Origin of the sequence: Luteibacter anthropi, assembly GCF_011759365.1 — a bacterium.
GTDB classification, from domain to species: Bacteria; Pseudomonadota; Gammaproteobacteria; order Xanthomonadales; family Rhodanobacteraceae; genus Luteibacter; species Luteibacter anthropi.
Map to the genome: position 1 here is coordinate 57,022 of NZ_JAARLZ010000011.1, position 57,671 is coordinate 114,692.

A 57,671-nucleotide genomic window follows, 5' to 3' on the forward strand; every position below is an offset into this window, starting at 1 on the left:
CCCACCCGCAGGAAATCCTTCGACCGATACCCACCCGGGCCGGCCACCATCATCAACGCCGGGTGCCCGGACGGCAGCAGGAACGTATTCGACGACGATACGGCCACGATCAGTGCATATGCCGACGGATTGCCGCCCGTACTCACCGCGACGCTGATGGCGATGGGCACCATCATCACCGTGGCGCCCACGTTGGACATCACCTGCGAGAACATCAGCGTGAGCACCGCAATGCACAGCTGCAAGGTCCACTGCGGCGCACCGCCGAGGATCGCTAGCACCTGCTGCGCCAGCCACGAAGCCGTGCCCGTGGAATCCATCGACCAGCCCAGCGGAATAAGACACGCCGTGACAAAGATGGTCTTCCAGTTGATGGCCTTGTAGGCCTCATCCATGTTCAGCACGCCCGTGAGCAGCATGCCCACGGCGCCGGTCATCATCGCCACCGACAGATCAAGATGGGTGAACAGCGCCAGGCACTTCGCCAACACGAAGAACCCCACCGCCTGCCAGATCTTGCCGGGGCGCTGTTCTTCCTTGGGGATATCCGTGACCACGACGATGTCGCGGTCTTCCTCGGCCAGCATCAGGTCGCGCCACTTGCTGTGCAGCACCACCGTATCGCCCGCCCGCAGGCTCACGGCGCGCACATCCTCGCGGAACACCTCGTCGCCACGGTTCACCGCCAGCACCGAAATGCCGAAGCGCTTGCGCAGGCGCAGCTCCCCCACCGTCTGCTTGATGAAGCGCGACGTGGGCGGAATCACGGCCTCGGAAATACCCGCCCGCGTGGGATTGAACTGGTCGCCCAGCTGGCGCATGCGCATGGACACACGGCACAGCTGGTTATTGGCAAACGCGTTGATGGCATCGCGCGGCGCCAGCACGCCCAGCACCGTGCCCACCCAGATCATCTGGTCGGACGGCGGCGCCACGCGGCTTTCGTTGCCGTTTTTCAGGGCCAGGATCAGCGGCGCGCCATGCAACTGCTCGACCTCGCCGATGCTCATGCCCACCAGCGGGCTCTCGGCCGTGACGGTCAGTTCGGCCGTTTCGCCGGCGATGCCGTAGGTATCGGCGAAGTAGCTCTCCGTACGGCCCGGGGTGACCTTGAGCCGCTCGTCCTCGCGCTCGGGCAGCAGCTTGCGCGTGAACAGCCAGAAGAAGGCCACGCCCAGCACCGCCAGCACGAGGCCCACCGGAGTCACGCTGAACAGGCCGAATTTGGGGATCGTATGCGCGCCCGGCGGCAGGTTGCTGTTGGCGCTGGCGATGAGGTCGTTCAGCACGATCAGCGGCGAGTTCGCGATGAGCGTGGTGTTGGTGGCCGTGAGGATGCAGAAGGCCATGGGCAGCAGCAGCCGCGACAGCGGCACGCCCGTGCGGGCCGACAGGCGACTGGTGACCGGAATCATCAGCGCCGCCAGCGCCTGGCTGGGAATCACGGCGCTGAACAGGCTGGTGACGCTGTTCACCACCACGCCCAGGCGCGATTCCATGCCGCGCGCCATGCGCATCACGAAGGACGCCGTAAGGTTGAGCACGCCGGCGCGGTCGAGGCCGGCGCCCATGATCATGATCGCGATGATCGCGATGACGGCGTTACCCGCGAAGCCGTTGAACACTTGGTCGCCGGGGATCAGGCCGGTAAGGCCGATCGTGACCACGACGAGCAGGGCGACCATGTCCGCCCGGATCCACTCCAGAACGAGCATGAGCATGGTGAAGCCCACCAGGCCCAGCACGAGGATCATTTCAGGAGTGAGGGTGAGTGCCACTAGCCGGCTGTCCGGACCCGTCGGTTAGAGCGTGCCACGGCATCGGATGCCGGGCTGCGAAGGATGTCGCAGGAGTATACGCAATAGGGGTGGCTCGGGGCTGAAGACGAGGCCGCATTTCCTGTTGCGATGAGTAGGTGAGCTTCGGCTACCCCTCTTCATCCACTCCACGACCCGTCGCTCCTGCGAAAGCAGGAGCCCAGCGCGGTGCGTGTGGGCAGGGCGAAGAGCCGGATCGACGCTCTCGCGACAACCGGTTACCGAGGCGCTGGATTCCTGCGTTCGCAGGAATGACGGGTAGGTGATCCCTCTTCACCACCCCACGACCCGTCGCTCCTGCGAAAGCAGGAGCCCAGCGCGGTGAGTGCGGCCAGGGCGAAGAGCCGGATCGACGCTCTCGCGACAACCGACCACCGAGGCGCTGGATTCCTGCGTTCGCAGGAATGACGGGTAGGTGATCCCTCTTCATCCACCCCACGATCCGTCGCTCCTGCGAAAGCAGGAGCCCAGCGCGGTGAGTGGGGGCAGAGCGAAGAGCCGAATCGACGCTCTCGCGCCAACCGGTTACCGAGGCGCTGGATTCCTGCGTTCGCAGGAATGACGGGGTAGGTGGGTTTCTTAGCGGCTCAGGTTGCTCAGGGCCAGGTCCACGATGGAATCGCCGCGGCCGCTCATTACGGCCTTCAAGGCATACAGGCTGAAGCCCTTCACCTGGCCTGCGGTGATCTTCGGTGGCATCGACAGCTCCATGCGGTTACTCACTACATCGAGTAGTGCAGGCCCCTCATGAGCCAGGATCTCCGCAATGGCCGAAGGCAGCTCGGAAGCCTGGGTCACCCGTCGCCCATGAATCCCCATCGCATTGGCCATGGCCGCGAAATCCGGATTCTTCAACTCGACACCGGTCTCGATCAGCCCCGCCGTCTTCATCTCCATCTCCACGAACCCCAGCGTGCCATTGTTGAGCACGATCACCTTCACCGGCAGCTTCTCCTGCGCCAGCGTGATGAAGTCACCCATCAACATCGTGAAGCCGCCATCGCCCGAGAGCGACACCACCTGCCGCTCCGGAAACGCCGCCTGGGCACCCAGCGCCTGCGGCAAGGCATTGGCCATCGACCCATGCACGAAGGACCCCAGCAAGCGCCGCTTGCCATTCATCGCCAGATAGCGCGCCGCCCACACGGTAGGCGTGCCCACATCGCAGGTGAAGATCGCATCGTCCTCGGCCAGCTCGCTCACCAGCCGCGTCACCTGCTGCGGATGGATCAGCTCATGCCCCGGCTCGATGCGAGCCAGTTCGTCCAGATCTGCACGCGCGCGCTGGTAGTGGGCAAGGCAGCGATCCAGATGACCACTGACCCGCTTGGGCTCGATCCGCGGCAACAACGCTCGCAAGGTCTCGCCCACATCGCCCACCACACCCAGATCCACCCGGCAGCGCCGGCCGATGTTTTCCGGCCGGATATCCACCTGCGCGATGCGCGCATCCTCCGGATAGAACTGCCGATACGGAAAATCCGTGCCCAGCATCAGCAAGGTGTCGCAGTCTTCCATCGCGTAGTAGCCCGAGCTGAAGCCGATCAGCCCCGTCATGCCCACGTCGAACGGGTTGTCGTACTCCACGAATTCCTTGCCGCCCAGCGCATGCACGATGGGCGACTTCAGCGCATCGGCCAGCGCGATCAGGTCCGCATGCGCACCTGCCGTGCCACGACCGCAGAGCAGGGTGACGCGCTTGCCCGCATTGAGCAGGGCCGCCAGGGCATCCAGCTCGCGTTCGGCCGGCACCACCTTGGGCGACGGCGGCAGCAGACCTGCGGCCGGCGTGACGCTCTTCACCGGCGAGCGCCGTGTAGCCACATCGCCCGGAATCACCACCACGGCCACGCCGCGCTGCCCCACCGCCGCGCGAATAGCGGCTTCGAACACCTGTGGCATCTGCGAGGCGTCGGACACCATCTCGCAATACACGCTGCACTCGCGGAACAGCTCCGTGGGATGCGTTTCCTGGAAATAACCGCTGCCGATCTCCGCACTGGGAATATGCGCGGCAATGGCGAGCACGGGCGCGCGCGACCGATGGCAGTCGAACAGGCCGTTGATGAGATGCAGGTTGCCGGGGCCGCAGCTGCCCGCGCACACGGCGAGCTGGCCGGTGAGCTGCGCCTCACCGCCAGCGGCGAAGGCCGCGGCTTCCTCATGGCGTACATGGACCCAGTCGATATGCTGGCGCTGGCGCAGCGACTCGGTGATGGCGTTGAGGCTGTCGCCAACCACGCCGTAGATACGGCGGACGCCGGCCTCTTCGAGGGTTTCGGCGATCAGGTCGGCCAGGGTGGAAATGGACATCGGCGGGGACTCCGTAGGCACGAAGCCCCCTTTATGCCGGTATCGCGGTCAAGGGGCCGTCGTCGCCCCGTGCCATTCGTAGAGAAAATCCCACACGCCATGGCCCAGGCGCATGCCACGGCGCTCGAAGTGCGTCTCGATGCGCCACACCGGCCGCTCGGCCGACTGGCCCGGGCCCACGCGGTTGCGCCAGCCTTCGGCGGCTTCCATCACCTCGCGCATGTGCTCAGCGTAGGGCTCCCAGTCGGTAGCCAGATGCAGCAGGCCACCCGGCGCCATCCGCGAGGCAAGCAGGGCCACGAAGGCCGGCTGCACGAGACGACGCTTGTTGTGACGCTTCTTGTGCCACGGGTCGGGAAACCAGATGCGCGCCTCGGACAGGCTGCCCGGGGCGATCTCGTTCTCCAGCACTTCCACGGCATCGTGCTTGTAGATGCGCACGTTGCTCGCATCACGCTCGGCCAGCCCGTTCATCAGGCGACCGACACCCGGACCGTGCACTTCCACGCCGATGTAATCGCGGTCGAGGTCATGCTCGGAGGCCCAGGCCAGCGCCTCGCCATTACCAAAGCCGATTTCCAGCACGCGCGGCGCCTGACGACCGAAGGTGGCGTCGAGGTCGCGTGCGTTGCCCGTGTAATCGAGCCCGAAACGCGCCCAATGGTCGTCGAACGCGCGCTGCTGCGCGGGCGTCATGCGGCCTTCGCGCAGCACGAAGCTGCGGATGCGGCGCTGGAACGGCTGGTCTTCGTCGTGCGTCATGTTCAACCGACCAGCCCGTCCACGGGGCTCGACGCCGAGGCAAAGCGCTTGCGCGGAATGCGACCGGCGCGGAACGCCGCGCGGCCCGCTTCCACGGCCAGCTTCATCGCATGGGCCATCAGCACGGGATCCTTCGCGCCAGCGATGGCGGTGTTCATCAGCACGCCGTCGCAGCCCAGCTCCATGGCGATGGCCGCATCGGAAGCCGTGCCCACGCCCGCATCGACGATGACCGGCACCTTGGCGTTCTCGACGATCTCAAGCAGGTTGTAGCGGTTCTGGATGCCCAGGCCCGAGCCGATGGGCGCGGCCAGCGGCATGATCGCGGCGCAGCCGATCTCTTCCAGGCGACGAGCCAGGATCGGGTCGTCGGAGGTGTAGACCATGACGTCGAAGCCATCGGCCACCAGCTTCTCGGCGGCGGTGAGGGTTTGCACCACGTCGGGATAGAGCGTGCGCTCGTCGCCCAGCACTTCCAGCTTCACCAGGTTGTGGCCGTCGAGCAGCTCACGGGCGAGGCGGCAGGTGCGCACGGCGTCGTCGGCGGTGTAGCAGCCGGCGGTGTTCGGCAGCAGCGTGAAGTGGCTGGGCGGCAGGGCGTCGAGCAGGTTCGGCTGGCTGGCGTCCTGGCCGACGTTCACGCGGCGAATGGCCAGGGTGACGATCTGCGCGCCAGCGGCATCCGTGGCGCGACGGGTCTCGTCGAAATCCTTGTACTTGCCGGTGCCGGTAAGCAGGCGGGAATGGAAGGTGCGGCCGGCGACCGTCAGCAGGTCGTCACCAGCGGGGGAGAAGTGGTTCATGCGGGGATCTTCCGTCGGGGGAGAGCGGAGGCGTCAGCCGCCGCCGATGGCGTGGACGATTTCCACCTTGTCGCCATCGGCGAGCAGGTGTGTCGCGTGCTCGCTACGGGGCACGATGTCGAGATTCACCTCCACCGCGACCCGCTTGCCGGCATAGCCGGCCGATTCGAGCAGGGACGTCACGGAGGTACCGGGCGCGCACTCGCGCGCTTCGCCGTTAAGGGTGATGTGCATCCGCCGATTGTAGCGGAGCCGCCCGTCAGCCGGGGCCGACCGTCAGTGGCTGTAACCCCGCCAGCCCGCCTGACGCAGGGGGATGCCGGTACCGGGCTGGGGGCCCGTGCCGACGCCGGTGCCCGGCTGGGGACCGCGCTGGTTGGTGACGCCCGTGCCGGGCTGCGGAGGCGGCTGGTTCCAGCCGTTGCCTCCGTCGTTGCCGTTCCAGCGGCCGTGGTGACCTGTGTCGGGCGGCGGCTGCGGCGCCAGTTTCACTCCGGCGCCCGACGCGCCACCGGCACCGCCGCTACTGCCGGCGGCCAGCGAGGTCGAATTGCCACGCGGCGGCGGCCGGTCGTGCCCGTCGCCGGGATAACCGTGATCGTGCCGGTTGCGATCGCCATCGCGACCCCGGCGGTCGCGGTCGTCGTTCCAGCCGTAGCCCGGTGGATAGGCGCCACCGTAGGCATAGCCACCGTCGTTGTAGCCATCGTTGCGCGGGTCGGGAGCGGGCTGGGGCTGCGGGACGGGCGTGCCGGCGTAGAAGTGCGGCACCGCGGGCAGGGTACTCACCGTCTCCCGTCGTTCCGGCACGGCCGAAGGGCCGGAGATATAGCTGACGCCCGGCTTGGGCATGTCGGCCGTGGAGACGGTACGCGACTGGGCGGCGGCCGGGCCACACACGCCCAGCACCAACCCCGCGACGATGGAAAGCGACAGCACCCGATGCATGACCGGACCTCGTAAGGATTCCCTGGGGCGATTATGCGCCGGCGTCGGGCGGGTGGCGTGAGCGGGGGCTCACAGGTTCAGGCGGCTGCCACCTTTCGCTGGTTGGCGGTGTCGTATTAACATCCGGGTTCGATGCGGGTGTAGCTCAATGGTAGAGCTGTAGCTTCCCAAGCTACTGACGAGGGTTCGATTCCCTTCACCCGCTCCAGTTTTCCTCTTCTGTTCTAATTAAGTGGTTAGGGCAAAACGAGGAGCTGGGGCATGAGCGAAGCGCGAGGCTAGCTCAAATTCTGGATCGGACATGGCGCTCCGAAATTGCATTGAGCCACGACTGGTGAAGGGTTGGGGCTTAGGTGACAATGCCGCGATGATCACCGAAAGAGCCAATGCGGCGATACCACACGTTCAATGGCGGGAGATTGCGCAAGCATTCACGCGCCCGACTTTGGCCGAGGTGGCGCAGCGTGGATGCGCTGCAGGGGTTCGCGGTCGCCTTCAGGCTGCGGGACTACCAGTACCCGATGGCCTTTCCCTCGCCCAGGTGTTGGACCAAGCGTTGAACGGGCTTCGCCAGCACTACCGGTGCGAATACGTGTACAAATCGACCATTACTAACCGGATCGTGTTCGGTCGACACAGTCCGCGTACGGCGAGCTTGCACGTAGAGTTGCCGGTGGGCCGATCTATCGTGGATTTAGCGGTTTATAACGGGCACTCCACCGCTTACGAAATCAAGACTGAACTGGACAGCCACCGTCGTCTAGTCAGCCAGACGCCTGATTATCTGCGTGCCTTCGAGCGCGTGATCGTCGTCACCCACCCTCAGTTGATTGAGCGCTATCTCACGGTGCTGGATGAGCGCGTCGGCGTAATGACCCTATCTGCCAGCGGTTCCCTGACCGAGGTACGCGCGCCCTTTGCCGATACGGACCGGTTGGATCCTTCGGTGCTTTTTCGATTGCTGAGAAGTGCGGAGTACCGCGCGGCGTTGGAAGCGCACTTCGGTCCGCAGCCTAAACTGGCCAATGGGCGTCAGTTTCAGCACTTCTTCCACCTATGGCAAACGTTGCCGGTTGCCGAAGCACACCGCATTACTAAGGAAGCGCTCCGCGCTCGGACGACGGACCAGGACACCGTGGCGTGGGTGCGCCAGTTGCCCGCCAGTTGGCGTGTTCTGGGCTACGCGACGCCGTTGTCTGGGGTGCAACGACAGCGGCTCTTGAAGGCGTTGTCTTGAATCGATAGTCTCGGGTAATACGGCGCAGGGGGCGCTAGTCAGGAAGACACCATGTATCTACCGTATTTGTATGGGCGCCAGTATGAACTGCTGGCTGTGCGCATGATGTTGGAAGATGAGCGTGATCGAGGTGGCCTTCTGCCATTGATTGAGCCGCTCATGGCGCGCTCGAGCGATTTGCTTCGATGTATTGCGTTGTGTGCCGATGCGGATCAGTCGCTTGCCGTGGTGGTGAATCCGGATAAGCACCAGTTGAAGACGGAGCAAGCGCAAGCGGAATGGTGGGAGGAAGTCGGGCCCATTATCGATTCGACGCCGTCTATAGTTCCGACCTTGGTTTGCCGATGGGATGACCCTCGCCCATCGATTGCCGCCTTTTTGCAGCAGTTTCCGGGACGCTCGGTGGCCGTAGTCTACCCAGGGCGGCGGCTGACGGGGGTGGATATGCAATGGCTTTCCCGGCAGCAGCAGATTCAGTGGCACGTCGTAGCTGTCGACAAAGTGCCTCAGGCACGATGGCAGCAATTACCACGCGAGAAGGTGGTTGCACTGCACGACTGCTTCGTCAAGCTGGACCGGAATGCTGACTACTCAGGGACGGAGTTTTTCACCGGCCATCACCACGGTGTGCCCGAACAGATCGCTGGGGTCGCCGATTACTTGTGCGTGGGCAGTCAATTCAAAGACGGTGGAGCAACGCCGCATGCAGTGGCGATCCACGCAACCTATGTCGAGCCCGAAGACCGCGACGTGTGGGTCGAGCATTTTGTGTCCACGGATATCACCAAAGACAAGGGCGATGTTGCCAGTAAATTTGTGGACGCGGCGCGCAAATTGAATCGCGCCGTGAGAGCTCGGCCGAATGAATTCGGCGACAACGCTGCTTTGCGTGAGTTCGCGCGCTTGGCGCGTGCATCGGCATTCCCAGGTCTGCCGACAAATAAAAAACTTCAGATGGTTCACCATATGTGCCTCATGATGGACGTACTTGAGGGGCGCATGTAGCGAGGCTGATGAGCGTGCGGTTTGTACTCCTTAGAGTTGGCTGCGACGACGGTCAGTCTGAGAGGGTCTATTATGAGATTGGCGGTTCGTGCGATGAGCGTCGCAGAGAAAGTAAATGAATAAGAAATGTTGATAGTTACGCCGTTGAGCTAGCCTGGATGGCGGGATCAACTACACATAATGTAGCTCGAGTTTCCCTCCGGAGCATGCGGCCAGTCAGCCCTTGATCTTGGGGCGGGGAGATATGGAAAGATTGAAATCACTGAGTCATTGTTCGAATAGAAGCTTGCACGTTTCAACGTACATTGAATGAGGTGCAGTGCACCGCTTGTGTATATAGTGAGATGCTGGACCTGGCTTTCTATCCGTTGTTTCACTTCGACCATTTGCTTAGGCTCACACAGTTCATTCGTCCGCACGATGGAAAGCGTATTCGTCCGGCCAAGGCGCAGTCGCTAGCGATGCGAAGGCGCTTTCTTCGTCGCCATGTGCTGGATGGTTTGTCAGCGGTACTGGGCATAGGGGCTCTTGCGCTTGGTGTTGTCCCGCGTTCTTGAAGGGCAGTTCGACTTGGCTTAAATCGCATCGGGCACGGAATACACCGATAATGGTGGCTACATGCTGGCCTGGTTGGCGTAACTGGTTCCGGCTTATCTACTCAGAGAAGATCCTTGCTGGGTCAGCTGCTGCATGGCGTCATGCTGCATGGACTGTTGCTGGGTTTGTGCTTGTTGCTGGTTCTGAACATTCGCTTGGAGGTGCTCGGCTGCTTCTTGGCTGCTCTGCTGAAGCGGTGTTTGAATAGCCTTCATGACATCGACCTCCGTGTACTGCTTGAACGGGGACGTCAGATCTCCCTGGACCGCCCAGCTTCTACTGGCGTCATCCGATAGGATCACATGATCGATCCGCTTGAATCCCGAGGCTGTGGCTGCCGAGGTCAGGGCGCCAGCGAACATCTGGGTATGGGCTCCTGGGCCTTGTCCTCGCTCAGCATCTATACGAGATACACATTGAAAGGCCTGCTCGTAAATGCCATGGGCAGGATGATGAGTGTCGAGTAACGATGGTGCGCTCGCCTTCGTTTCCGCGGCCAGCGGACTCTGGACTTGGGCTTCCGATTTTGCCTTCGCAATGGAGGCAAGGGTTGCTGGCCCCGCCACTCCATCGACATGGAGTCCGTGAGCGGACTGGAATGCCTCGACTGCTTCCTTGGTCTTCGGACCAAAATGCTGATCCGAACGAATGGAAGACCCATCATGTGCTCGGATATTCAGGGTTGCGAGGTCTTCCTGAAGGCGGCCTACTGCCTCACCTTTATCTCCCTGGCGGTGAACATTGGAGGCTGCACTCGTTTCCTTGCGGACATGGTTGGATGGTAAGGCAGAGGCATGCAGCGCCTCCCTGAGCTGATCGTCGGTAAGCGGGTCGGTATGCTGTGTCGTTCCAGCTTTCCAGTGTTCCGCTCTTGCTATGCCGTCGAGAAGCGCATTCTTTTCATCGATCGTCATATCTCTGACTATCTTGCCGCGGAGATCGAAGCCCTCTGCATCGGCTGTCGCATAGATAGTCGCCACCTGATTCGTGTGATGGGTCTTACCCGAATAGTCTGCCTTGGAATAGCCTTTTACCAGCTCCTCGACGGTATGATCACCATGGCTATCCGTCACCAGCTTCTTCTGCGCCTGCCGGCCAGCTTCATAGGATTCGAAGACCGCATTGCCCCACTGATCGAGGTCTACAACACCTTTGTATCGCCTTTGCGCATCGTCCAGTGCCTCGTCCTTTCCTCGTTTCGACTGGACGCTTTTATCTGCACTACCATGGAACTCGAATTTGAGGTTGCCCGGATTGTTGTTTCGCCACGCGACGGTTCCTTCCCGGGCGGTGGTCCATGTGCCGTCATCCATTTCATAGACTCGCGTCATGCCCTGTGTGGCGACAAGTCGGCTGATCTTCTTATTCGATACAACGTCCATATTCTCTCCAGGTTATTACCTAAGCAATTTCATATGCCCTTGCTGCAATCCGTGCGGACTTCCTTGCACGCATTGCCACCCCCTGACTGGCAAGCGGCTATGGCCCGCGCAGCCGCTCCCTTTTCATCGTCTGTATCGGAAACGGATCCTCCATACGAACGGCCTGCTGCGTCCTTTACCAGCGAGATGCAGCCGTCACCCTGTTGAACGAGGACAGTACAATCGTCCTTCATGCATTCGCCTTTGAGTGACTCCCACACAGCCTGTTCATTGGGGCTGCGGTGGATAAAGGAAAATTTTCCCGTGTTCTTGTTGACGACAATGGTATTGAGGAAGACGGGGATGGACCATCGGGCATCCATGTCCTTCGCCAAGCCAGAGGGCGGGAGGCGGAGGTCCTCTTTGCGCTCGTCTTCGCGTCCGGCAACGACCGTATTTCGTGTCGCACTGGTGACGTGCCATACACCATTCTGACGATTGAGGTCGATGATGGTGGACGACGGCTTCTCGCCACTATCGAACTGGTCAATATGGATATGACCCTGGGTGACCTTCACATGCCTGGGGCGGAAAGGATCGTCATGGAATTGACTGCACAAAGAGCAGGCAATGAGCTTGTCGCTAGTGAAGTCCTGTTGAAAAACGCCATTCTTTTTGCCGAAGGCAATCAGGGTGCGATAGCGACTCCCTGCTTTGTCCGTGTTCCCTTCAAAAATGGCTACTGCATCGGCATCGGGCTGGTCGCCGCTTGATACGAATGCGATAAGGCGGCTGCCTTTAGGCGTCGCAGAGTTAACTTCCGCAGGTGCCGTCGCGTTCGAGGCGGCGAAGGTCAGCATGGGCCAAATCAGGAGCGCGGCAAGAGCCAAGGTGGAGGTCCGTGGCATGGCATCTCATTCCGATGGGAGTGGCTAAAGGATAGCCCAGATGCGGGAGCCTCCGTGGCGCCGTATATCACATGAAAACGAGGGCGCGGCTTCAGCAGTTTTTACTTTTTTGCCGAAATGGTGGCAATTCTTCCGGCGGTGTTGCGAAGCTATACACGCCGTCGTGCATCCGAGAAAAAACACAACGATCAGTTGCAAATCTCTCGCACACCTACAGACATTACAGAATCAATCTGATACGTTTCATCTCGTTGCCTGTGGATCGGATGCGAAGAAGAAGCACAGGCAACCACGCTCACCCTATGGGTGATAAGCGCAGCCGCCCGGGTGCTAGAACACCCGAACGGCCACTTCCTCAACCTTACACAAGAAGGCTGAAGCAATGTCGAAGTCTACGTCATTCCCGTGTCCACCGCTTGGACGCGGCATTCCCCCTGACGACCATCGCCCGGCCCGGAGTCCTTCCGGACGCAGCTGACGCGCCTCGGCGCTCCGGCGATCTCCTGCTTGTGTTTGCCTTGCCGTTGCCATCCGGCGCGTTGCCGTGTGGGCGGATGGGGTCGCCTGATGCCGATTCACTGCGCTGAGCCGGTCGCTTCCCGATAGGGGAGGCACGGGAGCCAGCGCTTGTCACCCGAGCGATGAGGGGTGCGTCGAGAGGCGTACTCCGGGGTGTGGCACGGCTGCAAACGTGCCACACCTCGGGTCCGGGCGCCCCCGGGGAGATATCTCAATGAATATACCGAACGACCTGGGTCGGCTGGGGGAGGGCAGTTATGTCCTCGATCCGCAGGCTGGCCTGGATGCCCTGTTGGACGATTCAGCCGAATGGCTTGCGTATGCGGAAGGCATCAATGAAGTGCTTGCCGAGTGTTTTGTCGATCTGGATGTGCCGAATCGCCGGCATCTGATTCGGTTGCTGGGTGCGAGTACATTGTTGACGCGTATGAGCGAGCAATGTGTGGCGCAGGCGAAGGTGAGGCTTATATGGGATGCGCAGGTTGCATTGGGGGCGCAGTGATGCAGGTCATTGTGGTTGTGGTGTTTGGAGGTGCTTTTTTGCCTGCCATGAACGACATCGTCCCCTTGTAGGAGCGCGCCTTGCGCGCGACCGGTTCAGCGCGAAAACCGGTCGCGCGCAGGCGCGCTCCTACAGGGCTTTCGAATACCGGGTATGTCGCGACTATTGCGTCGGGCTGTGGCGCGCGTAGTGTATGGGGCTGTTTACGCCTTTTCCCGCGACTATGACCACGGAACACACCATGCACTGGGACCGAAAGGCCGCCCGCAAGGGCGACCTCGATGGCCAATTCCTCATGGGTTCGCTTTCGGCGGGCACATACAATCTGCCATCCTGCACCGTGCCCATGCGTCGCAAGGATGATCTGGTGACCTTCGCCTCGGAGGCGCAGGCCAAGGCTGCCGGCCTCAAGGCCTGCAAGGTGTGCAAGCCGGATCGCTACTACGCGACGCACGGCAACGGGCTCGGCGAATACCACCAACTCGCCGCACTTCTGGCGCGGAGGCCGGCATCTGTCGTGAATGGCGCGGCCCTGGCCGAAGTGATCGGAGCCACGCCTGAGCGACTGGAAGTGCTGGTGGGCGATCATGCGCATCTGACCGCCGCCGAATGGCTGGATCGCGAACGCTCGCGGTTCGCGGCACGAGCGCTCATTGGCGCAGGTACTTCCGTGTCGGCAGCAGGCACCGCCGCGGGCTTCGCTGATGAAGCGGTTTACAAAAGTGTGTTCAGCGCACACATGGCCATGTCTCCGCAGGACTACCGCAAGCTTGGGAGCAAGCAGGGATTCACAATCCAGTTGCCGGCGGACTACCAGACCGCCTATGTATTGGCCTACCAGGGACGTGACCCGGAAGGGATCGCCGAGCGCAGCGACGACAGCCGGGTGTGGAAAGCGCTGTCGACTCCCGATGGCCCGGTGGTGATGGAAATTCATCTACAGCGCGGCGCGGCCAGAATCACGGTAGAAGGCAAGCGGCCGGTAGGGCCGGAAAGCATGGCCAAGCTGCACCGTGATGCACTCAAGATCCTCGGCCTGGGCACGGACATCAGCCGGTTCGAGGCCGCCCATCCCGAGTTGGTGGGCATGCGCCGCGGCCTGCGTGTCACCCTCATACCCAGTGCGTTCGATGCGCTGGCGTGGGCCATCATGGGTCAGCAGATCAACGTGAGTTTCGCGGGTAGCCTGCGACGCGATCTCATCTTGCTGGCAGGGGAAAAAGTCGGCGACATGTATGTCCATCCCACGCCGGAACGCGTGGCCGGGCTGGATGCGTCCGACCTGACGAGCCGCCGATTTTCCCGCTCCAAGACAAAGTATCTACTGGACGTCGCCCAATCCATTGCAGCCGGCGAGCTGGACATCGAAGGTCTCGTCGATGGATCGGCGGTGTATGCGGAAGCCGCACTCACGGCCCAGCACGGCGTCGGCGTCTGGACCGCGCGGTATGTCTTGATGCGTACGGGATTCGGCGATGCGGCACCGGTAGGGGATAGCGGTCTGGCAACGGCCCTGCATCGGCTGCATCAGATGCCAGAACGCCCGGATGCCACCGGCACCGCCCGCTTGATGGCCCGGTATTCGCCGTGGCGAAGCCTGGCGAGCATGCACTTGTGGGCATCCCTGAGCGCGTAGTTCGGCCAGCGGGTAGGCCGTGCCCATGGTTCACCCCGGACAACATCGCCGTGATGCGAAGAGACTTCGACAATCCGGGCATGTCCCGGGCACGGCCGAACCGATCGACGACGGCGGTCAGCGGCGCAATCAGCCGCCCGGCCGTGGGGACAAGTCGTTGGTGGGCCGCCGCTGGGCTTCTTAGGCGTTCCGGTTTTTCGACGTATTTTAGCGTTTTTTCATGAATATTCGATTTTTTTAGCGTTTTAGGGTGATGGTTAACGTTTTGAAGAGATTCGGTGCTCGATAACGTTTTGGTATACGATTGCCTGAAAATTAGCATTTTTGAGATCTGGTTAAAGGATTTCCACCATGCAGGTCGGCTTCAAGGCGCTCGCCGTGCAGTACGGCATTTCACCGGTACAACCCCTCCGCGTCGACTCCACGATCGGCGCAAGCCGCATGAGCCGCGACATCGGGGGGCAGGTCGAGAATCGCTATCCCGCGGCGTACCGCCCAAGCGATGATTTTGCCGGTCATTTCGAGTTCGGCCTCAAGTACGAAGATGTCCATCTGGAATTCTTTGCACGCTTGTTCGCCGTGGTTGGCCCTCAGCCGATCGAGGCCTGGTGCAGGAAGGAGCCTTTCGGTCAGTACGCCCGCCGCACGGGTTTCTTCTACGAGTGGCTGACCGGTCATGCACTGGATGTCCCGGACGTAACGAACGGCGGCTACGTCGACGCCCTGCCAGCAGATCAGTATCTGGTTCGCACAGAGTCTGTGCGCGCGCGCCGCTGGCGCATCAACAACAACCTGCCCGGAACAAGGGAATTCTGTGCCGTGGTTCGCCGCACACCGGTTGTCCAGGAGGCACTGCAATTCGATCTCGGCGCCGAGTTGAATGAGTTGGACCGTACCTATGGCGCCGATGTTCTCCTGCGCGCTGCCAGTTGGTTGACCTTCAAGGAATCACGCGCGAGCTTTCTGATTGAGAAAGAAGCTGATCAGGCAGATCGCATCCAGCGATTTGCGCACGTCATCGCCCAGCATTGCGGCCATATCAAAGATCCACTGAGCAACGAAAGCCTGCATACGTTGCAAGCAGGGATCCTGGGTCATGAAGCATTCGGGCTCGGCTTGCGGCGCTCCCCCGTCTTCGTAGGCCAGGCCACGATGCGGGAAAATATCGTGCACTACATAGCACCGCATTTCGACGACGTTGCATCGATGCTTGAGGGCCTGGCTGTGTTCGAGCAGGTAACGAAAGGAGCCGAATCACTGGCGCGCGCCGCTGTGCTCGCGTTCGGATTTGTGTACATTCACCCGATGCGGGATGGCAACGGGCGGCTCCATCGGTTCCTGATCAACGACACACTGGTTCGCGACAAGGCGTTGCCAGATGGAGTGATTCTACCGGTGTCCGCCACCATCACCAGCTCTGCCGCGTTCCGCTCAGGCTACGATAGCGCACTGGAAGTATTCTCCCGTCCGTTCATGCGGCGGTATGGGACGTCCTATCGTTTTGGTGAGCTAGTTACCTATGAAGACGGCACGCCGAGTAATTTCATCTTCGATGACTATGGCGATGCGCGATCTGCATGGCGATATCCTGACCTGACCGAGCATGTGCAATATACCGCTCGCCTCGTTGCACACACGGTTCGGTCAGAGATGGCCGAGGAAGCCAGGGTGTTGATGGTTTTTCAGCGAGCAATGGAGAACCTCAAGGAGGTTGCTGAGATGCCCGATCAAGATGCTCATCGCATCATCCGTTCGGTGAAGGAGAATGGATGGATGATCTCAGGGAAGCTAAGAAAGCAGTATCCAAAGCTCGGAGACGAACGTCGAGCTGCCCGGATACTGGAAGCCATCCGATCTGCATTTGAAGCTGACGGGATCGACGAGCTGGGCGAGTAGCGGCCTGCTTCCCCGCGAATGACGATCGTGCGACCTTCCCTGGCCGAAGAAGCAGATGTCTTAAAAAATCGATGGCCACTGGGATGCTGCTCAACGTACCCATTTCTACGAAAATAGGCGGGGCTCAGGCTTCAGGTGCGGCCGTAAGCAGCTTCACCAGTTCGCCGAAACTCGCACCCTCGGCACCCTTCGCAAGGTCACCGGCCTTCAGCTGTTCCATCGCCCGGCGCAGGTCGCCAAGCATGCGCATGTAGAGCGATGCGCCCATGCTCACGCGCTTTACGCCTGCGGCCTGTAGCTCGGCCAGTGGAACCGTGCCTGCCATCGTGCCTACCACAAGGTTGACCGGCTTGGGTGCCACGGCCTTCACGATAGCCACCACATGACTCATGTCCGACGGATACGGGGCGTAAAGGACATCGGCGCCGACGTCGGCAAAAGCGGTGAGGCGGCGGATCGTGTCGTCGAGGTCGGGACGACCATGGAGATAATTGTCCGTGCGACCCGTAAGTACGATCTTCCCTTTGGCTACCTTGGCTGCGGCAGCGACGCGGGCCACGGCCTCATCGAAATCGCGGATGGGTTTGCCGGGATTCCCCGAGGTGTCTTCGATGCCAATGCCAGCAAGGCCGGCATCGATCGCCGCCTTCACGGTGGCGGCCACGTCATCGGGTGTGTCGCCGTAGCCGTCCTCGAAATCACCATTGACGGGCAGTCCTGTGATCCGGGTCAGTAGCTGCGCGTGGGCCAGGTGTTCTTCACGGCTGACGGTGTGGCGGCCGTCGACACGTCCCAGGGATGCAGCAAGCGCCGCAGAGGACGTGCCGAGCGATTCAAAGCCGGCCTCCTTCATGAACAGCGCGGAGCCACCGTCCCATGCATTGGGCATGACAAAGGCATTCGGCCGCTGGTGCAGGGCCAGGAAGCGTTCGTAAAGATCGTGCTGGGACATGGCGTCATCCTTCGGGGGCCGGGTGAAGCTAAGGCTACCCGAGATTGCCCACGACCAATGGATTTACCCGGCTCTTGTAGGAGCGCGCCTTGCGCGCGACCTGTTCAGCGCGAAAAGCGGTCGCGCGCAGGCGCGCTCCTACAGGGAGTGGTCGTCCGGGAGGTATTGTCTCGCTACGGGCGGGGGGGTAAGAGCGCATCCAGTATCACGGCATCCGCCATGGCACGATTACCCTCGTCACCCGGGTGCAAATGGTCGCCCGAGTCATAAGACACCGCCAGACGTTTCGGGTGCCCCGGGTCGCGTAGCACCGCATCGAAATCCACCACGGCATCGAACGTGCCACTCTCACGAATCCACGCATTGACCTGCTGGCGCAATGCGTCCTTGTCCGCCTGGTAATAATCGCTCAGTGGCGTATCCGGCAACGCCCCTTCGAACGGTGTCAGGGTGGCTCCCATCACGCGCAGGCCCCGGGCATGGGCCTGCTCCACCAGCTGCCTGTATGTGCTGGTCAACGTGGTTAGCGTGGGGCGCCGGTCGGTGCGGGCGAATGCCGTCCCCGGCCACGCGATATCGTTGATGCCGATCAGGACGATGATGCTCTTGATCCCGGGTTGCGCCAGTACGTCGCGGTCGAGTCTCGCCAGCACATTCACGCCCATGCCGTCGGATAGCAGGCGGCCACCGGAAATCCCTGCATTGATGACGGCCACACCATGCGGTGCCAGCCGGGCGGCCAGATAGTCCGGCCAGCGGTGATCGGTATCGAGGCTGGCCGTTGCACCATCGGTGATCGAGTCGCCGATGATGGCGATCGTCGATGCAGTGGCAGTGCCATCGACCTGGATGCCGCTCAGCAGTAGCCGTGCGGTCGTCGTGATGGCGTGAGGTGTGGTCTTGTCGAAGGCTCTGGCTTTTGTCTGGTCGCCCGCGACGATCCAGCTCGTCTGCCGGCCATCCCAGTGGAAAGTTCGTACGGGAGTGGATGCGGGGAGATACGTATTGACGACAATACGGGCAAGCGACGGAACGCGCATGTTCACCGCATCGCTGATAAGCGACGCGCCCGGCGGAATGCTGGCGGTGATGTTTCCGCCGAAGGTTACCGGCTGCGGAGCTGCCGGAGCGTCACCTTGCGGTTCCCGTGCGACGGTAACAGGCCCGAGTATGAGCGGCTCGGTGCCGTAGGCATTGGAGAACACCAGCCGCATCCGTTCGCCGCCCAGGCTTATTCGCGCCGTCTGGTGCACGGTCTGGTCGTGCAGGATGGCGGGAACATTAGTGGGAAACAGGAAATCGGCGGCCCACACGGGCTGTGGACTGGCCTGCCACGTGGCCACCCAGGCGTGAGGCGATGTCGGCAGGCTGTCTGCCGCCGAAGCGGTGGCCGTCACGAGGGTCGAGGTAGCGAGAAACACCCGTTGCAGCGAAGAGCCTGGGTGGGACATGGAAGGGGTCTCAATCAAAAGATGACCCATGGTGCAGCGCAGGTTGGCTCTGGAATAGACTGGCCGCCGGAATAGCATTTGTGAAATGAATTCATCGGGGGCGTCATGGCAGGCACGGATATCAACCGCATCCGGGAGCTGGAAGTGTTCGTGCGCGTCGTGGAGCTGGGAGGCTTCTCGGCGGCTGCCCGGGTGTCCGGCATGACCCCGTCGGCGGTGAGCAAGCTGGTCACGCGGCTGGAGCAGCGCCTGGGCTCACGCCTGTTGAACCGGTCGACGCGACAGGTGCTGCTCACGTCCGAGGGCTGCGCGTTCTACGAGCGTGGCGTTCGTGTGCTGGCCGATCTCGACGAGGCGGAACGTTGCGCGGGGGCACAGCAGGTGCCACGCGGTCGCCTGCGGGTGAATGCCAATGTGCCCTTCGGTCATCACTTCCTGCTGCCGCTCATCCCTGATTTCCTGGCGCGTTATCCGGACATTGCCCTGGACATCGTGCTGACCGATGAGGTCGTCGATATTCTTGAGCAGCGCACCGATGTGGCCGTACGTGCCGGGCCGCTCAAAAGCTCCAATCTCATCGCAAGGCGACTGGGCGTCACCCGGATGGTGGTGGTTGGCTCACCAGATTATCTGGCGCAACACGGCAGGCCCACGACGCTGGATGAGCTGCATGACCATAACCGCTTGTCCGCGACGTATGCGCGCGTGCAATCCGGGTGGCCGTTCCGGGAGATGGGTACGGATATCGTCATTCCGCCCACGGGTAACGTGCAGGCGAGTGACGGGGAAGCACTGCGTCGGTTGGCGGTGGCAGGGGTTGGTCTTGCCCGAATGGCGGCGTTTCAGGTCCGCGACGACATGGCAGCCGGGCGGCTTGAAGCGGTGCTTGAAGATCACAATCCCGGAGACCTGGAAGAAATACACGCGGTGTATGTGGGGCAGGGTGGACATCTTCCCCTGCGAGTGCGCGCGTTTCTGGATTTCCTGGCGGAGCAGGTGAATATCGAAAACGCTCCCCCGCTCGTGTAGGAGCGCGCCTTGCGCGCGACCAGTCGGAGCGATGAGAGCGGATCTCATCCGCGATGGATGCTCGCAAAAGCGCCTATCGCTCCGTTGTGCTGAGCCGGACAAGTTGGTCGATATGATCCATTTTCTTGCGCTTGAATCGAATGATATTTCGATACTCAAGGGGCGCTTATGATGTGCTGCCATAACGGCAGTAAATTTCGAATTTGTCAGTGAAGGCTTACACAAAGCTCAGCTGACACCTACGCGGTATGTCTCTTAATCTCATCACGCCGCATGCCGTGTCGAATGTGATGCCGAGATCGGCATCCATGAAGCACGGCATCGCAGGCGAGGTATGCAATCGGGGGGAGTGGGGCCGTATTGCACGACGAAACCAGAGAGGGCGGCAGCTGTCCGTCCTTCGTTCTGCTGGGAAGGGGCTGTGATCAATCACGTTTCGCTGACGCGGCCCTGCAGGGCCGTTACCGAGTACTCCACAAGCACCTGTCATTTAGTCGATCAAAAGGCCACTTATAATGAACGTCGTTATCAGCGGAGGTTTTCTTCCTGATCTTCCTCGGATCGTTGGTGTCATTGGCGTATCTGTGACAGATTTTGACTGGCATATCGCCAATGTCGAAGCAGCGCCCTGGGACGCCGGATCAGGGCAGGGATGGTTCAGTGGCGACGAATTGGCGAGCCGATTCGCTAACGATCCAGTCGACATCTACTGGGGAGTTTTCGACGCATTTCCAGCTGGTATGCGACCGAATATCGAAGTACAACCCTGGGCAGACGGAGATGCATCTGTCTGGGATGCCGATGCCAGACCTCAGATTGCCGGAGCAAAGTTTGAGATCGTTTACTGGGATAGCGGTGACGTTATCCTAATTGGGTTGACCGAAGGTCAGGCCGCTTCGGTGACGAAGCGTATTCTCCGACGCACGCATAGGCTGATGGTTTCTGAACTGCATTCACGTCGTGGCTCACGGCACGAGCTGTGCGGATATGTTTAAGTTGATAATTTTTCACGAATTAATGGCCATGCTCTGGGCTGCATGCATGACGATGATTGTCGTACTCATCTACCCGGGTTACGGGGCCATCTGGAAGGTGTTTCTTTTCTGGGGCGCGTTGGCCCAGGTGCTGGTGGCGCTTCGGGTGGCCATGGATAGAAGGAAGCGAAGGGCGAATCACTGAAAATTGGTTGCATTTGTCCCCTGCATGCAGGTGAGCGAGAGAGGCATGCAACCATGTCCATCCTGCCGGAGGATATGGGGTTCAAACGGGTATCACCAAAGTGATCATTGCATGAGTTCGACGAATATCGACCCCGAAAATCCTTCACAACTCGTCGCTCGTATCGACGAGGTGCTGGATAGCCTTGACGTATCGAATGACTTCCATACCGTGCCGACGATGGCCATCGCTTTTTGTGATGTGATACATGAATCGCTTACGACATCTCAGAAATGTGCGTTGGCGGCGGCCCGTCGATACCTTTCGGCAGGAGATGGCGACGAAGCCGATAAATGGATTCTGGATCTCGCAAAACGAGTAGGAAAGCGTTATCCGGCGGGAACCGACCCCGTGGATATCGAGATGGAGCGCCTGGTATGGGGGGCGTTGAATCGAAACACCGTGTTGAGCGGAGTAGCGATTGAATTTCTTCTCCTCACGGGGCAGGGCGCGGGCTTGTCATTCGAGCAGATGCGTCATGTCATGACGAATGCCCTGAGTAGCGTGGTTCCGATTTGAAAACGTTGGTCGCCAATGTGGCGATGCCGGTTTGATGTCGGCAAGACGATCAGGGGGCATGATGGATGATCCGTCTTTCCGGGTCATCATTGCGCCATCGTCCTGTTGATCCAGTCCGCATAGAACGCCACTCGTGTGCTGGCAGACGTCTGGCCACAGACGCCGAGGCGGAACGTGCCGTCTTTTGTCTGTTCGATGTCTTTCAGTGATCCATCCAGTCCATGCGCAAGACCTACCAGCACGGGCTTGCCTGATTGCATCATGACGACCGGCCCGCCGCTGTCGCCTCCTGCAATGACGCCTTCGTGAGGTAACGCATCGGCACCGCAATCGAAGGTGTAGCGGATCCACGGTTCGTCAGCACGTGTAACGCGACTCTGCGCCCGGCGAAGCTGGCCCCGATGTTGTGCCTCGTCTGGCACGCCTGTTGACGTGCCTGTAGCGCCGGCCCCGTATAGCTCGACCACTTGCCCTGTTTCGGCGCTTCCGCGATAGAACGGTAGCGGGGCAATATCGGTCACGGGATCTTTCAGTTTCAGCAGTGCGATGTCATGCATGGAAGACATCGCCGTGTCGTAGCGGGGTTTCCATTCCGTCGGGCTGCTGGTCTTCATGGCGTCGAACAACGCTTTCCAACCCGTGGTCGAAGCCGCGTAGTCGGGATACTGGATGATTTTCTCCACGGCCCTGCGCTTGCCGGCGATGGTGACGTACGCAAGGTCTGGCTTGTCCAGCATGAACGTCACGGCATGCGCTGCCGTCACGTTGATGGCGCGCTATAACGTTCATCCAGAACTAGGGTTTGCCGTGGGAAGCAGTGTCTGCTGATGTAGCGGCATCGCCTTGAATGGCCCGGGATACCTTCCCATCCGCATCAAGAAACGCGATCTGGGCCTCACCACTGGCGGATACCTTGAGCTGGATGCGCTTTTTCCCGGCAGCATCCATCAGGGCCAGCTGAGACGCGCCATCATCGGCGCGGCCTGCCCACAGTCGCCGGGCACCCTGGCCGTCTTCGTGGCTATCCGATACCGCCAGTCCCGCCATGCTGTCGTCCTTGTCGTCAACGCCGATAAGCTGGACAACCTGGTTGGCGCCATACCGGTCGAACGACAGGCTCCCACCTGAACTGACCACATCGCCATTCGGCAGCCGCTTTCCACCGAAGATAAGACCGCCGTTTTCGGTGCCTTCGTCGTTGAAGAAGATCATGCCGGCCTGAGGGCGATCGACCTTGGGTTCTTCCTTGCCCTTGACGATGACGCCGGGCAGTCGTGAGCTGTTTGAGATGACCATCCGCAGCGTGCCGTCGGATTCGCGGATGTTGATGCGGTGCACGTTGATCTCGTCGGCAGTATCGGTGTGGATCCTGAGGAATCCACTGTACAGCGATGCGGCGAGCAGGACGGTGAGTGCGCCTGCGTAGATGACGAGAACACGTTGACCAAACATGGCGTTGCTCCGCGCTAAGTGGCTGGCTGGATAAGGGGAAGCATGATTGGGGGCGTGGCCTCTTGCGTGCGCCCGTGTGTTCCACAGCCTGCTTTGTCCCCTGGCAAAGGCTAGCCTGCCGTCCTTGGGCCAGCTATAGGTCTATAGGCATACCGATGACCCAGTGCGCTGGAGGCGGCTTACGGGTCTGATTTTCGTTTCGGCGACGAGGTTCCACAGCCAGGTCGTCAGGCCCATCAGCAGTGCGGTGGCGTGGAGCCAGTAGTGGCCGGCGAAAGCCTGGGTCAGCGGGGCGAACACGCCGATGCACAGGACGACCAGGAGGATGGATAGAAGGAGGGGGCGCAGGCGGGTCATGGGGCTGGTTGGCCCTTTGTAGCATGAAGCCCGTATTTGTAGGAGCGCGCCTTGCGCGCGACCGGGTTATCGCGAGAACCGGTCGCGCGCAGGGCGCGCTCCTACAGGGCACGGTTAGAACGTGTAGCGGGCCGTCAGCTGGAGCGACCAGCGGGACTGGGCGCGGTCGTCTTCCGTGACGTACGTGCCGGGGTTGTAGTTGCCACGTGCATCCACCGGCAGCGCATAGACGTACTTGCCCGTCGTCGGGTCAACGCCGGCAAAGTTCGCCAGGCTGCGCATGTAGGGATAACCGATGTCGCGCACCTGTCCCCAGCGCTTGTTGATGAGGTTGGTGACGTTGAAGATGTCCAGGCGCAGCTCACCCTTGTTGCCCTTGAACAGGCCGGGGATTTCCTGGCGGATGGAGAGATCCACCTCGTTGACCCACGGCGAGTGCGCGGCATTGCGCTGGGCCACGTGGCCCTGGCGATCCTTCAGGTAGCTGTCGCGACCGATGTAGCTGTAGAACTGGTCGATCACCGCTTGCTTGGTACCCTGCTGGAACAGCACCTCGCCCGGCTTCGGGATATAGGCCAGGCCCAGCGGTGACGACGTGCCGGTGGCGGCGATGCCGCTGACGTCGTTGCCGAACACCCAGCTGTACGGCTGGCCGGTGTGGCCGTCGTAGAACGCCGAGATGCTGGTGTTGTAATCACCGAAGAAGCGATGCTGCCAGCTCAGCGAGGCAATGATGCGGCGCTGGATCTCGAAGTTGCTGTGACCGGTGGCGTCGGCGTTGGGATTGAACACGGCATCGTTGGCCCACGTGCTGGCGGCTACCTTCTCGTTGCCCGAGCTCACGTCCTTGGAGCTGCCGAACACGAAGCCCAGCGAGCCGGACCAGTCGGAGTCGGATGTGAACGGCTTGGACAGCTGCAAGGTGCCGTAGGTGGCCTGGCCCTGGCTGGTATTGCTCAGGTAGATCACGTTGCCGAAGCGCGGGTCGCGATTGGCGCGCGGCGACGCGCAGATGCCGCTCTGCGTGGCGCAGATCGCCTGCCCCGAAGCGCTCTTGCCCACGGTGCGGAAGGCGGCTGGATCGGTCGTGGTCCAGTAACTCTGGCGACCGTCCGGCAGTGCGCCGGTGGCGGCGCCGAGGTTGAGATCCTGGAAGCGCACGGCGTTCTTGGTCTCAAGATGCTCGACTTCGGCGGTGAGCACCAGGTTCGACCAGGGCAGCTGGTGATCGAAGCCCAGGCTGGCCTTCCACACCGTGGGCATCTTGAAGTTGCGATCGGTGACGTCCACCTCGGGCGAGCCGCCCTTGCGCACGTTGGACGGAATCAGCGGGTTCGACGGATCGGCGCTGAAGCCCGTGCCGTTCGATGCCGAGTAGCTGGTCAGCGACAGGCCGTTGTTCGTATACGGGTTGGACAGCCACACGCCCGGAGGGGCACCTTCGGACAGGCCGATGCCGCCGCGCAGCTGCGTGGCGCGCTCGGTGTCGAAGGCGTAGTTGAACGAGGCGCGGGGTTCCAGCACGCCGTTGCCGTCGATCGTCGCGTTGTTGGGGTAGCCGGGGAACGCCGCGTTGAACACGGGGTTGGCCATCGGCGAGTTGCTCACCTTGGGCAGGTCGTAGCGCAGGCCGTACTGGAGCGAGAGGTTGCCGAGCTGCCAGGTGTCCTGGGCGAAGAAGCCCCACTGGGTCAGGTCCCACTTCGCCGCGATACTCGAAAGGTCGCCATCGGTGGGGCGGTATACCGAGTAGCTGAAGTAGTTGCGGTTGGCAAAGGCGTCGATGCTCGGGAACACATAGGCGCCGAACTCGGTGCGGCCGAAAAGGTTGTAGAACTCGTCCCGCTGGTAATCCACACCGGCCTTGATCGAATGGTCGCCCACGTTCCAGGTGCCGGCGAAGAAGCCGTTGTAGGAACGGATGCCAAGGATGTTGTAGTGGCGGAACTCTTCCTCACCCAGGTTCACTGACGGACCGGTGATGGTGTTACCCGTGATCGTGCCGTTGGTATACACGCGTACCTGCGGCTGGCGCGTGGCCACCGTCGGTGAGGCGTCGTACTTGGAGTACGAGAATGAGCCTTCGGTGGAGAAGCTGTCATTCCACTCGTCGTACGCGTTGAGCACCCACTGGGAGTCCTCACGGTGCTTGGTGAACCAGTAGCTGGAGAGGCTGAGGCTGGGCGAGGTCGACGAGGTGCTGTAGCCATTAAGGTTGGGCTGCTCGCTCTTGGTCTTGTCGTAGCGCAAGCTCACGCGGTGGCCATCGGCGATGTTCCAGTCGATCTTGAACAGTCCGCGCTTCTCTTCCTGGTTGGCGCCGCTGGCCGTGGCCGTACCGGGGTTCATGCCTAGTCGCGAGGCGATGGACGAGATCCGGTCGATGTCGGCCTGGCTGATGGGCACGATATTGCCCTTGCCCGAGCCCAGCGGGCCGAAATTGGGTGCTGCCGCTACCGTCTTCGACTTCTCCAGGCTGGCGAAGAAGAACAGCTTGTCCTTGATGATCGGTCCGCCGAAGGTGGCGCCGGCCGTCCACTGGCGGGTGTAGCCCTTGAATTCGTTGCCGGCGCGATCGTCGCCCACCATGTTGGAGGCATTGCGATACACATAGTAGGTGGAGCCGTGGAAGTCGTTCGTGCCGCTCTTGGTCACGATATTGATGTTCGCGCCCACGGCCCGCTTGTTCGCCACGTCGTAGTTGGCCGTGGAGATGTTGTAGGCCTCGATGGCATCCAGCGACACCGGCTGGTTCAGCGCGGGGAGGCCGTTGTCTTCCAGGCCGAACGAGTCGTTCGTCGGCACCGAGTCGATGGTGATGTTGTTGTAGCGGCTGTTCTGGCCCAGGGCCGAGATTTCGCCCTTGCTCTTGTTGGTGATGTTAATGGTGGGATTCAGGCGGGCGATATCCTGGATCGAGCGGTTCGGCACCGGCAGCACGTCCAGCTGCTGGCGCGACACGCGCACGCCCATGCCCTTGTTGTCGGCATTGAAGGTCTGGGCCATCGCCACGTCGGAGGCGTTGGCGTGCACCTGCACGTTTTCCAGGTTGGTCGCCGTAGAGGCCGGGGTGGCCAGGGACAGGTCGAGATTGGTGTCCTGAGCCAGTTGGAGGTATACCCCATCACGCTCGGCCGTGCCGGAGGGCGTGGTGGCGATCACCTCGAACGGGCCGCCCAGGCGCAGGCCCTGGGCCCGGTAACGGCCATCGGCGTCGGTCGTCACTTCGCGGGTTGTCCCCGAGGGAACGTGAACGATCTTCACGGAGCTGCCCACGACAGGCGCCCCGCTGGCGTCCAGCACGCGGCCGCTCATGGAAGAAGAGGTGTTCTGGGCGTGGACGCCACCAACGGCGAACAACGCGGCTATGGCCACGCACAGCGTGCGGCGCCGGACAAGAGATTCCATGTTTTTCCCTGGCTATGAGCGGACGAGATCCGCAAGAAAGGCTGCGGATGCGCACGGTAGGCCGGAATAATATACGGACGACTTCAGATTTCTTGCGAACTGGTGACCAGATTGAAGGCAACGTCATTTCCGTGACCCAGCCCCCTGTAGGAGCGCGCCTCGCGCGCGACCGGTTGTCGCGATACCCCGGTCGCGCGCGAGGCGCGCTCCTACAGATGGCCGGCTGCGCGCCGGATCATGGAGGCGGTTGGGGCGTGGCTTTCTCAATCTGTTAACATCGCCGCCCAAACGATGAGCCAGCTCCCAGGCAAGCCCCAGTCGTGACATACACGGGCGCTCTGCGTGAGCGTCCCGGGCTTTCCGCTTCTCGGGGTTTACAGCATGTCTCATCGTCTTCAGGGCCATTTCCGGCCTTCCTTGCTTTGTCTCGCTTTGGCAGCAGCGCTGCCAGTGGTCGCGCATGCGCAATCCGCCACGGAAGGTGACAGTCATGATGGAAGGAGCAAGAAAGCCACGACGCTCGACGCGGTCAAGGTGCAGGGCCAATCCGCGCCCACTTATACAGTCAACGAATCCGCAGCCACCACACGATTGCCACTCACGCTACAGGACACGCCGCAGTCCATCAGCGTCATCACCGAGCAGCGCATCAAGGACCAGAACCTCACCAGCCTTCGCGCCGTGCTGGACAATACGACCGGCGTGAATTCCACCGCCTACGATTCCGAGCGCGTGGTGTTCTGGTCGCGTGGTTTCCAGATCGAAAACATGTCGTACGATGGCGTGCCCATTGCATCCAGCCTCAACATCAGTTCGGCCGATTCGTCGCTGGACCCGTCGATCTACGAGCGCATCGAAGTCGTGCGTGGTGCCACCGGCCTGCTGAGCGGCGCGGGTAGCCCGTCGGCCATGATCAACTTCGTGCGCAAGCATGCGGACAGCCGTACGCCGGAGGCCGATGTTTCCGTGAGCTACGGTTCGTGGAATACGCAACGCGAGACGGTCGATGCGTCTACACCGCTCAACGCCTCGGGCAGCGTGCGTGGCCGCTTCGTGGCGGCGCATCAGGATGGCGACTCCTATATTGATCGTTATCACAGCCAGAAGAACGTGGCCTATGGTGTGATCGATGCGGACCTGGACGAGAACACGACGCTCAGCGTGGGCTACGACTGGCAGAAGACGCGTCCCACAGGGGTGACATGGGGCTCGTATCCCGTGCTGTTCTCCGACGGGGGCTTCATTAAATGGCCGCGCGGCTTCTCTTCGGCTGCGGACTGGACCCACTGGAACAACACCACGCAGACGGGCTTCGTCGATCTGAAACACAGCTTCGACAACGGCTGGCAGATCCATGCCATGGCAAGCCATCGCAAGACGAATGCCGACTCGGCGCTGTTCTACGTTTTTGGCGCACCGGACCGGCAGACGGGCGAAGGACTCACTCCCTATGCCTACAAGAGTTTCCAGCGCGGCAGCCAGAACAACGTGGATGTCTACGCATCTGGCCCCTTCTCGGCCTTCGGCCGTGAGCATGAACTGGTCGTAGGCCTTACCGATTCGCACTATCGCACCGACTACTTTGATTACCCGCACGGCGATCTTCCGGATATCGGCAATTTCCTGGCATGGAATGGCAACTATCCGTACCCGGATTTTTCGTCGTCCAGCGAACGCGTGTCCATCGCCCGGACGGAGCAAAGCGGTGCATACGCGGCAGCCCGCCTCAGTCTCGCCGATCCGCTCAAGCTGGTGGTCGGTGCGCGCTATGCTCGTTGGAAGAACGATACCAACGACAGCACGTCTGGTATTTATCACCTGAAAGCCAGCAAGACGATCCCGTATGCCGGCCTGATCTACGACATCACTCCCGATTACTCTACATTCGTCAGTTACACGCAGATCTTCGACCCGCAGAACAACCGCCGGGCAGATGGAAGCTATCTTCAGCCGGTATTGGGTACCAGCCGCGAGATTGGCATCAAGGGACATCACTTCGACGGGGCGCTCAATACCTCGCTGGTGTTCTTCGATACCCGGCAGGATCACGTAGCCGATGCGTTGCCCGGCGTCTACCTGCCCGACGGCACCACGCAGGCTTACCGCTCTGTGGATGGCACGCGCTCGCGAGGCTACGAGTTCGAGGCATCCGGCGCACTCACGAGCAACTGGAACGGCACGCTGGGCTGGTCGCATTTCAACGTGAAGTCGCCGGATGGCGGCGCACTTCGCCCATCGCTGCCACGCACGCTGGTCCGCGTGTTCAGCACCTACACGCTGCCGGGAGCATGGAGCGGCCTGACCGTGGGTGGCGGCGTGAACTGGCAGGGGCCGTCCAAGGCCGATATCGATGACGGTCACGGCGTGATCCGGCTGTATCAGTCATCGCAGACCCTGGTCGGCGCCATGGCCCGCTACGCGTTCGACGATCACGCCTCCGTGCAGTTCAACGGCGACAACCTGTTGAACCGGAAGTATTTCGTGCTCGATGACGCCAGCAATCTCTACTACGCGCCGGGCTCCACCTGGACGGTGTCGTTCAACTACAAGTTCTTCTGACCGGTTTCACCGGGCGGCAGCCCTCATGGCCGTCGCCCGGCGCTGACCCTCCGACACCGTAACGTGGGTGTCCGGAACGCCGGGGTGGCGAAGCAAGGGAATTGCTGGCTATCATCGCGCCGTTGGAAAAGGGGAAATAGGGATATGACCAAGCATGTGATCCGTGCCTTCGTCGTGGGCCTGCTGGCCAGCGGCTTTTCGTTTGCCACCCTCGCCGGTACCGCGGATACCCGTGGTGCATCGGCCGTGGCCGATGCCTGGATCGGGCATGAGGCCGCCGATCTGCTGATGCAGTGGCCCGTCGATCGCGGCTTCCAGCAGACCGAAATGGAAAATGGTGCCACCGCCTACGAGTATCACTTCGGTACCGAGGCCTATCACGCGAAGGGTTCCACCAGCACGCTGGGGGCAGGCCCCACGCCCGGTGGCGTGATGCAGACCATTTCCTACTACGACTACTGGGTACCCGCCCAGACGCATTGCGTCGTGGTGTTCTTCGCCAATCGCGACGGCATCATCGACGACTACAAATTCAACGGCGAACGCTGTAAGCCTTACATGAGCAGCTGGGGCAAGCCGAAGAAGAGCTGATGTACGCCGGCGCCCGGCGTACGGGCGCACCTCCCGCAACCGCTCTCAGGTGACGTATGAAATGGATCTTTGCCGCCCTCCTGGCGGCTCTTGCGCTCGCTCCTTCCCTCGTCCTGGCTGACGATGTGCGCCATGGCGTCGTCATGCAGATCAAGCCCATCGACAACCGTGGCGATGACGAAAGCGACCAGCACAAACAGGGTCGCAAGGTCGGCCGCGGTGTCGGCGCGCTCCTGGGTGGCCTGTCGCTCGGTAAGCTCGGCGGTGGTGTGACCGAACAGGTGGTGGCTCGCAATGCAGCGGACACCGGCGATCAGATCGGCGGCAATGTCGCCGGGCAGGGTCCGTCCGCGCACTACATGGTGAGCGTGAAGATGGACGATGGTCGTACCGTAAGCCTGGTGCAGCCGGGTCCGCAGGTGCAGGGTCTGCAGGCCGGCAGCAAGGTGTCGGTGACAGGGGCGGGCGATTCCGCCGTCATCCGCGCGGAGTGATGCGGTCGATCATGCCCGTCGCTCAACGACGGGCATGATCCTGTTCCACATCAGGCGCTTTCGATTTCACGCTCCCTGCGCATGGCCGCTGACGTGGCCTGCATGCGATATTCCATCAGCAATGGCGAAGGAATGCGGCTGTCCCGATGCATGCGGCACAGCTGCAGGATCGAGCCGGACACGCCACTCATCAGCCCCGGATTGTAGGCATCTCGCGCGAGGCCACCGACGATGCCGTGTTCCTCGATGCTGGAGAGGATCAGGGCCATGCCGGGCATGGCGGCTACGGGCACCAGCGACGGATCGATATGCGCAGCGCGCTCCAGTAGTTCCCAGGTGCTGAGGTCGCCGTGGCATAGCGTATGGCTGTGGCCCCAGCCACCGCGCGCAGCGGCGGCGACGGCGCGGCGCAACGCATGCAGATGACGCGGGTGGCGTGTGCGTTCGTAAAGATCGCATGCGGCGAAACCGATGCCGACGCTGCCATGACACCAGCTGTCGGCGAAGTCGCGGCTCTCCGGCTTGCGGACATCGAGCCAGTTTGCCGACGGCTCGTGGTAGAGGGATTCCTCGAAGTCGAACGCCAGCTCACCCAGGGCAAGCCAGCGATGGCGATCGTCGTCACTTCCCGCATCGCTCAGGCCCAGCCGCGTCAATGCCCAGCCGGTGCCGGTGGCGCCGTGAGCGAAGCCACCCAGGGGTTCATCGAATACGGAGGCCGGCCAGCGCGCGCCCTGTTCGTCGATGATGGCTGTCGATTCCAGATACCGGCCAGCACGCGCGGCCACGGCCAGCCAGCGCCTGTCGCGCGTGGCTTCGGCAAGGTTGAGCAAGGGGACGATGGCACCGCTCACGCCTTCGAGGATGTCGAGGATCTGTTCGCCTTCGAATTGCCTGGCTTCCAGGCGCGCGGCCTGCTCCACGGCATCGTGCAGGTAGCCCGAGTCAGGGCGCAGGTGGTCGAGGGTGAGCCACGCCTGCACCTGCGAGGCCAGGCCGACGAAACCACCTACCGCATCGGTGTCGTCTATTCGCTCCGATGCCCTGAGTACGCGAAGGGCACCTTCAAGGGCTTGCTCCAGTCCTTCCACAGCATCGGCGCGGCCGCTGTTCATTTCCTCGATGTAGGACGCCAGCGTAACGGCGATGCCACTCATGCCGACGTAGAGGTTGGGTTGCAGCGTGCGCATCGTCCAGCCGCTGCGGCCGAGCACAGGGCTGATCCATGTGATGGTGCCATCGTCGCCACGTACGGAAAGATGCAGGAGCTGCTCGATGGTCTGTCGTGCCAGTTCCCTCCGGCGCCGGTCCAGATCCCGTGCATGCGGTTGGCGGGCCGCCAGATCGTAGGGGAGGCGTTTGTCGTCGTTCAGGCGCACGTTGAGATGCGCCGTGACCAGCGCACCACGGATGGTCAGTTCTTCCAGCTCCACGCGCATGCTGGCCCAGGCCTGGAATACTTCGTCAAGCTGGGCGCGATCGAGCATGCTGGCGAACACCGGAATGTCGCCGAAGCGCAGGTCATCGATTTCGCAGGCGATGATCGCCGGATCGGAAGGTGCCATGGGCATCACCTGCGCATTGCGTGTCATCAGGTCGTTGGCGCGGTCGATGGCCGCCTTCTCGTCATGCAGCGATGCCGGGTGCCAGAGCATCCGCATCACTTCCACATAGGCCTGCGTGGGGCGCAGGATCTGCCGGATACGACAGCCGACGAAGGCGTGCAGCAAGGGCATCAGGGCGCCACGGCGGTGCATCTGCATCAGCCGTTCGGTCAGTGTGAGGAAGCCGGTGACGATGTCTTCCCAGAAGCGGGAAATGTCGGGGTTGTCGCATGGGTGGTTCCTGGCGGCATCGATGTCGACGCTGACGAGCCCCACGCGTGCTTGGGTGGTGCCCGCGTTGATGATCTTGGGCGCCTGCACCTTCGGTTGTTCGCCCTGCAACGCGCCGATGGCGGAAATGTCCACGCCATCCATGCCCAGTGTCGGCGAACGGAACGGCGCCAGTCCGGTACGCAGTACCGACGAACGGATCAGCTCCTGGGCCAGGTCCACCGCTTCGCCCTTGCCCGTTGGTGGCAGGGGGAACTCGATGACGAAGAGGCTTTCCACGTCCACCACGTAAGGGGTGATGGACGATGCGATGAGGTTTTCGTAGTGGATATCCGTACCGCCCAACAGGCGCATCACGGCCAGCCAATGCCCGATATTGCGGTAGAAGACCGTCAGCTCGCCATCGTCGGCGCAATAAATATGATCGACGTGATGGGCCCAGCCATAGCTTCCCCGATCGAGTACGGCTGGTACGCGAATACGCGTGGCATCGCCCTGGAAGATCGTTTCGAGGAAGCGTTCGAGGGTGGCGTCCACGCGCAGCGAGCGCGGCTTGTACATCAGCGTGCCGCCGGCGAAGCCAAGCTTTGCGACGGATTGTCCCGATTCGTGGACGTCGCCTTCGCCAAGATGCAGCGTATGCAGCGCGCCGAGGTCGGTGCCTGCGAAGGTGGCGAGCAGGTCGCGGTCGGTGTGCAGTCGTTCGAGCATCGCAACGATGGCACGGCGTTGCTGGTCGAGGGCGCGGAACAGACGGGGGGCGAGTACGGGGTAGCGGCGACCTAATGCAGCGATGAAATCGGCGGTCAGCGCTTTTTCGATGAAGGCGGCAAAGCGCTCTTGTTCCGTTCCGTCGGGAAGTTCGCCGCCGAGTTTCGCGGCGTGCAGTTCCAGAAGCAGGACGCGGTTGAGCTTGCGCTCCGCGTTGGATATCAGGGCCTTGTCGGCCACTTCGGCAACACGTTGGCGTTCCGTGTCGTCCAGGCCGGGCTGGGCGGAGATGTCCGCGGCGAGCTGCCGACGCACGTCGGCCGAAAGGTAAGCAATGACCGGTGCGAAGGCGTTCAGCGGCGCGGAGGCGTCCATGGACTGTCCCGTGAATCCCGAAAGGGTGCCCGGTGTGGGCGAGAGATAGCCGTGGCGGCCTGCCACGGCTATCGCCACTACCGCTGGTCAGTTAGCAGCAGAAGCCCGGCCGGGAGGCCGTACACGAGCTGCAGTTCGTACCGATGGCCACTTCGGGGTTGGTCATCGCGTTCATCGTCTTGGCCAGGCCCTCGGTGTAAAGCGAGCCCGCCGGATTGTCGTACCCACCTACGCTATCGGCACCACTCAACCAACCCGCAAGGATCTTGTCGGTCTGCATTGGAGTACTCCCTGGTGTTATGGGTCTGCGCCCGGAACGAGAAGGACGTGCATCGCAGCGGGCGCTTCTGCGACGACGCCATCGGACCATTCTGAAGAGTCCCGGACAAAGACATGGGAGAACTTGCCGAATTTACATGTAAAACGTGGCAGGTAATTTTCGTAGCCGTCTGGCACGATGCCCCTGACGCCACCGGAGGGGATGGACGTATCGATGATCCTGAGACGTTTCATCCTGCGGCATAAGACACTGGTTTCCGGTGCCGTGGCGCTGTCGGCCACCAGTGCGCTGGCAACCATGATGCTGCTCTCGCACATCAACGAGATGGCCGCCCACGGGCTGCCTGCCGATCCCGTGCGCACGCTGCTTGCAGGTGCCGGCTGGCTGCTTGCGGTGCTGGCGGCCAGCACGGTGTCGCAGTTCATCCTGGCGCGGCTTGGCGGCGAGCTTGTGGCGCAGCTTCGCCTGGATCTCTCCCGTCGCTTCATCGAACTGGAGTACGAAAAGCTCGCCAACGACAAGCACACCATCTTCGGCTCGCTCATCGAGGATGTGGCGAGCATCGCACCGCTGGTGCTGGTTGCCCCTTTGCTGGCCTACAACGTGCTCCTGGTGGCGCTGTACACCGTGTACCTGGGGAGCATTTCCCTGCCGTTGCTCGGCGTGCTGCTGGCGTTCCTCAGTACCACCATGGCCGCATCGCTTGTGCTGGAACGATTCCTTCGACGAGGCTTTGATCGCCTGCGTGAGGCCAATGAAAAGGTATTCGAATACTTTCGTTTCCTGAGCGAAGGCAAGAAGGAGATGACGCTCAATACAGAGCGGGGCAGGCATGTCGAGGAGGCGCTGATCCGTCCGGCCATTGATCATGCGCGACGGCTCACTGTCCAGGTACACACCGGACTGGGCTTCAACGAAGCCTGGTCGTCGGCCGCGCTCTATGCATCCGTATTCGTCATCGTCTATCTCGGCTATGTCGTTCTGTCGCTGCCGCAGGCGACTTTGCTCCGTTTTGTCATCGGTGCATTGTTCCTGAGCGGGCCGGTGGCTTTCATCGTCAGTGCAGCGAGGCAGGTCGGTGCAGGGACGGCCAGCCTTCGCCATCTTCAGAAGGTGGGTCTTGATCTGGATCGCGATGCCTTGCCTGCGTCGCACCGGGTGAATCGCGGAAGCGAACCATGGCAAAGCATGGCTCTGCGTGGCGTCAGCTATGCGTATCCCGGCGAGATGGATGGGCGTATTGCCCTGGGACCCCTCGACCTGGAAGTCAGCAAAGGCGAGCTTCTTTTTATCGTGGGAGGCAACGGAAGCGGAAAGTCCACACTTCTACTCCTTCTGGCCTCGCTGATCACACCCCATACCGGTGAGCTCATTGTCGACGGTCTCGCGGTCGGGCTGGACCGTCGGCGGCACCGTAGCCGGTTCACCGGCGTGTTCGGCGATTTCTTCCTGTTTCCCCATGTGCTCGATGATCGGGGTGATGTGCTACCTGATGAGCGGACCAGGGCCTTGCTGGATTCGCTGGGTCTTGGCTCTGTGGTGAGCGTAGAGAACGGCGAGCTATCGAAAATCACGCTTTCGACGGGGCAACGCAAACGCCTTGCCCTGCTCCAGTGCTACGCCGAGGATCGCGAGATCTTCTTCTTCGACGAGTGGGCCGCCGACCAGGATGTGCATTTCCGCGACTATTTCTATTGCACGCTGCTTCCCGAACTCAAGGCAAAGGGCAAGACCGTCGTGGCCATCAGTCATGATGACCGCTACTTTCATGTCGCCGATCGGGTGATCAAGCTCGACGCAGGCCAGATCGTCTCCGATACACGGCAGCGTCGCGGCGTGGACCTTCCAAGGGAGTCCGTGCTCTCCCCGGAGTAACTCCTGTGTCAGGCCGAGGTCGCTGAGGGCAGCGCGCCTACACTCCATGGGGCCAGGAAGCGACAGGTCTGAATAGGGGGCTTGCGTAGCATCCACCGGCAATGGCCGTGACGGCCGATGTGGCCCACTTCTATCCCCATGCCTCTTGATCTTCCTCTGGACCACACTCCTTCTGCCTATGTCGCTTCGCAGAAACAGACGGTCCTGCAATCCGATGCCGAGAACGTTGCGGCGGCTGCATGGCTCGATCTGCGCCAGGATGGCGCGTTCAAGCGATTCTGCCGGGACTACGACAGCGATCCGGATTCCTTGACAGCGCATCCTGATGGAAGCTTCTCCCTGCAAAGTCCGGTGCCGCACGGAATGCTGGTCACATTCTTCCGTCCGTTCGGCATCAACGGGCAGCTGGCCGTGCCCTTCTCGGAGATGGCGGATGCATTTCGCTGGAGGCCATCGCTGGACGTCCTGTTGCGTCACACGTACGCCTTGAACAGGGACGTGGGGCGCGACGACATCGGTGTCTCCAGAATCAATGGTGTTGAAGCCATGGATATGCTTCTGCGCGCAGGGCCGGTAGCGACCGATGCCGGTGCCCGGGCATCTGCCTTCAAGTTTCTTGATGTCTTTTCCGCGTTGTACCGGGGTGACGAAGAGCAAGCGTCGCCGCCCGTCACCCTTGCGACGTTTTCCCACCGCTTTCAGGCAGACGCCAATCTACGTTATCTCGCGGGCTGGATAACCAGTCAGCCTGCCGACACCCTGCCACCACGGGCCGCGCTGAAGGCTGTAGGGAAACTTGCTAGGATGGTGCAGCAAGCCTACGTGGCGGACCTGCCGCTATCGACTGACGAGTCAACACAGACAAGGGAGTACTTCATCGATTACGTCAGGCGGCGTGTCGCTCCTGCGGCGGTTGCCGACCATATCCGCGTGGCACCCGGAACGATCGATTTTGCAGCCGATGTCCTTTATTGGACAGCCAGCGACGAGGCACGCATGCGGCCGCTTCCCCTGTGGCCTGTGCAGGTACCGGTACCTCCGGAAACGCCATATCCGTTCGTTGATTCCCGGGCCCCCACTCCTGCATCCGTGGACAATCCTGCGCCGATTGCACCGGCACGATCCCGTGTCAACGACACGGAGCATGGCATACGACATGAAGGGCGAGAGCATGCCGACGTCGTTTCGTCGTGGCCCATGGTCGCTAAGGTGACCACTTTCGGAGGAGGTGTCGTTGTGCTGAGTGCGAGCGTCAGTACGGGGCTGACGGCTGTGCAGAAGGCCGCCGTGGTATCCGTCGGGAATGCGGCTTCGCTGGCCGGCGTCTCGGTACTTGCCATTGTGGCTCCCGGGGTGGGTCATACGCTGGGCGTCGTGGGTACCTCCGGGCTGTTGTATGCCAGTATCGCCGACTACCTGGCGTCGGCAGGTGTTGCACCCGCGCTGGCGAAAAGTGCGGCGATCGTCGAGGTATCGGGGGTCTACATCCTGGTGGGCGTGGGCCTTGGGGATAGTACCGATGCCTTGCTGGCCCTCGCCCGGAATCCCGGGTGGCGGGAAGCCCTGCGCTTGTCGGCGACCATCCTGGCCACCATCGGTACGATGTCGGCGGGCGCCCCTGCGGCTGACAAGGCCGACACGTTCAACGTAGATGACGCGCGGTATGGCTTCTTCAGCGAGCATCCTGATCTCTCCGACCGGCTTGGATACTCAGGCAATGGCGTCGTCCTGGTCAGCCAGGGCGTATTGCAGACAACGGACGATACGGTCTCAAGGCGCGACGGCGAGCGCTCGTTCTGGGATATCTTCTTGTCCTCTTACGATCCCTCCGGCACGCCACGCGGTACGTTGTCCCAGTGATCGTAACATTCGGGAAAAAACACCCGGCGCCCTGTTTCCCCACAGTTGCGCCGGGTTCCGTCAAGGAGACGGAAATAGATGAGGCTCAGAATCGATATGAGGCGCCAAGGTTAACGATCATGCTTCGATTCGACATGCTGGCACGGAATGCCACGGCTTCGCCTTCGATATGTCCTTTGCCCAGGCCTTTCTTTTCGTAATACTTCTCGTAGCTGGTCCGGGCGAAAAGTGACCATCGGCTATCGATGGCGTAGTCGGCCTTGATCGATGCGGCAATCATCTTCGAACGGCCGCCTTTCATTCCGGAGACGTACTCTCGTTCGATGTGATTGTCATGATCCTTGCCGCGCGCCCACAGCGAACCTGAGATCTCGCCGGAGAGAGTCAGCTTGCCTCTTTGATAATCGGTACCCATGCCGAGGTAGGGCGCTCGCCAGCGCTGCGTATATTTCACGCCTGAGCCGTCGTTGTCGTAACCGACCGTGTCGCGAAAGGATTCCGGATCGAATGCCTCTTCGGGGTCGGAAGACGAATAGATGTAGCTTCCCTTCGTGGCATGCCATGCCAGCTTCTTGAGTCGATATCCGGCTACGGCACGAAACGCGAAGTCACCCGACGAGGCGAAGGTGTAGCCGACGCGTGTGTCCAGGCCATAAGCCGTTTTCAGGCGCGTATCGCCATGCCGAGAGTAATCGGTCCATTCGTTGATGCCGGCATCCCTGCCGAGCCAGTCATAGTCGGTCATGAGCGTGTTGCCCGACTTCAATCTCGTCCATGCCTGGGTATCCCACGACCAGCGGTCGTTGATATGGAACCTGAAGTCTGCCCCGATGACCGGCGCGGCTCGTGTGCGCCAGTTCAACTGGCTCAGGCGCTGGCCTTCGTCATAAACCCTTTCCGTTGACCGGTTGTTCAGTACGCCGGTGAATACGTCGACACTGAAACGCTGGTTATCGGCGACGGTTCGCCGCGTGCGGGTGTCGATATCGCCTGCTTCGGCGAAGGGAGCTGCAAGCGCGGCGAGGGAGAGAAACGCTGCTTTCCGGGATGCTTTCATGATCGGTCATTCCTCGTAACTGGTGTGGTGGCCTGGGGAAAGCCACCTGTCCAAGCTATCGGTGACATGCCGCATACGCATATAGGATTAGTCCTAAAAACATGACCTTGTGTCTTCATATCGGTGATTGGAGACGGTGCCGCATTGAGAACGAGGCAGATCGGTGCGGATCGATCATGTGTCCGGGCGTTTTGTCGCAGTGACCTGTCGAAATATCGTCTTGTATGACCAATGGCACGGGGGCACGGAAGCTGGCCGGGCGTTAATGGAGGGGATGTCCATTGCCTGGACAGACGCATTGAACGCTTATTGCTGGATGTCCCATGACGTATCCGATATCGCCCTCACCCGATGCCCGGGTTTCGTATTTCTCAGGCAGGCAACGCCTGCGTTGGTTCACGATTCTGTGCTCCGCCGCCCTGCTTGCATCGCCGCATGTTTTTGCGGATGACAAGAAGCCCGATGCGTCGGCGCATGAAGACAAGAAGCCCGAGCAGGACCTTCCGCCACTGCCAGCCGACAAGACCATCCGGCAGAGCGTGAATGTCGATGGGCACAGCCTGTCCTACGAGGCGACGGTGGGCACCATCGTGGTGCGCAACGACAAGGGCAAGAAGATCGCCGAAGTGGTCTATACGGCCTATGTGGTGCCGCATAAGGGGCCGGGCCGTCCTGTGACGTTCGCCTTCAACGGTGGCCCTGGCGCCTCGTCGGTGTACCTCAACATGGGGGCCATCGGGCCGAAGCGCGTGCAGTTCGGCATGGATGGCAATGCGCCTTCCGATGCTGCCGTCACCAAGGACAATCCGGCCACCTGGCTCGACATGACGGACCTGGTCTTCATCGATCCGGTAGGCACGGGTTTCTCCCGCTCGCTGGAAGACGACGACGCCACCAAGAAGGACTTCTACGCCACCGAGACGGACATCAAGTACCTGTCCCGCGTGGTCTACGACTGGCTGGTGAAGAACGGCCGTCTTCGCGACCCGAAGTACGTGGTGGGTGAGAGCTACGGCGGCTATCGCGCGCCTCGCATCGCCTACACGTTGCAGACCAGCATGGGCGTGGGCGTGAACGGCCTGGTGATGGTGTCGCCGTATATCGATCCGGCGGCCATCGGCGACGGGGATTCGCTGTCGCCGCTGCCCTGGATGATCAACCTGCCGTCGATGGCAGCCGGTCACTTCGAAGAGCAGGGCCGGTTCTCGCCGCAGGCGGTGCAGGAGGTCGAAAACTACGTCCGCAAGGACTTCGTGGTGGACTTCCTGGCCGGGCGTTCCGATCCCGGCGCCGTGGGCCGCATGGTACAGAAAGTGGCCGGCTATACGGGTCTCGATCCCGCGCTGGTCGCGAAGCTCGATGGCCGTGTGGACATCGGTACCTTCCTGCGCGAAGGCCATCGCGCCGACAAGAAGATCGGCAGTGTGTACGACTCCAACGTGACCGCATGGGATCCGTTCCCGGGCTCGGCCCACCGGCAGTCGGGCGATCCGATCCTGGAGGCGATCATCGCTCCGGCGACCAGTGCCATGGTGGATTTCATCACCCGCGAGGTGGGCTGGAAGGCCGATGCGCATTACGAGGCGCTGTCCGACAAGGTGAACGAAGCCTGGGATCGGGGCTCGCCGGACGACAAGCCGGTGGCCGACCTGCGCAAGGCCATCGCGAATGACCCGAACATGCATGTGCTGATCGCGCATGGCTACAACGATCTGTCGTGCCCCTTCTTCGCGTCGCGGATGATCCTCGACCAGATGCCGGCGTTCGGCCAGGCAGAGCGGGTGAAGCTGGCGATCTATCCGGGTGGCCACATGTTCTACGGCCGGCCGGACAGCAATCGTGCCTTCAAGGCCGATGTGCGCGCGATGTTCGGTAACAAGTAAGTCAGGCGTGCGCGGGAGCAGCATGCTCTCGCGCACGCTGCCTGTTCATGCTCGCATCGACGTTCTGTGTCGGGTAGAACCTGCGTGGCGCTTAGCAGCCCGTGACCGGGATATCGTCGGGAAGATATCGCACGGAAGGAATCATCGCCGCCTGTCCTCGATGCGTGCCATCAGCATCGGTGAGCTGCCACACCGTGACGTTCTCAATCCAGAAACGACGCCCGTCGCGGGTGATGCGGATGCCCCGGTAATCCGAGACATAGCCGTGCCGACTGACCTGGTCGAGAAACGCCTGGCGCTCGCCCTGTTCCGGTGCTTCGGCGGACAGGCGCGAGGGCAGGGCGGTGATTTCCTCCCAGCTGTAGCCGAAGATGCGCTGCACGCGCTGGTTGCCGTAGACGAACACGGGATCGGGCAGCGTGTTGTGGGCCAGGATGCCGAAGGGAGCCGCCTCGTAAAGCCATGCAGCGCCTTCCTGCGGGGTCAGCCCTTCGGGCACAAGTGACTTGCCGGTAAGTCGCCGATGATTGTCTGCCAGCAGGATGAAAAAATCGGGATCTTTGTGGAGGGACATGGAAAGCTGCCGTGTGGTGGGGATGTCCCAGTGATAGGTGCGAGGGGGCATGGCCGTCATGTCCGAATGCCTCATCGTTGACGGATTCCGTGTTCGTCAGGCCCGGCCCATGCTCAACCTCCGTGATAAATGAACGAACATCATGGGAGGGAATAGCAAATATCACTTCAATCAGCCGATATTCGTGAGTGCCCGTGTTTCTAGGATGGTTCCATTTCCGACGATGGAGTTATCGATGAACGCTTCGACCTTTGTGCTCGTCCCTGGCGCATGGCACGGCGGATGGGTGTGGAACACGGTGGCCGCACGATTGCGTGCCCAAGGACACCGCGTCACGACACCGACCCTATCCGGCATGGGGGATCGCCGGCGTGAAGCAACGGCAGACATCGGGTTGTCCGATCACATCGACGATCTCGAAGCCCATCTCTTCATGGAAGGCCTCGACGAGGTAGTGCTCGTAGGCTGGAGCTATGGTTCCTTTGTGGCGGCAGGCGTCGCCGCACGGATGCCCGGCAAGGTACGGGCAATCATCTACCTCGACGCCATCGTGCCGTCGTCCGGCCGTTCGGTGGCGGATTACGCGGCCCCTGCCACGAAAGACTTCCTGGCGACGCTGGCCGCCGAATCGCGCCTGCTGGCGCCCATGCCCTTCGATGTCTTCGGCGTGACTGATGCCGACGTGATCGCGCATGTGCAACCGCGTCTGGTCGACCAGCCACCGCGAACCTTTCTTGAACCACTGTCCTCGATCGTCGGCATCGAGGCGATTGCGCAGGCCTACGTGCACTGCATGCGCACCAACATCCCTTCGGTACGCGAGGGCTACGAAGGATTTCGCAATGCGGGGCGCGGCAAGGTGATCGAATTGGATGTGGATCACCACTGCATGCTGACGGCGCCGGAGGAAACGGTCCGTGCCCTGATCGAATGTCTGCCCTGACCGGGGTTGCCGTGAAATTGATCCGGGTAGAAATGGAAAACAGCCGCCCCTGAAAATTTTGCTTGTCTTGGCAACTAATAGGCTTCTATCATTTTCGCCATGAAGCCTCGCGACAAGCTCTACATGCGACTGACCACCCTGGTGCCGGCCACGAGCCGGCGCTGGATGCGGCTGGTCGACCTGCGCCTGGGCGACATGGACATCACCTCGGCGAGCGTGGTGCCTCTCATCTTCATCAGCCGCTCGAAGGGCGGCATCAACCAGGTGACGCTGGCCGAGCAGGTCGGCGTTGTCGGTCCCACGCTGGTGCGCACCCTGGACAAGCTCGTGGAGCTGGGCCTGGTGGTGCGCGAGAACGATCCGGACGACCGCCGCGCCAAGACGCTGTGGCTTACCGAACGAGGCCAGGAGCTGGCCGATGTACTGGAGGCGCGGCTCATCGCCGTGCGCCGCGAGGTATTCGACCGCCTGCCTCCCGAGGACATCGAAGCGGCGGTACGCGTGCTTCAGACCCTCGAGGATGTCGTGGGCGGCGAGCGGGACGACGCAGACAGCTGAACCATGAACCTGCCGACGGCATCCGAATGGCTTTACTCGGGGAAGGCTTTCCTCGCGGCCGTGCTCGCGTTCTACATCGCGTTGCTCATTGCCCTGCCCAACCCGTACTGGGCCTTTGCGACGGTGTATCTCGTCTCGCACCCGCTGTCCGGCGCCACACGCTCCAAGGCGGTGTATCGCGCGATGGGAACGGTGATCGGCGCGGGCATGGCGCTGGTGCTGGTGCCCATGTTTGCCTCGAGCCCCGTGCTGATGGTGCTGGCGATCGGCCTGTGGAGCACGCTGTCGCTGTATCTGGCGCTGCTGGACAACAAGCCGAGCACGTATACCTTCCTGCTGGCCTCGTATACGACACCGTTGGTGGCCGTACCTGCGATCATGGCGCCGGGTACCATCTTCGATATCGCGGTGGCGCGTTCGGAAGAGATCCTGCTGGGCATCGTGTGTGCCAGCGTGGTCAGCACGGTACTGTTTCCCAGTCGCGTGTCGCCGGTCATCGACGACCGGGTGGCATCGCTGCTGGACGATGCCGGCGCCTGGGTGGCGCAGCGCCTGCGCGCCACGGGGCGTCGTGAACGCGTGCCGCTGCGATTGCGCCTGCTGGGCGACATCGTGGGGCTCGATGGCCTGATCACTCACCTGGGCTTCGATGCCTCGCGTCGCGCGCAGACCGACGAGGCGCGCCAGATCCGTTTTCGCATGACCATGCTGGTGCCGCAGGTCGCGTCGCTGACCGACGCGATCCACGCCATCCCGCACGACGGTGATATACGCGAATGTTCCACCCTGCTGGGCGACGTGGTGGACTGGCTGGAGCAGGGCGCGGATGGCACGCCGGCGCAGGGGGATGCACTGCGTGCGCGCATCGCCGGATGGCGGGAGACCCTGGGCAGGCCTGTCCTCGCCACCCTTGCCGTGGACAACGCAGCGGGACGCCTGCGCGACGTGGTGGACCTGTGGCAGGACTGCCTCGCGCTACGCCTGGCGTTTTCACGGCGCGACCATGCCGCCACCGTGCTGTCGTATCGCGCAGCCATACCGGATGGCCGTCGCCATTTCGATCATGTGCTGATGCTCTACGCCGCGGCGATTCCCGCGTCGGCCTTCGTGCTGGCGGCATGGGCATGGTTGTACAGCGGCTGGCCCGCAGGTGCCGGCGGCGTGGTGATGGTGGCCGTGGGTACGGGCTTCTTCGCCGCCTCGGATACGCCCTCGCCCATGGTCGGACGCTTCCTGCTGTGGGAGGCCATCAGCATCGCCGTGGCGCTCGTATACCTGTTCTATATCCTGCCGCAGGTCACCACCTTCGTCGGCGTAGCCTTTGTACTGGCGCCGCCTTTGCTGGCGGTGGGCCTGTTCACTGGCCGGCCTGCCTTCAACATGGGCGTGCTGTTGCTGACCTCGCAGAGCATCAGTGACATGGTGCTGCGAAACAGCTCGGCGGCCGATTTCGAAGTGTTCGCCAACTCCAGCGTTGGCATGTTGCTGGGCCTGATCTTCGCCATCGTGTGGACGGCCATCGCGCGTCCGTTCGGCGTGGAGATTGCCGCTCAGCGGCTGGCGCGTGCGAATTGGCGCGAACAGAAGCGTCTCGTGGTGCGTGGCAGGCCGCTCGATCCGCGTGCTGCCCTGTCGGCCACCATTGATCGTTCGGCCCAGCAGCTTCCCCGCCTTGCGCTACTTGAAGGCGAATCGCCGATGCACCTGGATGCGCTGCGCGACCTGCGCGTGTGCGTTGCGCTGGTCGAACTGCGCAGCCGCCCGCTTGACGATGCCCATGTGGCGGCAGCGGTCGATCGTGTGATGGCCGTCAGTGCGTCGTACTTTTCAGCGTGTCTCGACGAAGATCGTGCACTGCCGCCACCCGCCGACCTGCTTGCCGCCATCGGCGACAGCATGGCATCCATCGTCGGCGATGCCCCCGACGTGGCATCCACCCTTCTGCGTTACCGCCTCGCCCTGCTGGCTCTGCCATCGACAGAGCCGGCACCTCCCGTTCCATCCGACCAACCGTTGACCGTCATCCCACAGTGAACACCTCAATCTACGGCGAGCTGAGCCTGCACGGCGTCTACTTGCCTACCCTCCTGGCCCTGATGGGCCTGGCCTACGTGCTCAAATCGGCCGTGCGTTTCGTGCTGGGAAAAACCAGCTTCTATGCCTGGGTATGGCACCCGGCGCTGTTCAATTTCGCGATCTATGTGCTCGCCCTGTCGGGCGTCATGGCTTTCGTACTGGGAGCATCCCGTGACTAGGTTCGTCCGCAAGCTCTGGCCCGCCGCGGTCACGCTTTCCGTGGTGGGTGTATCCCTCGTCGTGGGCTGGCATATGTGGCGTCGCTACGACGACGTGCCTTGGACGCGCGACGCGCATATCCGCGCCGATGTCATCCAGGTGGCGCCGGATGTCTCCGGGTGGGTGTCCGAGGTGTACGTACATGACAACCAGCGCGTGAAGCGTGGCGAGCCGCTTTTCGTGGTGGACCGGGCACGCTTCGAACTGGCCGTGCGTCGTGCCGACGCCGCCGTGGGTGAACAGAAGGCCATCGTGGAGCAGCTGCGCCGCGAAGCCGCGCGCAATCGCGAGCTGAGCGACCTCGTCGCCCGTGAAGCGGCGGAGCAGGTGAGTGCGAAGCTGGTAGCGGCCGAGGCACGTCTGCAAGCGGATGAAGCGGCCGCCGATACGGCCCGCCTCGACCTGGAACGCACCATCGTGAAGGCGCCGGCAGACGGATTCCTCAACGATCGTGTGGTTCGCGTGGGCGATTACGTCACCACCGGGCACGCGCCGTTCGCCATGGTCGATGCCAATTCGTTCCACGTGGATGGCTACTTCGAGGAAACCCGGCTGCATGGCGTGAAGCCAGGCCAGCCCGTGACGATCCATGTCATGGGTGAACCGGATGCACTGGATGGCACCGTGCAGAGCGTGGCCGCAGGCATCGCCGACCGCGAACGTGCGGCGGGAGCGCATGAACTGCCCGACATCAATCCCACGTTCAACTGGGTGCGGCTTGCCCAGCGTATTCCCGTGCGGATCAGCATCGACCATCCTTCCGACGACCTCCTGCTGATCGCGGGGCGCACCGCCACCGTCACGATCCGCACCGCGAAGGTGGCGTCGCACTCATGAATCGCCTTGCCTGCCTCCTGGGCGCGATGACGGTCGCGCTGACCGGATGCGCTGCCGTTGGTCCGGATTACAAGCTTCCCGCCGAAGCGATGGTCAACGATTCACGTGCCAATGGGGATTTCGTCGATGCCGATAGCCCGGCGCTGGATCGCTCGTATGCTGCGCGGGACGACTGGTGGAAGCTCTATAACGATCCGGTGCTCGATGACCTGGTGAAGCAGGCCTTGCAGGCGAATATCGCCTTGCGGGTGGCGGATGCGAACCTGCGCCGGGCTTATACAGCGCTGGATATCGCGAAGGACGAGGGCGGCTTTTCGTCCGAAGCGTCGGCCAGCGTGAGCCGTACGGAGATTTCCGCCGAATCGCTGCTGCATACCGAGAAGCTCCCGGTGTACAACCTGGCCGTGGGCGGCGTGCAGGCGGCCTATGAGTTCGACCTGTTCGGCAAGATACGCCGGGGTGCGGAAGCCGCTTCCGCCGATGCCGACGTGACGAAGGCGGCGCGTGATCTCGTGCGTATTACGGTGGCCGCACGGGTAACCGAGAGCTACATCGGCATCTGCGAGGCGTCGCACGATATCGAGGTGGCCCGGCACACGGTGGCCATTCAGGAAGGCGCGGCCAACGTCGCGCAGCGGATGTTCGGTGCGGGTCTTGGCAACAAGCTTGATGTGACCCGGGCCGCCACACAGGTCGATCTTGCGAAGGCCGCGCTGCCGCCACTGCTCAAGCGTCGCGAGGCCTCGGAGTACGCGCTGGCCGCCCTGCTGGGCCATACGCCCGGCGATATCCCTTCCCATGCGAAGTCGTGTGATCGCGCCCCTGCACTGGACCGGCCGCTTCCCATCGGCGATGGCATGGCACTGTTGCGCCGCCGGCCGGACATTCGCGCTGCCGAGCGCCGTCTTGCTGGCGCCACGGCGCGTATCGGTGTGGCGGTGGCGGATATGTATCCGACGGTCACCCTCGGCGGCAACCTGGGAACGAACGGCCTGCTCGACGATTACAACAAGGCGCCGGCGCATTACTGGTCGATTGGCCCGCTGATCAGCTGGTCGATTCCCGATCACTCGTCGAAGCTGCGCGTGCAGCTGGCGCGCGATGGGGCGGACGTGGCGCTGGCCAGTTTCGACGAGACGGTGTTGCAGGCGTTGAAGGAAACGCAGACGGCACTGAGTACGTATACGCATGCGCTGGATAGGGAAGAGACCCTGCAGCGTGCGTTCGAGGAGGCGACCACGGCCTCCCGGCAGGCGCGTGAGTTGTACAGCAACGGGCGCACGCCGTACCTGAGTGCCCTGGATGCCGAACGCTCGCGCGTGCAAGCCGAGGCGGCGCTGACGGAGGCCGAGTCGGTGGTATCGGAGGCGCGAGTGGGGCTGTTCCTGGCGCTGGGTGGCGGGTGGCAAGCAGCACCCTGAAACAACGCATACCCCTGTAGGAGCGCGCCTTGCGCGCGACCGGGTTTTCGCGATGACCGGTCGCGCGCAAGGCGCGCTCCTACAGAAAGCAAAAAAGCCGCCCGGGTCTTCAGGCCCGGGCGGCTTTTTTGCTTCTGCTTAAGCCCGCAGATCGAACCGGTCGAGCTCCATCACCTTCGTCCATGCCGCAACGAAGTCATGCACGAACTTGCCCTCGGCGTCCGAGCTGCCGTACACCTCGGCCAGCGCACGCAGGATCGAGTTCGAACCGAATACCAGGTCCACGCGGCTGCCGTTCCACCGGTGCTTGCCCGTGCCGCGCTGCTTGCCTTCGAACGCCTCGCGGCCCGGCGACGTGCCCTTCCACTCCGTGCCCATGTCGAGCAGGTTGCGGAAGAAATCGTTGCTGAGCTTGCCGGGGCGATCGGTGAATACACCCAGGTCGCTGCCGTCGGCATTGGCACCCAGGACACGCAGCCCACCGACCAGTACCGTCATTTCCGGTGCCGTCAGCGTCAGCAGCTGTGCCTTGTCGATCAGCAAGGCCTCGGCCGGGATGCTGTAGCGTCCCTTGAGGTAGTTGCGGAAGCCATCGGCAATCGGCTCCATCGGTTCGAACGATGCGACGTCGGTCTGCTCCTGCGTCGCATCGGTGCGGCCCGGCGAGAACGGCACGGTGACGGCATGCCCGGCATCCTTCGCGGCCTTCTCGATACCAGCGCTGCCGCCGAGCACGATCAGGTCGGCGATGGAGATCTTCTTGCCGCCGCTCTGGCCTTCGTTGAAGGCCTTGCGTACGCCTTCGAGTTTCTCCAGCACCTTGCGCAGTTGCTCCGGACGATTCACCGCCCAGTCCTTCTGCGGGGCGAGACGAATACGCGCGCCATTGGCTCCGCCGCGCTTGTCGCCGCCGCGGAAGGTGGAAGCCGATGCCCATGCGGTGGACACCAGTTCCGAGACGCTGAGGCCTGAAGCGTGGATCTGCTCCTTGAGTGCCTTCACGTCGGCATCGTCCACCAGCGGGTGGTCGACCTTCGGCACCGGGTCCTGCCAGATCAGCTCTTCGGCCGGTACATCCGGGCCGAGGTAACGGGCACGGGGGCCCATGTCACGGTGGGTCAGCTTGAACCAGGCGCGGGCGAAGGCGTCCTGGAAGGCAAGCGGATTGTCCTTGAAGTGGCGCGAGATCTTCTCGTACGCAGGATCGAAGCGCAGGGAGAGATCGGTCGTGAGCATCGTGGCGCGGTGCTTCTTCGTCTTGTCGAACGCATCGGGCACGTCTTCCGCGCCGTCTTTCGCCACCCACTGGTGGGCGCCCGCGGGGCTCTTGGTGAGTTCCCATTCGTACTTGAACAGGTTCTCGAAGAAGTAGTAGCTCCACTTCGTGGGCGTCTGTGTCCAGGTGACTTCAAGGCCGCTGGTGATCGCGTCCTTGCCCACGCCACTGTGGAAGCTGCTCTTCCAGCCCAGGCCCTGCTGTTCCAGTTCGCCACCTTCCGGCTCGGCAGCCACGTTGTCGGCCGGGCCGGCACCGTGCGTCTTGCCGAAAGTATGGCCACCGGCGATCAGCGCGACGGTCTCTTCGTCGTTCATCGCCATGCGGGCGAAGGTTTCGCGGATGTCGTGCGCGGCGGCCACCGGGTCCGGGTTGCCCTCGGGGCCTTCCGGATTCACGTAGATCAGGCCCATCTGCACGGCGGCCAGCGGGTTCTCCAGGTTGCGGCCCTGGGCGTCGGTGCGATCCTTTTCCTTGCCGTGCATCTCAGGGTCGGCCACGAGCTTGCCTTCGTCCGGACCCTTGGCGCCGCCCTTGCCGTAGCGGTCGTCGCCGCCCAGCCAGACGGTCTCGGTACCCCAGTAGACGTCCTGGTCCGGTTCCCAGGTGTCCTCGCGGCCGCCGGCAAAGCCGAAGGTCTTGAAGCCCATGGATTCCAGCGCGACGTTGCCGGTGAGGATGATCAGGTCGGCCCAGGAGAGATTGCGGCCGTACTTCTGCTTGATGGGCCACAGCAGGCGGCGTGCCTTGTCGAGGCTGACGTTGTCGGGCCAACTGTTCAGCGGCGCGAAACGCTGCTGGCCGCGACCGCCGCCCCCGCGACCGTCGCCGGTGCGGTAGGTGCCGGCGCTATGCCAGGCCATGCGGATGAACAGGCCGCCGTAATGGCCGAAGTCGGCCGGCCACCAATCCTGCGAATCCGTCATGAGCGCGTGAAGGTCTTTCTTCACAGCGGCCAGGTCGAGCTTCTTGAACGCCTCGGCGTAATTGAATTCCGGGTCCATCGGGTTGGACCGGGAGGAATGCTGGTTGAGCAGGTCGACCCGAAGGCGCTTGGGCCACCAGTCGCTGTTGGTCGTACCGCCGCCGGCGGTGTGATTGACCGGGCACTTGGATTCATTCGACATTCGCGCTACTCCTCACTGGTTTGGCCGGGACGAATGATCGATCGCCGGAGGGATGTGGCTGGGATGCTCCCTCAGGATCATAGGTAACGTATCACCTTAGATAAAATTGATTGATCCAATAATGGCAAGAGGTCACGCCTATCGATCTGGCGTGAATGTTGCGATGCATGATGCCGGTCGCGGACTGCTTCAGGCGGCTCGCGACCGGGTGTTTCATCGGTTGCCGATGCTGTTGCCCATGCGGGCAACCCAGCGATACATGAAGAACACGACCAGTGCGAAAACGATGCCGCCGATCCACTGTGCCGCCTCGGCAAAGCCCGGCCCCACCAGTGCCAGCGGAGTCTGCAGATTGCTGAAGCCCAGCTTGTCGGCGAACGCGACGATCGCGGCAATCAGCACGCCGATGATGCTCTCGCCCACGATCAGGCCCGACGCCAGCAGTACACCCAGCTGTTTGGTGCTTTCAGGCCGTGCCGAGCGATCGGCACGACGGTCGAAGTACCAGCCCACGAACGAACCCACCACCACCATCAGGGTGCTCACGGTCGGCAGGTAAATGCCCAGGCCGACGGCCAGCGGCGGAATGCGCACGCGCCGGGTCGTACGCGCCAGGATCTCGTCGATGGCGATGATGACGATACCGATGCCGGCGCCGATTTCGATAAGGCTCCAGTCGATGTTGCCGGTGATGACGCCCTGGGCCAGCGCGGAAATCAGGCCCGCCTGCGGTGCCGGCAGTGCGTGGGCCCCCGCGCCCGCTACGCCGACGAATCCGTAGGCCTTGTTGATCAGGTCCAGCACCGGCGGAATGACCGCCGCGCCCGCGACCACGCCCACCACCAGGGCAACCTGCTGGCGCCACGGCGTGGCGTCCACCAGCTGGCCGGTCTTGAGATCCTGGAGATTGTTGTTGGCAATCGCGGCAACGGTGAACACCAGGGAAGTGATGAACAGCGCGAACGCCACGAGTGCCTTGCCTTCCTCTGCGCCGACGTACGGCTTGACGAAAGCCACAAGCAACAAGGCGGCGGTGATCACCACGATGATGCCCACGCCCGAGAGCGGACTGTTGGACGAGCCGATCAGCCCGGCCATGTAGCCGCACACCGTCGAAACGAAGAAGCCCATCAGCACCACGAAGGCGACGCCGCCAATGGCCAGCACGCCGATGTGCTCACCCAGGCCGGCCGTGTTGCCGAAGTAGCCGAGCAACCAGGCGATCGGAATGAAACAGGCAAGCGTGACCAGGCCGACGATACCGATCGGGATGTCACGCTCGGTACGCGGCAGGGTGTGTGCATTGCCGGCCTTGCGCACCTTGGCAGCGGCCATGGCCGAGGTCAGTCCGGTGATCACCGGCTTCACCAGCTTGGCCAGCGTCCAGATAGCGGACACACCGATCGCACCGGCACCAACGAAGCGCACCTTGTGGCTCCATGTGGCATTGGCCAGATCGGACATCGGCTGCGACAGATCGCCGAGCATGGAGAAGTGCGGCACGCCCCAGCCCCAGCCGATGATCGCGCCGATCAGCATGGCGATGCCCACCGACAGACCCACCAGATGACCGATGGCAAACAGCGCGAAGGAAAGACTGAAGTCGAATCCGCTGACCGCGCCGCGGTCGTTGACGCGGAAGTAGCGCACGAAGTCGCTGGCAAACACCTGCGTGGCGACGATCACGGCAAACACGGCAGAAACGATGGAGCCCCACAGCACAGCCAGCAGGCCGTCACGGCCTTCCTGCACGCTGTTGGCATCGGCATCGTCGCCACTGCCCACCTTCAGTACTTCGGCGCAGGCAAGGCCTTCGGGGTATGGCAGGTCTGAATTGGTGACCAGCGCGCGGCGCAGCGGGATGGAGTACATCACGCCCAACGTGCCGCCCAGGGCGCACACGGCGAAGGATGTCCAGAACGGAAAGTCTGCCCACCAGCCGATCATGATCATGCCGGGCAGCACGAAGATGATCGAAGACAAGGTGCCCGCCGCCGAGGCGATGGTCTGCACCACGTTGTTTTCCTGGATGGTGGAATCCTTGAACCCGCGAAGCAGGGCCATGGAAATCACCGCCGCGGGAATCGAGGTGGCGAAGGTCAGGCCGGCCTTGAGACCGAAGAACACGTTGGCCGCGGTGAACACCACCGTGATGATCACGCCGAGGATGAGACCGCGGACGGTCAGTTCCTTGCGATTTTCGGTTGGGAGAGGATTGCCGCTCACGAAAGTCGTCCACCCATGCTTGTTTCCCCTAAATAATTGATTTTTATCAAAAACTGACGCAGAAAAATTGACGCGGGCGCTCAGCCATGCCGAGGTCACGCTGAAAGCCGGCGGCCAGCTTACGCGCTAACAGGCGCGTGAGGTGCAGGCGGGTCCGCTCACGGGGCAATGATCATTTTGCGGGTGCATCAATGACCTCGATGGTGGCCTTGCCACTGCCGAGGCGATCGGCAAGTTTTTTCAGCTCGACATCGCTGAGCCCATAACCGCCCTGACCGGGTGAGATGGACAACTTGCCCGTGGTGATGGGCTCCTGCACCGTGACGGTGGTGAGTGCCTTGCCGTTCGCCACGAAGCTCACCCGCTTGCCGACATGGGCGGCCGTAAATTGTGCGAACGCATCACGCGAGGGGCTTGCCAGTTCGACATCCAGGCGTGCGGGGCCGCCGGGCGCATCCTCCACGACCGCGGCACGGGCGATGTCCAGCCTGAGTGGGGCGACGTGGGCCGCCATGGCCATGAACGGCAGCGCCAGGACAAGGCCTGGCATATATCCACGAATCCTGCGCATCGGCGGCTCCTTCGGCCGGAACGGGGGCGCCCATCTAAACACATCTTCCCGTGGTCCGATGAGCACCTGCATGGCCGGCCGTGAAAAGCACAAGGCCCCGCGCGGAAGCACCGCGCAGGGCCTTGGTCATCTGATCATGCAGGTAACGGCTGCGAAAGCTGCTTACCTGGCCTTTTCGCGCACCGTGTCCGCGACTTCGCCTGCCTTGCGCTGGACCTTGCCGAGATTCTTCTCGGCGGCACCTTCCAGTTCTGTCTGCTTGTCGCCCGTGATCTTGCCGATGGCTTCCTTGATCGAGCCCTTGGCCTGCTTGACGCTGCCGTCGATGCGGTTCTTGTCCATGGAATGTCCTCGTGATGAATGGGGCCGGCGTTGAAGGGGAGGGGCCGGCACGACCATGATCGCGATGACGGCGCCCGAGGCCCACATGCGAATGCACTAATACCACTGGTGCATCCGCGCCCTTTCTACTTGCGACGCGTGGTTTTCTTGCCCGTGCGTGCGGAGAATCCGCGTTCGCGCGCCCAGACGATGGCCTCGCCACGACTGTGTACGTCGATCTTCGAGTACAGCGCGGCCACGTGGTTGCGTACCGTGTTGGGCGAAAGGCCCAGCTCGCCGGCGATTTCCTTGTCGGCGAGGCCTTCGGCGATGTGGCCCAGTACATCCTTCTCGCGGGCCGTGAGGTCCGCCAGACCATAGGCATCGGCTCCCTGCGGGCGATTGGCCCGGCGCACGTTGGCAAGCTTTTCCAGCAGCGTCTGGCTGAACCACGAAGCATCCTGCATGACCGCCTCGATGGCGGTGACCAGTTCCATTTCCGTGCGCTTGCGATCGGTGATGTCCATGAAGGACACGAGATAGCAGCGCACCTCGTGGATGCTCACCGTTTCGGCGGAGATCAGGCAGTCCAGATGCTCGCCATCCTTGCGGGCGATGGTGTATTCGACATTGAGCAGACTGCCGGTTTCTTCCAGCGCGTGGCAGAACTGCTGGTAGGCCTGCCGGGTGACAAGCAGGCCGATGTCCTTGATCGTCTTGCCGACGATCTCCTCCGTCGCATACTGCGTGGTCTGCGATACCGCTTCGTTGATCTCGACCAGCTGCAAGGTTTCGGCATGGCAGATGAGCGTCGGCACCGGCGTGATCCGGAAGGCCTTGGCGAAGCGTTCTTCGCTCTGGCGAAGGGCCACTTCGGCGCGTCGGCGCGGCTCCAGGTCCATGAAGGTGAACAGCATGCAGGCCTCTTCCCCGATATCGATGGGCTGGCCGGCCACGACCACGCATTTGCTCGTTCCGTCGGGCAGGCTGAGCTCGGCCTGCATCTGCGGGATGGTGGCGCCTTCGTTGAGGCGTTCCACGCCCAGTTCGCGACGGTCGGCCATCTCCATGACATCCACTTCGAAGACGCTCTTGCCGATCACGGCCTCACGGGTATAACCGGTCATTTCCAGGAAGCCCTGGTTGACCTTGATATAGCGCTTGTCTTCGAGGCGACAGATCACGGCCGGTGCGGGGTTGGCGTTGAAGGTGCGCTCGAAACGCTGTTCCGCGCTGGCCCAGTCGCTGGCGTCGGCCACGATGAGCACGAGGCAGTCGGGTTCTCCCTCGGCATTGGTGAGCACCAGGCTGCGTACGCGGTGAACCCACTTCTGTTCGTCGTCGCCATCGCGGAAGACCTCGACGACCACATCTTCGAATACCTCGCCGGCGATCACCCGGTCGATGGGATAGTTGCCTTCGGTCAGCCTGTGGTTATTGCGGTACCTCAGCTGGAACCGTTCGCGGTATTCGCTGACCGTGGCGCCCAGCTCGTCGATGCCGCCCGCACCGTGCATCGTGAGTGCGGCCTCGTTGGCCCAGGTGATCGACTGGTCAGGCTCGATGAGGATCACGCCTTCGCTGAGGCCGGTGATGATCTGCTGCAACTGGCGGCGGTTGGTGGACGTGGGCGGAGCGGCCGGGCTGGCGGCTGACGACATGGGCGTGCCTCGGTAATGGCTTCGGACATGAGCCAAGGGTGACGGCTCACGGTAGCGGTCACCTGAAGCGAATGCACTAGTGCCGCTGGTGCATCCGCGTCAGGCGGGACGTGGCCGCCGATTCCACACTGCACCCACTTCCCCCACCGTACCAGAGGTCTACCCATGGCTCAGATACTGCGCCCCTTCGTCAGCCCCAGGATGTCCTGGGGAGCCGCCCTGGCCGGCTGCACCTTCTCGCTCGTCACCTATCTTTCACTCAGTGTCCTGGGCACGGCCATCGGTGCGGCCAGCATCGATCCGCTGCATGAGGCCAACCCGGTCAGTGGTCTTGGTACGGGCGCCGGCATCTGGCTGGTGGCGAGCACGCTGATTTCCGTGGCGGTGGGTGCCTTTGTCGCCGGCCGTGTCGCCACGGTGCGTGGTGGTCTGCATGGCCTGCTCAGCTGGGCCATCACCTCGTTGGTCACTACGTGGCTGGTGGCGGCCCTGGCGTCGAGTGCCGTCGGTGCTGCATCGAGCGTCGTTGGCAAGGGATTGTCGCTGACCGGCCAGGGCATCGCCGCAGCGGCCCCGGCCGTGACCGATAGCGTGAAGAACGAAATGAACAAGCAGGGCATCCAGCTGGACTGGAACGACCTGCGTGGGCAGCTGGATACGCTGCTGCGCCAGACCGGCAAGCCGGAGCTGAATCCGGATCACCTGAAGGACCAGGCGCAGAACGCTGCAGCCGATGGCAAGAACAAGGCCGCCGATGCAGCCCAGACGCCGCAGGCCGCGGGTGATGACCTGTCCGCCTGGTTCGAGCGGGTGCGTCGTGAAGGCAAGCCGGCGGTCGATGCGGCTGATCGCGATGCGCTGGTGAACATCATCGCCGCTCGTACCGGCAAGTCGCATGAAGAGGCCGGGCAGATCGCCGACAACTATGTGCAGACCTACCAGAAGGCGGTGGCCCAGTATGAGTCGCTGAAGCGCGAGGCCGAGCAGAAGGCCCGCGAAGCTGCCGACGCCACCGCTCGCGCCGTTTCCCATGCTGCGTGGGTCACGCTGGTGATGCTGGTGCTGGGCGCGGCGATTTCCTTCGCCGCAGGCCTGCTGGGACGTCGCAGCGATCCGGTCGTGGTCGAGGAATGATGCAGGAAGCGCCGGGCCCGCAAGGGCCCGGCGTTCACGTCATTCGACGAGTTCGATATCGAGTCCCAGCAGCAGGGACGTGGCTTCCGGAAGGGAGAAACGTGCCCTGCGTATGTCGTTCTGACGGATGTCGATGCGATAGTTCACCGCATCGACGAAGTGGCTGCCGGTCAACCGGGTATGCCGGAACGTGGCGTCCTGCAGGTCGGTGCCGGCGAAGTCCGCGTCGGCACAGTCGGCATCGGTGAAATCGACATCGCGGGCGCGGCACTCGAGCATGCGCAGGCCTTCCAGGTACAGGCCGAAGAAGGATGAATCGTTCAACAGGCAGCGTTCGAAGCGGAGTGCTTCCGGGGCCTGCACCGAAGGCCAGCGGGCGCGTGTCCAGTCGATGCCGAGCATACGGCAGTCGATGAAGCGCACATCGGCGAACAGGCTGCCTCCGATCGTGGCAAGATCGAGACGACAGTCGATGAATTCGCACTCGCGGAAACGGCAGTCTTTGAATGTGGCGCGGTCGAAGCGGCACTGTCTGAAGGTACAGGCTTCGAAGCGGACGCCTTCGAGCATGGTGTCTTCGGCGTCGATGTCGCGGAACGTCATGTCGGCGTAGTCGCCGCCGTTGGTGATCGTCGTCATGGCTGTCGCGCTCTGGTGGATACCGGATGATATCCGCAGGCGGTGGCTCGTGTTTCTTCCTGATGAAACGTGCGACGGAGCGGTGATGAAACGTGTCTTTCTCGGCGTCTGCCTGTTTGCCGGTGTCATGGTGGGGATGGGTGTGAACGCTACCGATCAATCTTCTTTCTGGCGCGAACAGCCTGCTTCCTCGCAGCAGAAGGTCACGCCGGCGCACTATCTGGCGTACACGCTGGATCTGGCGGCTTTGAAACGCGCGCTGGCATCGTTGCCTGCACGCATTGGCATGCCTGCGCCTGATGGCACGTCTCATGACTTTGAAGTCACGGCTGCCCAGCCGCTGCCGCCGGCACTGGCGGCAAAATATCCGGATATCCGCAGCTACCAGGGCCGTGACGGGCAGGGACGGCGTCTTCGCCTCGATATCTCGGACAAGGGACTCAAGGCGGCGGTGTACGGCGATGCAAAAGGGGTATGGCTGGTCCAGCGTGCAGACACGCTATCGGGCGATGCGGGCAGTGCGGCGGCGCCGGGCGATGTGTACTGGAGTTTCCTGAGGAACGATCTTCCGGCAACACCGGGAACCTTCCGTGAGGGCGGCGTCAGGCGCTGAATGTGATGACAGACCGCGCCCCTCGCGGGGCGCGGTCGTTCTACTCTTACAACGAGATCGTCGAGTTCTTCGGGGATACCGCGAAGAAGATGTTATCGGTGCAGCTCACCTTGAAGCGCGCCTGCGTGGTGGCGTTCTTCGGCAGGGTGACGTTGGCTGAACCGTTGTTTGCGACCGAGGCTGCCAGTGGCGAGGCCAGCCAGGTGTGCCCACCGTCGGTGGACAGGTCGATGCGCACCTTCGCGCACGAGATGGGCGAGGCGTCCGTCTTGGCCACGTTCCATTTGATCGTCTGTGCCGAGCCGCCGTTCCACTTCACGGCCGTGGAAGGTGCGGTCACCGCGAAGGCGCTGCCGGTGTTCACCACGTTCACCGTGACGTTGCCGGTGACGGTGGTCGGGCCGCTGCTGTCGGCGTCCGAGGTGGCAATGCCGTCACGCACCGTCACACGGAAGTTGAGCTTGCGGGCCGTGGCCGGATACACCTCGCCCTTGTCGAGGGCCTGCTCGCCCAGCACGCTTTCCAGCTTGGGGAACACGCGCTGGCCGGTGGTGTTGCCGGGGAACGAGCGGAAGATCGGGCCCGACCCGGCGTCGTAGAGCGCGGTGACACGGGTCTCCTGGTGGCCGGTATCGGCCTCTTCCCAGGTGTAGTTCAGCACAGCCTTCGGGTTCGCATGCCGGGCGCTGACTTTGAGAGCGAAGGGCGTCTTGGCAGGGATGGACTTTGCATTGGCCTTCAGCGATGCATCGTCGATGACAGCCTGGCTGTTGGTATTGGTCTTCTTCACCGCGCAGGTGCCGCCGGTGCCTGCGATGGCCGTCTGGATCTGGTCGATGTTGATGACGTTGAAGTACGGATCGGAATGCGGCTGCAGGTCGGTGGAACCGCATACGCCTGCATAGGCCATCACCGTGGTGCCGCTGCGCGGCTCGGCGGCGAACTTGGCATCGTCGTAGGCACCGAAGCCTGCGAAACCGTCGCAGCCGGCGAAGGGGTGGTGGCCGCCGAAGGAATGGCCGATTTCATGGGAGACATAGTCGATCCAGAAGGCGTCGCCCACGGGATCAGGGCGGCCCGTGCTGCCGGATGCTTTGAGCGAGTCGTCGCAGGTGCTGCCGATGTCCGCCATGCCGCCGTCGCCGGCACCATCCACCACATGGCCGACGTCGAAGTTCGCGTTGCCGATGACCTTGGCCAGGTTCTTTACATTGGCCGCATTCATTTTCGCGCTGCCGGGATCGATACCGTTGTAGGGATCGGTC

General features: G+C 62.5%; 48 protein-coding genes and 1 tRNA gene (2 of these 49 only partly in view). 24 read left to right on the plus strand and 25 right to left on the minus strand.

Features of this window, described 5'->3' with window-relative positions:
- The 6 genes from HBF25_RS17885 to HBF25_RS17910 all read right to left on the minus strand — a co-directional run.
- A protein-coding gene (locus tag HBF25_RS17885; protein WP_166951021.1) for an SLC13 family permease crosses the window boundary here: on the minus strand, positions 1–1,754 show its 5' portion. Its footprint begins 64 nt before the window's first position; 1,754 of the gene's 1,818 nt are visible here — the first part of the coding sequence; it begins with the start codon at positions 1,752–1,754; the stop codon falls past the left edge of the window.
- 642 nt (positions 1,755–2,396) lie between these two features.
- Positions 2,397–4,115, minus strand: a complete 1,719-nt coding sequence (poxB, locus tag HBF25_RS17890) for a ubiquinone-dependent pyruvate dehydrogenase (protein WP_208392667.1) — start codon at positions 4,113–4,115, stop codon at positions 2,397–2,399.
- A gap of 63 nt (positions 4,116–4,178) precedes the next feature.
- Complete coding sequence (trmB, locus tag HBF25_RS17895) at positions 4,179–4,892, minus strand: tRNA (guanosine(46)-N7)-methyltransferase TrmB (protein WP_166950837.1); 714 nt, start codon at positions 4,890–4,892, stop codon at positions 4,179–4,181.
- Positions 4,893–4,894: 2 nt separating this feature from the next.
- Positions 4,895–5,695, minus strand: coding sequence for a thiazole synthase (locus HBF25_RS17900; protein WP_166950838.1), 801 nt, complete (start codon positions 5,693–5,695; stop codon positions 4,895–4,897).
- A gap of 33 nt (positions 5,696–5,728) precedes the next feature.
- Positions 5,729–5,929, minus strand: coding sequence for a sulfur carrier protein ThiS (thiS, locus tag HBF25_RS17905; protein ID WP_166950840.1), 201 nt, complete (start codon positions 5,927–5,929; stop codon positions 5,729–5,731).
- Positions 5,930–5,971: 42 nt separating this feature from the next.
- Positions 5,972–6,643 carry a hypothetical protein gene (locus HBF25_RS17910; protein WP_166950841.1) on the minus strand — a complete coding sequence of 224 codons (672 nt, stop codon included), beginning with the start codon at positions 6,641–6,643 and terminating at the stop codon, positions 5,972–5,974.
- Positions 6,644–6,777: 134 nt separating this feature from the next.
- On the opposite strand from HBF25_RS17910, the gene HBF25_RS17915 reads away from it, so the two are divergent.
- The 3 genes from HBF25_RS17915 to HBF25_RS17925 all read left to right on the plus strand — a co-directional run bounded on the left by HBF25_RS17915 (position 6,778) and on the right by HBF25_RS17925 (position 8,885).
- Positions 6,778–6,851, plus strand: a tRNA-Gly gene (locus HBF25_RS17915).
- Between the two features lie 93 nt (positions 6,852–6,944).
- Complete coding sequence (locus tag HBF25_RS17920) at positions 6,945–7,880, plus strand: sce7726 family protein (protein ID WP_208392660.1); 936 nt, start codon at positions 6,945–6,947, stop codon at positions 7,878–7,880.
- 51 nt (positions 7,881–7,931) lie between these two features.
- On the plus strand, positions 7,932–8,885 hold the full coding sequence (locus HBF25_RS17925) for a sce7725 family protein (RefSeq protein ID WP_166950842.1): 954 nt from the start codon (positions 7,932–7,934) through the stop codon (positions 8,883–8,885).
- 650 nt (positions 8,886–9,535) lie between these two features.
- Here HBF25_RS17925 and HBF25_RS17930 read toward each other — a convergent pair.
- Together HBF25_RS17930 and HBF25_RS17935 are read right to left on the minus strand one after the other, a co-directional pair.
- Entirely contained in the window at positions 9,536–10,864 is a 1,329-nt protein-coding gene (locus HBF25_RS17930) for a peptidoglycan-binding domain-containing protein (protein ID WP_166950843.1), read from the minus strand.
- Between the two features lie 29 nt (positions 10,865–10,893).
- The gene (locus tag HBF25_RS17935) at positions 10,894–11,703 is read right to left on the minus strand and encodes a DUF4189 domain-containing protein (protein ID WP_166950844.1); all 810 of its coding nucleotides are present in this window, start codon (positions 11,701–11,703) and stop codon (positions 10,894–10,896) included.
- A 781-nt stretch (positions 11,704–12,484) separates the two neighbouring features.
- Here HBF25_RS17935 and HBF25_RS17940 point away from each other — a divergent pair.
- The 3 genes from HBF25_RS17940 to HBF25_RS17950 all read left to right on the plus strand — a co-directional run bounded on the left by HBF25_RS17940 (position 12,485) and on the right by HBF25_RS17950 (position 16,304).
- Complete coding sequence (locus tag HBF25_RS17940; RefSeq protein WP_166950845.1) at positions 12,485–12,772, plus strand: S1 domain-containing protein; 288 nt, start codon at positions 12,485–12,487, stop codon at positions 12,770–12,772.
- Between the two features lie 241 nt (positions 12,773–13,013).
- Positions 13,014–14,408, plus strand: coding sequence for a DNA-3-methyladenine glycosylase 2 (locus HBF25_RS17945; RefSeq protein WP_166950847.1), 1,395 nt, complete (start codon positions 13,014–13,016; stop codon positions 14,406–14,408).
- Positions 14,409–14,759: 351 nt separating this feature from the next.
- Positions 14,760–16,304 (plus strand): Fic family protein, encoded by a 1,545-nt coding sequence (locus HBF25_RS17950; RefSeq protein ID WP_166950849.1) that lies wholly within the window; start codon positions 14,760–14,762, stop codon positions 16,302–16,304.
- Positions 16,305–16,428: 124 nt separating this feature from the next.
- Here the strand turns inward: HBF25_RS17950 and HBF25_RS17955 are convergent, their stop codons facing one another.
- Both HBF25_RS17955 and HBF25_RS17960 read right to left on the minus strand, forming a co-directional pair.
- The gene (locus HBF25_RS17955) at positions 16,429–17,256 is read right to left on the minus strand and encodes an isocitrate lyase/PEP mutase family protein (RefSeq protein WP_166950852.1); all 828 of its coding nucleotides are present in this window, start codon (positions 17,254–17,256) and stop codon (positions 16,429–16,431) included.
- Between the two features lie 173 nt (positions 17,257–17,429).
- Positions 17,430–18,686, minus strand: coding sequence for an SGNH/GDSL hydrolase family protein (locus tag HBF25_RS17960; protein WP_425483508.1), 1,257 nt, complete (start codon positions 18,684–18,686; stop codon positions 17,430–17,432).
- Between the two features lie 126 nt (positions 18,687–18,812).
- On the opposite strand from HBF25_RS17960, the gene HBF25_RS17965 reads away from it, so the two are divergent.
- The 4 genes from HBF25_RS17965 (at position 18,813) to HBF25_RS17980 (ending at position 21,473) form a co-directional block, all read left to right on the plus strand.
- On the plus strand, positions 18,813–19,736 hold the full coding sequence (locus tag HBF25_RS17965; RefSeq protein ID WP_166950858.1) for a LysR family transcriptional regulator: 924 nt from the start codon (positions 18,813–18,815) through the stop codon (positions 19,734–19,736).
- 515 nt (positions 19,737–20,251) lie between these two features.
- Entirely contained in the window at positions 20,252–20,731 is a 480-nt protein-coding gene (locus tag HBF25_RS17970) for a hypothetical protein (protein ID WP_166950861.1), read from the plus strand.
- 28 nt (positions 20,732–20,759) lie between these two features.
- A complete protein-coding gene (locus HBF25_RS17975) occupies positions 20,760–20,915 on the plus strand; it encodes a hypothetical protein (protein ID WP_166950864.1) in 156 nt (51 codons plus the stop codon).
- A 111-nt stretch (positions 20,916–21,026) separates the two neighbouring features.
- The gene (locus HBF25_RS17980; protein WP_166950867.1) at positions 21,027–21,473 is read left to right on the plus strand and encodes a hypothetical protein; all 447 of its coding nucleotides are present in this window, start codon (positions 21,027–21,029) and stop codon (positions 21,471–21,473) included.
- An 86-nt stretch (positions 21,474–21,559) separates the two neighbouring features.
- Here the strand turns inward: HBF25_RS17980 and HBF25_RS17985 are convergent, their stop codons facing one another.
- The 4 genes from HBF25_RS17985 to HBF25_RS18000 all read right to left on the minus strand — a co-directional run bounded on the left by HBF25_RS17985 (position 21,560) and on the right by HBF25_RS18000 (position 26,690).
- On the minus strand, positions 21,560–22,210 hold the full coding sequence (locus tag HBF25_RS17985) for a trypsin-like serine protease (RefSeq protein WP_243853308.1): 651 nt from the start codon (positions 22,208–22,210) through the stop codon (positions 21,560–21,562).
- Positions 22,211–22,268: 58 nt separating this feature from the next.
- Positions 22,269–22,925: a hypothetical protein gene (locus HBF25_RS17990; RefSeq protein WP_166950873.1), complete on the minus strand. Its 657-nt coding sequence runs from the start codon at positions 22,923–22,925 to the stop codon at positions 22,269–22,271.
- Between the two features lie 141 nt (positions 22,926–23,066).
- Entirely contained in the window at positions 23,067–23,282 is a 216-nt protein-coding gene (locus HBF25_RS17995; protein WP_166950876.1) for a hypothetical protein, read from the minus strand.
- A 114-nt stretch (positions 23,283–23,396) separates the two neighbouring features.
- Positions 23,397–26,690, minus strand: coding sequence for a TonB-dependent receptor (locus HBF25_RS18000; protein WP_166950879.1), 3,294 nt, complete (start codon positions 26,688–26,690; stop codon positions 23,397–23,399).
- A 381-nt stretch (positions 26,691–27,071) separates the two neighbouring features.
- Here HBF25_RS18000 and HBF25_RS18005 point away from each other — a divergent pair, with 381 nt between their 5' ends.
- The 3 genes from HBF25_RS18005 to HBF25_RS18015 all read left to right on the plus strand — a co-directional run bounded on the left by HBF25_RS18005 (position 27,072) and on the right by HBF25_RS18015 (position 30,334).
- Complete coding sequence (locus tag HBF25_RS18005) at positions 27,072–29,249, plus strand: TonB-dependent siderophore receptor (RefSeq protein WP_166950882.1); 2,178 nt, start codon at positions 27,072–27,074, stop codon at positions 29,247–29,249.
- A gap of 144 nt (positions 29,250–29,393) precedes the next feature.
- Complete coding sequence (locus tag HBF25_RS18010; protein WP_166950885.1) at positions 29,394–29,840, plus strand: hypothetical protein; 447 nt, start codon at positions 29,394–29,396, stop codon at positions 29,838–29,840.
- A gap of 56 nt (positions 29,841–29,896) precedes the next feature.
- Positions 29,897–30,334 carry a hypothetical protein gene (locus HBF25_RS18015; RefSeq protein WP_166950888.1) on the plus strand — a complete coding sequence of 146 codons (438 nt, stop codon included), beginning with the start codon at positions 29,897–29,899 and terminating at the stop codon, positions 30,332–30,334.
- A 50-nt stretch (positions 30,335–30,384) separates the two neighbouring features.
- On the opposite strand, the gene HBF25_RS18020 is transcribed toward HBF25_RS18015, so the two are convergent.
- The gene (locus HBF25_RS18020) at positions 30,385–33,321 is read right to left on the minus strand and encodes a type 2 lanthipeptide synthetase LanM family protein (protein WP_166950891.1); all 2,937 of its coding nucleotides are present in this window, start codon (positions 33,319–33,321) and stop codon (positions 30,385–30,387) included.
- Positions 33,322–33,346: 25 nt separating this feature from the next.
- Positions 33,347–33,535 (minus strand): DUF6229 family protein, encoded by a 189-nt coding sequence (locus tag HBF25_RS18025; RefSeq protein WP_166950894.1) that lies wholly within the window; start codon positions 33,533–33,535, stop codon positions 33,347–33,349.
- Between the two features lie 213 nt (positions 33,536–33,748).
- Between HBF25_RS18025 and HBF25_RS18030 the strand changes: the two genes are divergently transcribed.
- Both HBF25_RS18030 and HBF25_RS18035 read left to right on the plus strand, forming a co-directional pair.
- Positions 33,749–35,410, plus strand: coding sequence for a cyclic peptide export ABC transporter (locus tag HBF25_RS18030; protein WP_166950897.1), 1,662 nt, complete (start codon positions 33,749–33,751; stop codon positions 35,408–35,410).
- A gap of 138 nt (positions 35,411–35,548) precedes the next feature.
- On the plus strand, positions 35,549–37,270 hold the full coding sequence (locus tag HBF25_RS18035) for a hypothetical protein (protein ID WP_166950900.1): 1,722 nt from the start codon (positions 35,549–35,551) through the stop codon (positions 37,268–37,270).
- An 85-nt stretch (positions 37,271–37,355) separates the two neighbouring features.
- On the opposite strand, the gene HBF25_RS18040 is transcribed toward HBF25_RS18035, so the two are convergent.
- The gene (locus HBF25_RS18040; protein WP_166950902.1) at positions 37,356–38,327 is read right to left on the minus strand and encodes an omptin family outer membrane protease; all 972 of its coding nucleotides are present in this window, start codon (positions 38,325–38,327) and stop codon (positions 37,356–37,358) included.
- A 323-nt stretch (positions 38,328–38,650) separates the two neighbouring features.
- Between HBF25_RS18040 and HBF25_RS18045 the strand changes: the two genes are divergently transcribed.
- A complete protein-coding gene (locus tag HBF25_RS18045; RefSeq protein WP_166950905.1) occupies positions 38,651–40,210 on the plus strand; it encodes a S10 family peptidase in 1,560 nt (519 codons plus the stop codon).
- 91 nt (positions 40,211–40,301) lie between these two features.
- On the opposite strand, the gene HBF25_RS18050 is transcribed toward HBF25_RS18045, so the two are convergent.
- A complete protein-coding gene (locus HBF25_RS18050; protein WP_166950908.1) occupies positions 40,302–40,784 on the minus strand; it encodes an MEKHLA domain-containing protein in 483 nt (160 codons plus the stop codon).
- 235 nt (positions 40,785–41,019) lie between these two features.
- Between HBF25_RS18050 and HBF25_RS18055 the strand changes: the two genes are divergently transcribed.
- From HBF25_RS18055 to HBF25_RS18080, 6 genes are all read left to right on the plus strand, one after another.
- Positions 41,020–41,727, plus strand: coding sequence for an alpha/beta fold hydrolase (locus HBF25_RS18055; protein WP_166950911.1), 708 nt, complete (start codon positions 41,020–41,022; stop codon positions 41,725–41,727).
- 99 nt (positions 41,728–41,826) lie between these two features.
- Positions 41,827–42,285 (plus strand): MarR family winged helix-turn-helix transcriptional regulator, encoded by a 459-nt coding sequence (locus HBF25_RS18060; protein ID WP_166950914.1) that lies wholly within the window; start codon positions 41,827–41,829, stop codon positions 42,283–42,285.
- Between the two features lie 3 nt (positions 42,286–42,288).
- Positions 42,289–44,319, plus strand: coding sequence for an FUSC family protein (locus tag HBF25_RS18065; protein ID WP_166950917.1), 2,031 nt, complete (start codon positions 42,289–42,291; stop codon positions 44,317–44,319).
- Entirely contained in the window at positions 44,316–44,540 is a 225-nt protein-coding gene (locus HBF25_RS18070; protein WP_425483507.1) for a DUF1656 domain-containing protein, read from the plus strand. The genes HBF25_RS18065 and HBF25_RS18070 overlap by 4 nt, the downstream gene beginning before the upstream one ends.
- On the plus strand, positions 44,533–45,417 hold the full coding sequence (locus HBF25_RS18075) for an efflux RND transporter periplasmic adaptor subunit (RefSeq protein ID WP_250879028.1): 885 nt from the start codon (positions 44,533–44,535) through the stop codon (positions 45,415–45,417). The genes HBF25_RS18070 and HBF25_RS18075 overlap by 8 nt, the downstream gene beginning before the upstream one ends.
- Positions 45,414–46,838, plus strand: a complete 1,425-nt coding sequence (locus HBF25_RS18080) for an efflux transporter outer membrane subunit (protein WP_166950923.1) — start codon at positions 45,414–45,416, stop codon at positions 46,836–46,838. Before HBF25_RS18075 ends, HBF25_RS18080 begins: the two co-directional genes overlap by 4 nt.
- A 138-nt stretch (positions 46,839–46,976) precedes the next feature.
- On the opposite strand, the gene katG is transcribed toward HBF25_RS18080, so the two are convergent.
- The 5 genes from katG to HBF25_RS18105 all read right to left on the minus strand — a co-directional run bounded on the left by katG (position 46,977) and on the right by HBF25_RS18105 (position 54,020).
- Positions 46,977–49,241, minus strand: a complete 2,265-nt coding sequence (gene katG, locus HBF25_RS18085) for a catalase/peroxidase HPI (protein ID WP_166950926.1) — start codon at positions 49,239–49,241, stop codon at positions 46,977–46,979.
- A gap of 213 nt (positions 49,242–49,454) precedes the next feature.
- A complete protein-coding gene (locus HBF25_RS18090) occupies positions 49,455–51,467 on the minus strand; it encodes an OPT family oligopeptide transporter (RefSeq protein WP_166950929.1) in 2,013 nt (670 codons plus the stop codon).
- A 172-nt stretch (positions 51,468–51,639) separates the two neighbouring features.
- Positions 51,640–52,017: a SecDF P1 head subdomain-containing protein gene (locus HBF25_RS18095; protein WP_166950932.1), complete on the minus strand. Its 378-nt coding sequence runs from the start codon at positions 52,015–52,017 to the stop codon at positions 51,640–51,642.
- A gap of 183 nt (positions 52,018–52,200) precedes the next feature.
- The gene (locus tag HBF25_RS18100; RefSeq protein WP_166950935.1) at positions 52,201–52,380 is read right to left on the minus strand and encodes a CsbD family protein; all 180 of its coding nucleotides are present in this window, start codon (positions 52,378–52,380) and stop codon (positions 52,201–52,203) included.
- A 125-nt stretch (positions 52,381–52,505) separates the two neighbouring features.
- Positions 52,506–54,020, minus strand: coding sequence for a helix-turn-helix transcriptional regulator (locus HBF25_RS18105; RefSeq protein ID WP_166950938.1), 1,515 nt, complete (start codon positions 54,018–54,020; stop codon positions 52,506–52,508).
- Between the two features lie 165 nt (positions 54,021–54,185).
- Here HBF25_RS18105 and HBF25_RS18110 point away from each other — a divergent pair, with 165 nt between their 5' ends.
- Positions 54,186–55,154: a hypothetical protein gene (locus HBF25_RS18110; RefSeq protein WP_166950940.1), complete on the plus strand. Its 969-nt coding sequence runs from the start codon at positions 54,186–54,188 to the stop codon at positions 55,152–55,154.
- A gap of 39 nt (positions 55,155–55,193) precedes the next feature.
- Here the strand turns inward: HBF25_RS18110 and HBF25_RS18115 are convergent, their stop codons facing one another.
- Positions 55,194–55,793 carry a pentapeptide repeat-containing protein gene (locus HBF25_RS18115; RefSeq protein WP_166950943.1) on the minus strand — a complete coding sequence of 200 codons (600 nt, stop codon included), beginning with the start codon at positions 55,791–55,793 and terminating at the stop codon, positions 55,194–55,196.
- Between HBF25_RS18115 and HBF25_RS18120 the strand changes: the two genes are divergently transcribed.
- On the plus strand, positions 55,792–56,406 hold the full coding sequence (locus tag HBF25_RS18120; protein WP_166950946.1) for a hypothetical protein: 615 nt from the start codon (positions 55,792–55,794) through the stop codon (positions 56,404–56,406). The genes HBF25_RS18115 and HBF25_RS18120 overlap by 2 nt on opposite strands.
- Before the next feature lie 46 nt (positions 56,407–56,452).
- On the opposite strand, the gene HBF25_RS18125 is transcribed toward HBF25_RS18120, so the two are convergent.
- Positions 56,453–57,671, minus strand: the 3' portion of a protein-coding gene (locus tag HBF25_RS18125; protein WP_166950949.1) for a reprolysin-like metallopeptidase. Its footprint extends 860 nt past the window's final position; 1,219 of the gene's 2,079 nt are visible here — the last part of the coding sequence; its start codon lies beyond the right edge, outside the window; its stop codon occupies positions 56,453–56,455.

What these genes read in the sequence shown, in the direction of transcription:
- HBF25_RS18015 (WP_166950888.1), top strand. Translation starts at nt 29,897, where the DNA reads ATGAAATGGATCTTTGCCGCCCTCCTGGCGGCTCTTGCGCTCGCTCCT.
- HBF25_RS18040 (WP_166950902.1), bottom strand. Translation starts at nt 38,327, where the DNA reads ATGAAAGCATCCCGGAAAGCAGCGTTTCTCTCCCTCGCCGCGCTTGCA.
- HBF25_RS18110 (WP_166950940.1), top strand. Translation starts at nt 54,186, where the DNA reads ATGGCTCAGATACTGCGCCCCTTCGTCAGCCCCAGGATGTCCTGGGGA.
- HBF25_RS18100 (WP_166950935.1), bottom strand. Translation starts at nt 52,380, where the DNA reads ATGGACAAGAACCGCATCGACGGCAGCGTCAAGCAGGCCAAGGGCTCG.
- HBF25_RS18105 (WP_166950938.1), bottom strand. Translation starts at nt 54,020, where the DNA reads ATGTCGTCAGCCGCCAGCCCGGCCGCTCCGCCCACGTCCACCAACCGC.
- katG (WP_166950926.1), bottom strand. Translation starts at nt 49,241, where the DNA reads ATGTCGAATGAATCCAAGTGCCCGGTCAATCACACCGCCGGCGGCGGT.
- HBF25_RS17935 (WP_166950844.1), bottom strand. Translation starts at nt 11,703, where the DNA reads ATGCTGACCTTCGCCGCCTCGAACGCGACGGCACCTGCGGAAGTTAAC.
- HBF25_RS17955 (WP_166950852.1), bottom strand. Translation starts at nt 17,256, where the DNA reads ATGTCCCAGCACGATCTTTACGAACGCTTCCTGGCCCTGCACCAGCGG.
- HBF25_RS17925 (WP_166950842.1), top strand. Translation starts at nt 7,932, where the DNA reads ATGTATCTACCGTATTTGTATGGGCGCCAGTATGAACTGCTGGCTGTG.
- HBF25_RS17975 (WP_166950864.1), top strand. Translation starts at nt 20,760, where the DNA reads ATGCTCTGGGCTGCATGCATGACGATGATTGTCGTACTCATCTACCCG.
- HBF25_RS17940 (WP_166950845.1), top strand. Translation starts at nt 12,485, where the DNA reads ATGAATATACCGAACGACCTGGGTCGGCTGGGGGAGGGCAGTTATGTC.
- HBF25_RS18115 (WP_166950943.1), bottom strand. Translation starts at nt 55,793, where the DNA reads ATGACGACGATCACCAACGGCGGCGACTACGCCGACATGACGTTCCGC.
- HBF25_RS18045 (WP_166950905.1), top strand. Translation starts at nt 38,651, where the DNA reads ATGACGTATCCGATATCGCCCTCACCCGATGCCCGGGTTTCGTATTTC.
- HBF25_RS18030 (WP_166950897.1), top strand. Translation starts at nt 33,749, where the DNA reads ATGATCCTGAGACGTTTCATCCTGCGGCATAAGACACTGGTTTCCGGT.
- HBF25_RS18050 (WP_166950908.1), bottom strand. Translation starts at nt 40,784, where the DNA reads ATGTCCCTCCACAAAGATCCCGATTTTTTCATCCTGCTGGCAGACAAT.
- HBF25_RS18060 (WP_166950914.1), top strand. Translation starts at nt 41,827, where the DNA reads ATGAAGCCTCGCGACAAGCTCTACATGCGACTGACCACCCTGGTGCCG.
- HBF25_RS17985 (WP_243853308.1), bottom strand. Translation starts at nt 22,210, where the DNA reads ATGCTGGACAAGCCAGACCTTGCGTACGTCACCATCGCCGGCAAGCGC.
- HBF25_RS17995 (WP_166950876.1), bottom strand. Translation starts at nt 23,282, where the DNA reads ATGACCCGCCTGCGCCCCCTCCTTCTATCCATCCTCCTGGTCGTCCTG.
- HBF25_RS18080 (WP_166950923.1), top strand. Translation starts at nt 45,414, where the DNA reads ATGAATCGCCTTGCCTGCCTCCTGGGCGCGATGACGGTCGCGCTGACC.
- HBF25_RS18095 (WP_166950932.1), bottom strand. Translation starts at nt 52,017, where the DNA reads ATGCCAGGCCTTGTCCTGGCGCTGCCGTTCATGGCCATGGCGGCCCAC.
- HBF25_RS18010 (WP_166950885.1), top strand. Translation starts at nt 29,394, where the DNA reads ATGACCAAGCATGTGATCCGTGCCTTCGTCGTGGGCCTGCTGGCCAGC.
- HBF25_RS18035 (WP_166950900.1), top strand. Translation starts at nt 35,549, where the DNA reads ATGCCTCTTGATCTTCCTCTGGACCACACTCCTTCTGCCTATGTCGCT.
- HBF25_RS17910 (WP_166950841.1), bottom strand. Translation starts at nt 6,643, where the DNA reads ATGCATCGGGTGCTGTCGCTTTCCATCGTCGCGGGGTTGGTGCTGGGC.
- HBF25_RS17950 (WP_166950849.1), top strand. Translation starts at nt 14,760, where the DNA reads ATGCAGGTCGGCTTCAAGGCGCTCGCCGTGCAGTACGGCATTTCACCG.
- HBF25_RS17945 (WP_166950847.1), top strand. Translation starts at nt 13,014, where the DNA reads ATGCACTGGGACCGAAAGGCCGCCCGCAAGGGCGACCTCGATGGCCAA.
- HBF25_RS18025 (WP_166950894.1), bottom strand. Translation starts at nt 33,535, where the DNA reads ATGCAGACCGACAAGATCCTTGCGGGTTGGTTGAGTGGTGCCGATAGC.
- HBF25_RS18055 (WP_166950911.1), top strand. Translation starts at nt 41,020, where the DNA reads ATGAACGCTTCGACCTTTGTGCTCGTCCCTGGCGCATGGCACGGCGGA.
- HBF25_RS18065 (WP_166950917.1), top strand. Translation starts at nt 42,289, where the DNA reads ATGAACCTGCCGACGGCATCCGAATGGCTTTACTCGGGGAAGGCTTTC.
- HBF25_RS17930 (WP_166950843.1), bottom strand. Translation starts at nt 10,864, where the DNA reads ATGGACGTTGTATCGAATAAGAAGATCAGCCGACTTGTCGCCACACAG.
- HBF25_RS17920 (WP_208392660.1), top strand. Translation starts at nt 6,945, where the DNA reads ATGGCGCTCCGAAATTGCATTGAGCCACGACTGGTGAAGGGTTGGGGC.
- HBF25_RS17970 (WP_166950861.1), top strand. Translation starts at nt 20,252, where the DNA reads ATGAACGTCGTTATCAGCGGAGGTTTTCTTCCTGATCTTCCTCGGATC.
- thiS (WP_166950840.1), bottom strand. Translation starts at nt 5,929, where the DNA reads ATGCACATCACCCTTAACGGCGAAGCGCGCGAGTGCGCGCCCGGTACC.
- HBF25_RS17900 (WP_166950838.1), bottom strand. Translation starts at nt 5,695, where the DNA reads ATGAACCACTTCTCCCCCGCTGGTGACGACCTGCTGACGGTCGCCGGC.
- HBF25_RS17980 (WP_166950867.1), top strand. Translation starts at nt 21,027, where the DNA reads ATGAGTTCGACGAATATCGACCCCGAAAATCCTTCACAACTCGTCGCT.
- HBF25_RS18000 (WP_166950879.1), bottom strand. Translation starts at nt 26,690, where the DNA reads ATGGAATCTCTTGTCCGGCGCCGCACGCTGTGCGTGGCCATAGCCGCG.
- trmB (WP_166950837.1), bottom strand. Translation starts at nt 4,892, where the DNA reads ATGACGCACGACGAAGACCAGCCGTTCCAGCGCCGCATCCGCAGCTTC.
- HBF25_RS17990 (WP_166950873.1), bottom strand. Translation starts at nt 22,925, where the DNA reads ATGTTTGGTCAACGTGTTCTCGTCATCTACGCAGGCGCACTCACCGTC.
- HBF25_RS18120 (WP_166950946.1), top strand. Translation starts at nt 55,792, where the DNA reads ATGGCTGTCGCGCTCTGGTGGATACCGGATGATATCCGCAGGCGGTGG.
- HBF25_RS18005 (WP_166950882.1), top strand. Translation starts at nt 27,072, where the DNA reads ATGTCTCATCGTCTTCAGGGCCATTTCCGGCCTTCCTTGCTTTGTCTC.
- HBF25_RS17965 (WP_166950858.1), top strand. Translation starts at nt 18,813, where the DNA reads ATGGCAGGCACGGATATCAACCGCATCCGGGAGCTGGAAGTGTTCGTG.